The organism is Cytophagales bacterium, from assembly GCA_019456305.1.
Taxonomy (GTDB): Bacteria; Bacteroidota; Bacteroidia; order Cytophagales; family VRUD01; genus VRUD01.
Map to the genome: position 1 here is coordinate 1 of VRUD01000010.1, position 57,671 is coordinate 57,671.

General features: G+C 37.0%; 35 protein-coding genes, 2 tRNA genes and 3 rRNA genes (1 of these 40 running past the window's edge). 27 read left to right on the forward strand and 13 right to left on the reverse strand.

The features are described from left to right. From FVQ77_03370 to FVQ77_03380, 3 genes are all read right to left on the reverse strand, one after another. Positions 1–932, reverse strand: a 932-nt coding sequence (locus FVQ77_03370; GenBank protein ID MBW8049381.1) for a galactose oxidase, incomplete at its 3' end; no start/stop codon positions are given. 54 nt (positions 933–986) lie between these two features. Continuing rightward, a complete protein-coding gene (locus tag FVQ77_03375; GenBank protein MBW8049382.1) occupies positions 987–1,754 on the reverse strand; it encodes an acylneuraminate cytidylyltransferase family protein in 768 nt (255 codons plus the stop codon). A gap of 191 nt (positions 1,755–1,945) precedes the next feature. Further along, a complete protein-coding gene (locus FVQ77_03380; GenBank protein ID MBW8049383.1) occupies positions 1,946–3,703 on the reverse strand; it encodes a B12-binding domain-containing radical SAM protein in 1,758 nt (585 codons plus the stop codon). A 177-nt stretch (positions 3,704–3,880) separates the two neighbouring features. Here FVQ77_03380 and FVQ77_03385 point away from each other — a divergent pair, with 177 nt between their 5' ends. From FVQ77_03385 to FVQ77_03420, 8 genes are all read left to right on the forward strand, one after another. Continuing rightward, the gene (locus FVQ77_03385; protein MBW8049384.1) at positions 3,881–5,749 is read left to right on the forward strand and encodes a hypothetical protein; all 1,869 of its coding nucleotides are present in this window, start codon (positions 3,881–3,883) and stop codon (positions 5,747–5,749) included. 217 nt (positions 5,750–5,966) lie between these two features. Next, on the forward strand, positions 5,967–6,995 hold the full coding sequence (pseB, locus tag FVQ77_03390; GenBank protein MBW8049385.1) for a UDP-N-acetylglucosamine 4,6-dehydratase (inverting): 1,029 nt from the start codon (positions 5,967–5,969) through the stop codon (positions 6,993–6,995). 34 nt (positions 6,996–7,029) lie between these two features. Beyond that, a complete protein-coding gene (gene pseC / locus FVQ77_03395; protein MBW8049386.1) occupies positions 7,030–8,178 on the forward strand; it encodes a UDP-4-amino-4,6-dideoxy-N-acetyl-beta-L-altrosamine transaminase in 1,149 nt (382 codons plus the stop codon). Between the two features lie 13 nt (positions 8,179–8,191). After that, positions 8,192–8,836, forward strand: coding sequence for a methyltransferase domain-containing protein (locus FVQ77_03400; protein MBW8049387.1), 645 nt, complete (start codon positions 8,192–8,194; stop codon positions 8,834–8,836). Positions 8,837–8,965: 129 nt separating this feature from the next. Further along, a complete protein-coding gene (gene pseG / locus FVQ77_03405; protein ID MBW8049388.1) occupies positions 8,966–10,384 on the forward strand; it encodes a UDP-2,4-diacetamido-2,4,6-trideoxy-beta-L-altropyranose hydrolase in 1,419 nt (472 codons plus the stop codon). Continuing rightward, complete coding sequence (pseI, locus tag FVQ77_03410; GenBank protein MBW8049389.1) at positions 10,377–11,420, forward strand: pseudaminic acid synthase; 1,044 nt, start codon at positions 10,377–10,379, stop codon at positions 11,418–11,420. Before pseG ends, pseI begins: the two co-directional genes overlap by 8 nt. Positions 11,421–11,458: 38 nt before the next feature. After that, complete coding sequence (locus FVQ77_03415) at positions 11,459–12,088, forward strand: methionyl-tRNA formyltransferase (GenBank protein ID MBW8049390.1); 630 nt, start codon at positions 11,459–11,461, stop codon at positions 12,086–12,088. Next, positions 12,066–12,776, forward strand: a complete 711-nt coding sequence (locus FVQ77_03420) for a PIG-L family deacetylase (GenBank protein MBW8049391.1) — start codon at positions 12,066–12,068, stop codon at positions 12,774–12,776. Before FVQ77_03415 ends, FVQ77_03420 begins: the two co-directional genes overlap by 23 nt. Before the next feature lie 9 nt (positions 12,777–12,785). Here FVQ77_03420 and FVQ77_03425 read toward each other — a convergent pair whose 3' ends face one another. Together FVQ77_03425 and FVQ77_03430 are read right to left on the reverse strand one after the other, a co-directional pair. Continuing rightward, entirely contained in the window at positions 12,786–13,841 is a 1,056-nt protein-coding gene (locus FVQ77_03425; GenBank protein ID MBW8049392.1) for a Gfo/Idh/MocA family oxidoreductase, read from the reverse strand. Between the two features lie 8 nt (positions 13,842–13,849). Next, positions 13,850–14,983, reverse strand: a complete 1,134-nt coding sequence (locus FVQ77_03430) for a DegT/DnrJ/EryC1/StrS family aminotransferase (protein ID MBW8049393.1) — start codon at positions 14,981–14,983, stop codon at positions 13,850–13,852. A 131-nt stretch (positions 14,984–15,114) separates the two neighbouring features. Here FVQ77_03430 and pfkA point away from each other — a divergent pair, with 131 nt between their 5' ends. Next, on the forward strand, positions 15,115–16,137 hold the full coding sequence (gene pfkA / locus FVQ77_03435; protein ID MBW8049394.1) for a 6-phosphofructokinase: 1,023 nt from the start codon (positions 15,115–15,117) through the stop codon (positions 16,135–16,137). Between the two features lie 79 nt (positions 16,138–16,216). Here pfkA and FVQ77_03440 read toward each other — a convergent pair whose 3' ends face one another. Further along, entirely contained in the window at positions 16,217–21,616 is a 5,400-nt protein-coding gene (locus tag FVQ77_03440) for a PKD domain-containing protein (GenBank protein MBW8049395.1), read from the reverse strand. A gap of 99 nt (positions 21,617–21,715) precedes the next feature. Here FVQ77_03440 and FVQ77_03445 point away from each other — a divergent pair, with 99 nt between their 5' ends. From FVQ77_03445 to FVQ77_03455, 3 genes are all read left to right on the forward strand, one after another. After that, positions 21,716–22,540, forward strand: coding sequence for a class I SAM-dependent methyltransferase (locus tag FVQ77_03445; GenBank protein ID MBW8049396.1), 825 nt, complete (start codon positions 21,716–21,718; stop codon positions 22,538–22,540). Between the two features lie 88 nt (positions 22,541–22,628). Continuing rightward, a complete protein-coding gene (locus FVQ77_03450; GenBank protein MBW8049397.1) occupies positions 22,629–24,077 on the forward strand; it encodes an MBOAT family protein in 1,449 nt (482 codons plus the stop codon). 14 nt (positions 24,078–24,091) lie between these two features. Beyond that, positions 24,092–25,009 carry a hypothetical protein gene (locus FVQ77_03455; GenBank protein MBW8049398.1) on the forward strand — a complete coding sequence of 306 codons (918 nt, stop codon included), beginning with the start codon at positions 24,092–24,094 and terminating at the stop codon, positions 25,007–25,009. Between the two features lie 6 nt (positions 25,010–25,015). On the opposite strand, the gene FVQ77_03460 is transcribed toward FVQ77_03455, so the two are convergent. From FVQ77_03460 to FVQ77_03470, 3 genes are all read right to left on the reverse strand, one after another. Continuing rightward, positions 25,016–26,458, reverse strand: coding sequence for a hypothetical protein (locus FVQ77_03460; protein ID MBW8049399.1), 1,443 nt, complete (start codon positions 26,456–26,458; stop codon positions 25,016–25,018). Further along, a complete protein-coding gene (locus FVQ77_03465; protein MBW8049400.1) occupies positions 26,455–27,750 on the reverse strand; it encodes a glycosyltransferase family 4 protein in 1,296 nt (431 codons plus the stop codon). The genes FVQ77_03460 and FVQ77_03465 overlap by 4 nt, the downstream gene beginning before the upstream one ends. A gap of 163 nt (positions 27,751–27,913) precedes the next feature. After that, positions 27,914–30,373 (reverse strand): YfhO family protein, encoded by a 2,460-nt coding sequence (locus FVQ77_03470; protein MBW8049401.1) that lies wholly within the window; start codon positions 30,371–30,373, stop codon positions 27,914–27,916. Positions 30,374–30,461: 88 nt separating this feature from the next. On the opposite strand from FVQ77_03470, the gene FVQ77_03475 reads away from it, so the two are divergent. Continuing rightward, positions 30,462–31,550, forward strand: a complete 1,089-nt coding sequence (locus FVQ77_03475) for a hypothetical protein (protein ID MBW8049402.1) — start codon at positions 30,462–30,464, stop codon at positions 31,548–31,550. Positions 31,551–31,688: 138 nt separating this feature from the next. Here the strand turns inward: FVQ77_03475 and FVQ77_03480 are convergent, their stop codons facing one another. After that, the gene (locus FVQ77_03480) at positions 31,689–32,114 is read right to left on the reverse strand and encodes a type I restriction enzyme HsdR N-terminal domain-containing protein (GenBank protein MBW8049403.1); all 426 of its coding nucleotides are present in this window, start codon (positions 32,112–32,114) and stop codon (positions 31,689–31,691) included. Between the two features lie 546 nt (positions 32,115–32,660). Between FVQ77_03480 and FVQ77_03485 the strand changes: the two genes are divergently transcribed. The 10 genes from FVQ77_03485 to FVQ77_03530 all read left to right on the forward strand — a co-directional run bounded on the left by FVQ77_03485 (position 32,661) and on the right by FVQ77_03530 (position 47,062). Then, positions 32,661–34,181: ribosomal RNA gene (locus FVQ77_03485) — 16S ribosomal RNA — on the forward strand. Positions 34,182–34,265: 84 nt separating this feature from the next. Beyond that, positions 34,266–34,339: transfer RNA gene (locus FVQ77_03490), tRNA-Ile, on the forward strand. A gap of 85 nt (positions 34,340–34,424) precedes the next feature. After that, positions 34,425–34,498, forward strand: a tRNA-Ala gene (locus FVQ77_03495). A gap of 132 nt (positions 34,499–34,630) precedes the next feature. Then, positions 34,631–37,563, forward strand: a 23S ribosomal RNA gene (locus FVQ77_03500). A gap of 115 nt (positions 37,564–37,678) precedes the next feature. Continuing rightward, positions 37,679–37,790, forward strand: a 5S ribosomal RNA gene (gene rrf / locus FVQ77_03505). The 16S, 23S and 5S rRNA genes sit together here with 2 tRNA genes alongside, the layout of an rRNA operon. Before the next feature lie 246 nt (positions 37,791–38,036). Next, positions 38,037–38,531 carry a hypothetical protein gene (locus FVQ77_03510; protein ID MBW8049404.1) on the forward strand — a complete coding sequence of 165 codons (495 nt, stop codon included), beginning with the start codon at positions 38,037–38,039 and terminating at the stop codon, positions 38,529–38,531. 418 nt (positions 38,532–38,949) lie between these two features. Then, complete coding sequence (locus FVQ77_03515; GenBank protein ID MBW8049405.1) at positions 38,950–39,444, forward strand: hypothetical protein; 495 nt, start codon at positions 38,950–38,952, stop codon at positions 39,442–39,444. Between the two features lie 73 nt (positions 39,445–39,517). Next, entirely contained in the window at positions 39,518–43,585 is a 4,068-nt protein-coding gene (locus tag FVQ77_03520; GenBank protein ID MBW8049406.1) for a T9SS type A sorting domain-containing protein, read from the forward strand. 70 nt (positions 43,586–43,655) lie between these two features. Next, complete coding sequence (locus tag FVQ77_03525) at positions 43,656–45,320, forward strand: T9SS type A sorting domain-containing protein (GenBank protein MBW8049407.1); 1,665 nt, start codon at positions 43,656–43,658, stop codon at positions 45,318–45,320. Between the two features lie 74 nt (positions 45,321–45,394). Further along, on the forward strand, positions 45,395–47,062 hold the full coding sequence (locus FVQ77_03530) for a T9SS type A sorting domain-containing protein (GenBank protein MBW8049408.1): 1,668 nt from the start codon (positions 45,395–45,397) through the stop codon (positions 47,060–47,062). A 115-nt stretch (positions 47,063–47,177) separates the two neighbouring features. Here the strand turns inward: FVQ77_03530 and FVQ77_03535 are convergent, their stop codons facing one another. Then, positions 47,178–47,489, reverse strand: coding sequence for a DUF721 domain-containing protein (locus FVQ77_03535; protein ID MBW8049409.1), 312 nt, complete (start codon positions 47,487–47,489; stop codon positions 47,178–47,180). A 25-nt stretch (positions 47,490–47,514) separates the two neighbouring features. Between FVQ77_03535 and pdhA the strand changes: the two genes are divergently transcribed. The 4 genes from pdhA to FVQ77_03555 all read left to right on the forward strand — a co-directional run bounded on the left by pdhA (position 47,515) and on the right by FVQ77_03555 (position 51,343). Beyond that, entirely contained in the window at positions 47,515–48,546 is a 1,032-nt protein-coding gene (gene pdhA, locus FVQ77_03540) for a pyruvate dehydrogenase (acetyl-transferring) E1 component subunit alpha (protein MBW8049410.1), read from the forward strand. Between the two features lie 159 nt (positions 48,547–48,705). Then, a complete protein-coding gene (locus tag FVQ77_03545) occupies positions 48,706–49,491 on the forward strand; it encodes a site-specific DNA-methyltransferase (GenBank protein ID MBW8049411.1) in 786 nt (261 codons plus the stop codon). 387 nt (positions 49,492–49,878) lie between these two features. After that, on the forward strand, positions 49,879–50,574 hold the full coding sequence (locus FVQ77_03550) for a tetratricopeptide repeat protein (protein MBW8049412.1): 696 nt from the start codon (positions 49,879–49,881) through the stop codon (positions 50,572–50,574). 292 nt (positions 50,575–50,866) lie between these two features. Further along, positions 50,867–51,343 (forward strand): 6,7-dimethyl-8-ribityllumazine synthase, encoded by a 477-nt coding sequence (locus FVQ77_03555; GenBank protein ID MBW8049413.1) that lies wholly within the window; start codon positions 50,867–50,869, stop codon positions 51,341–51,343. Positions 51,344–51,491: 148 nt separating this feature from the next. Here FVQ77_03555 and FVQ77_03560 read toward each other — a convergent pair whose 3' ends face one another. Together FVQ77_03560 and FVQ77_03565 are read right to left on the reverse strand one after the other, a co-directional pair. Continuing rightward, positions 51,492–53,015 carry a T9SS type A sorting domain-containing protein gene (locus FVQ77_03560; GenBank protein MBW8049414.1) on the reverse strand — a complete coding sequence of 508 codons (1,524 nt, stop codon included), beginning with the start codon at positions 53,013–53,015 and terminating at the stop codon, positions 51,492–51,494. A gap of 53 nt (positions 53,016–53,068) precedes the next feature. Further along, positions 53,069–57,671: the 3' portion of a S8 family serine peptidase gene (locus tag FVQ77_03565; GenBank protein ID MBW8049415.1), read on the reverse strand. 1,016 nt of this gene lie beyond the right edge of the window; the window shows 4,603 of its 5,619 coding nt (coding positions 1,017–5,619); its start codon lies off the right edge, out of view — the gene reads right to left on this strand; the stop codon is at positions 53,069–53,071.

Genomic DNA, 57,671 nt, shown 5'->3' on the forward strand with positions numbered 1-57,671 from the left:
CAAAATTGTTGAAAGTTAGATGCTCCATTCCACCCGGTACCGATATAACCTTTGCTGCCAATAGAAAAACCGGCAGCGAAGCTCGTTGTCATTCCACCATAGTTTGCCTTTTGGGCCCAAGTATTACTGGTCCTATCATACTCCCAGAAGTCTTGTGTGATAGTTCCTATATCCCCGGTCCCAATATACCCTTTACTGCCTATTGAAAAACCAGTTGCCATGCGTCTTGCTGCACCCCCAAAGTTTGTCCTCTGTATCCAGGTGTTGCTGATCGTATCATATTCCCAGAAGTCTTGAAGGAAACAATTCGCCCCACAGCTATTCCCCGTGCCAATATATCCTTTGGGGCCGATGGAAAAGCCAACTGCTAAATACCTGGCCGTTCCGCCAAAGTTTGCCTTTTGGGCCCAATTATCCAAGATCGGATCATACTGCCAAAAATCTGTCCTGAAAGAGTCAACATCCGATCCGGTACCGATATACCCCTTGCTGCCGATAGAAAAGCCAACTGCCCCAGCCCTTGCAGTTCCACCAAAGTCTGCCTTAGATGTCCACGTATTGCTGCTCGTGTCATATTCCCAGAAATCCTGGTAGAGCGTTACTCCATCGCTACCTGTGCCGATATAGCCTTTGCTGCCGATAGAGAAGCCGACTGGGGCCGCCCTTACCGGCCCGCTAAGGTCTGCCTTCTGCGACCATGTGTTGCCAGGCATGTCATATTCCCAGAAATCTTTTTTGTAAGAACCATCATATCCTGTTCCGATATATCCTTTGTTGCCAATGGAAAACCCAACTGCTCCCCGCCTTGCGGTACCACCAAAGTTAGTTTTTTGGGTCCAGGTATTGCATTGGGCATAGGCCTCACCGCATCCTTCTCCTAAAAAGAGAGGAAAAAAAAGCAGGATTGACAAAAAAATGATTGATTTTTTCATAACTTTATTAATATCAATTTTTAGGTTGTATATTTTTTCTAACCAATAATCCAATTAGAACTCATCTGATAAAACCCCACTTAGCTTCTCATTCAGTTTGTCGCCATAGCGTTGATAAAGAAGATAATGAAAGGCTAGTTGAACCTCATCTGGATTATCGATCTCAAGGGAATACATGGGGTGTTCCTGTACGATGATGTGAAGACGTTCTCCTAACCAGGCATGGAGCGTTTTTTTTCCCTCTTGTTCGAAGAGCGTGCTCTGCCTTATTCCATAAATTGCTCCATCCATACTATATAATTTTGGATAATCCTGCTTTCGATAACCAGTATAACCAGTGAGGTATTGAGCAACTTCACCGGTGCTTTGGTCTTTAATAACCTTTGCCCATTCAGGCCTCAATCTTCCCTCCAGAGCGGTACAAATCGCGGTAGCATCAGGCAGTTCCTTAAAGCGTTTGATCACTTCATCAATCTGTCCTTCTTTTCTTATCGGCACATTACCCTGCATGGCGATCACTATGTCTGGCTTATATCCATCACGATCGTAGAGATGGCGGCATACGTGCCGGAATGCATCGTCAATGGCAGCTGTCGCTGTAGACAATTCAGCGGGTCGCTCAAAAAACTCAATATCATAGTTTTCAGCGATTTTCTTCAATTCAAGATCATTAGATGAGATCACTACACGATCAAGGAGCTTAGCTTGTAGCGCTGCCTCAATGGTATAGGCAAACATTGGTTTGCCCAGAAGTTCAAAATGATGTTTGTTTGGAAAACGCTTACTTCCTTTGCGTGCAGGAATGATGCCTAATACTTTCATCTAAAAAAATGCCTGAAATTTAAAATGCCTAAAATACTTAAAATTAAAAAGCAGTTAAAAATTTTAAGCATTTTAGGCATTTCTTAATTAAGGGCATCTCTAAAAACTACATATTTTTTAAAACACACCCCTTGCCCCTCTTGATAGAGGGGAATATATGGTGTAGTTTTTAGAGATGCCCTTAAGGAGGTTTACAGATCAGCTTTTGTTGCACCACGAACCATGGGTCTTTTCAGTTCCTGCTCTTCCCCGGTATGAGGGTGGCGGACAGTATTTTGAGCGCCAAGTTCTTTAATTGCCCACCAGGAGAGTTCAACAATCTCTTCATCGGGTAGATCACTGAAGTTGGTTCGTACATCTTCACCTTGCTCTCCTAAACGTATGAAATACTGTTCTATAATATCATCATCGGCCGGGCCTTTCTTTCCTGTTACTGACTTTCTGATCAGCCCCTTGTCGAGCGCTAATTGCCAAAATGTGGTAGCAGGATAGGCAGTAGTAAAGAATATCACTTCAGGATTTAAGCCAACTTTACGGCAAAAATCAACGGTTTCCTGCATGGTTTCACGCGTTTCGCCAGGTGAACCTATCATGAAAGAGCAGTCTGCGTAACCCAGTACACGTTGTGTCTCCTTAATAGCAATAACCATTTTTTCGAGTGTCTGGCCACTTTTGTCAATAGTTTTGAGAATAGTAGGGCTACCGGACTCAATGCCATAGCCGGCTTGCCGCATGCCGACTTCATAGGCTTGTTCCAGCATATTCGGCCTGCCATCACGTTTGGCGCGCAGTACATCATCAGCAATAATATTGGTTCGGCACGTGCAGCCCCACATCACTTCAAAACCCGTACTATTTTTACGCTGCCGCAATTCTTCACAAAATTCCAGTGCCCAGCGGTAATCGGTCATCAAAAGATCATCCAGAAAATGGATATAAACAACCTCATATCGCTCCTTCAGATACTGCATTTCGTCCACAACTTCCCGGGGACTTCGCAGCCGGTACAGCTTTCCGAGATAGGCGGCATAGCAGTAGTCACAAGCCCTTACTGCATAAGGACACCCGCGTGAAGCAATCATGGAGACACAGTACTTACCATCCTCAATGGCAGCTCCCTCCTTCCACTTGCTTTGCCAGTTAAGGTGTCCGACCGGGTTTGGCTTATATATTTCATCTATGGGCCATTCAGATCGCAGGGGCCAGGGCAAGTAATCCAAGCCTCGCTCCTTGGCCTGAACAGAGGGACGCTGCCCGTTGTTTTTAACTTCCCACTTCCCAGGTTTAATCTTATGCTTGTAGGCTATACCTTTCACACCTTCCAACGTTTCACCCGTCTCAAGCCGGTATAATACTTCGGAGAAGGTAACCTCTCCTTCCTCCTGTATGGTTACATCTATGGGAAGCCTTTCAATCATAAATTCAGCCATGGAGGAAGCGATGCCACCCCCCATGACGATGGGTACATCAGGGTAAACCTGTTTGCAAACCTCAGTAATCTGCTTGATGCGACTATATTGCGTGATAATTCCCCCTACACCGATAACGTCTGGCTTTTGTTTTTCCAATTTCCGGATAATCTGTGTCTGTACCCATTTGGAAAAGTGTTCTTTCGATCCATTGACTGGTCGTTTACGTTCAGCATTGAGGTCCAGAACATCCACATGATGACCATCCATAACTGCCACCGCACCAACATAGCCATGTCCGATCGGCATAATATTAGGATAAGACCACTCACGAATGGGGGCGTTTATCATGAGTACGTGTAATCCCTCTTCCCGTGGTTGAAAGAGCTTAAGAGAGTCATCCGTAGTGATACGCGGCCAATCGGGATTAAGGATCTCACCCATTGGACCAAATCTCTGATAAAACCTCTCAGGCATCTGGGTAGGAACGCCATTTGATCTTACCCGAGGCATTGGAACTGTGTCAATATTGTTCATCATGTTGATATAATTTAATTTTTACAAAGTTAAATAATTATTTAATAACTTACCAAATAAATTTATTTTATTTTTGCGTTGTCAATTTATTTTTAATGGATGTAGAATTTAAAATTTTTCTCTTATTGCATATATTATTAATTTGAGAAGAATTATCTTACAGGGTGAACATAAGAGTACATGAACACAATCATTTGCATATTCAGAGAACTCTCACAAAAAGATATTTATCACTTAAAAGGCTGTGATAAAAACAATACGATCATTTATTACGAAAACGAACGTTATTTGCCTGATTTCCTCAATGACCAAAAAAAAATAAAGATTGCTCTCTCCCGTGAACAACTTACTGAATTAAATAATATTTCTTTCCGGGAAGTAGTTGATTTCGGACACAGAACGTTTGTTGATAAGAAGGTGATTAAATGGCTTTCGTTTAATAACAGCAATGGGTGGTATTATATCAGGATTATCCTTTACTTCAGGTACAGGTATCAGTTGATAGAGATTGAAAAAGTATCCGCAGCATTAGCCAAAATAAAAGCAAACAAATACGAAGTAAATAAACTGGTTATCTTCACTTCTACACGTAATGTTAGTTTAATCCTTCCTGATACTGTAAATTCGGAAATAATATTGCCTTCAGGTGGTTTTAAAAAGGGGGCAATTTTCAATTTTGTTTCGGCATTTGCCTTAAGAGCCATCCAATCAGCAATAAAAATTCCCCAATTGTTAAATTCCGGAAAATATATTATCTTAGCCAACGCAGACACAGCACAACCGGTTTATAGTTTTACGAAGAAAAAGCTTGTAAAAGGCGATCAGAATATAGAATATTTACTGGAGCACACTTATAATGATAACGAATTTATATTTTTGTCAGAGCTTGCACCCCCTTCCCTTGATAATATAGAAAGAGAAAGAGCAGGGTTCAAATGGAAATATCCGATTAATAAATTTAAAAAAAAGACGTATAATTATGAATTCTTTTTATTGCTGGGACTTTTAAATCCATTGAATTATCAGAAGCTTATAAAATTTAAAAAACAACTAATTATATTTGAACACGAAGCAAAAGATAAATTTACAAAATGGGAGGATCGATTGATGGTGTTATGTATTGGTTCTACACGCAATATGATGTTATTGGCCTTATTCAGGGAGTTGTGTGCAAAAGTATTTTTGAAATTTGTAAAATGTAAAGCAATTATTGCAACTGTGGAACATACATTGACAGCAAAATCAATCATTAACATCGCCAGGCAAAATAAGGTTGTAACTTTTGGGATTCAGCATGGGATAATATATCCTTTTCACATGCATTATTATTACGTGGAACAAGACAAGGAATATGTTCCCTGGCCTGATTTTACGATTCTTTGGGGGAAACAATGGCAGAAAATTTTGACATCGGTTTCAACCTATCCTGTAAATGCGACAAAAGTATTAGGTCAGCTTAGAACAGATATTATTCCTTTTTTAAAAAATTTAAGAAAAAATCAAGTATTAAATAATTTTGACAGTAATAAACCCGTTATTTTGTATATTTCCCAGTCATCCCAGCAAGGTATGGGAGTTCAAAGAAAAAGAATTACTGAAGATTTCTTTAAATTGACAAAAAAATACCAGGATTACCAATTTATCATTAAACCACATCCTGGAGAAATTTATTTTGATTATTTTTACAATATTGCATCCGAAATAGGAACAAAAAACTTTCACATAGTTAATGAAGATTTATATAAATTATTGGCGATAAGTGATCTGGTGATCGTTTTTACCAGTACTGTTGGGGCAGAAGCAGTCTATTTTGAGAAAGATCTGATAGTAATTGATTATTATGATAATGACCTGTCAGGCTACGTGAAGGATAAGGTTGCATTTAAAGCCTCAAATTATCAAGAGCTTGAACTGTTAACAAGAGAAATAATTAGAGGAAATAAAAAAATCAATAATGAATTGCAAAAGGAATTTATATTAAGCAGAGCTAATAAAATTGATGGGAAAGTAACGAAACGATATGTGGATTTTATAAAAGCGAATGCTTGATAAGAAATGCTTAAAATGCCTAAAATTAATAAGAGCCAAAATTTTAGTTCATGGTTTTTGGTTATTAGTTTTAGTTATTTGGTTATTAGTTTTAGTTCATTGGTTCAATAGTTTGCTAATGCCGGACTCATGGCACGACCAACAAACTAAAAAACTATAACCATAAACTATCAAACCATAACCAAAAACTAACAACCAAAAACTAAATATTTAAAACATGTCACAAACAAACTTAAATCTTAATGGGAAATCCCTCTTAGTTACAGGGGGGACAGGTTCATTTGGGAAAAAATTCGTAGAGACTATATTAAAGCGTTATCCTAAAGTAAAACGTTTGGTTATTTTTTCCCGGGATGAATTGAAGCAATTTGAAATGGCGCAGGTTTTCCCTCATTCAAAATACAAAGCTATACGTTATTTTATAGGGGATATACGCGACAGGGAAAGATTATTGAGCGCTTTTGATGATATTGAGATTGTAATTCATGCTGCTGCGCTTAAACAGGTTCCCACCGCAGAATATAACCCGATGGAATACATTAAAACTAATGTTTTTGGTGCTGAGAATATCATTAATGCTTCTATAAAATGTGGCGTAAACAATGTAGTCGCCTTATCAACGGATAAGGCCGCAGCGCCTATTAATTTATATGGCGCTACGAAATTATGTTCTGACAAACTTTTTGTTGCTGCCAATAATGTTTCAGGGAAACATGATATTAAATATTCAGTGGTTAGATATGGAAATGTGATGGGTTCCAGGGGATCTGTCATACCATTTTTTCTTAACAAACGTCATGAGGGTATTTTGCCGGTTACAAGTAAAGATATGACCAGGTTTAATATCTCTCTTGAAGAATCAGTAGATTTGGTTTTATTTGCAATAGCTCATGCACAAGGCGGGGAAATATTCGTACCTAAAATCCCTTCATACAAAATTACTGATCTGGCTGCTGCCATTGGCCCTGATTGTGAACATAAAATAGTAGGGATAAGACCTGGTGAAAAGATACATGAAGAGATGATCACCACATCTGACGCTTTATCTACAGTAGATATTGGTAAATATTACGTTATTCTTCCTCAGAGCAGCAAAGTAAATATTAAGCATTATATTGATAAATACAAGGCAAAAAAAGTACCTGCAGGATTTAGCTATAACTCAGGGAATAATACTGAGTGGTTATCTGTGAAGCAAATCAGAGGTCTGATTAAAAAAAATATTGATCCTGAGTTTACTGTATGATAAACTGCAAAGATGTAAAAAAAAATATTTTCGAATGAAACCAATTCCCTACGGCAGACAACATATTAGTGATGATGACATATCAGTTGTAGAAAAAGTTTTAAGATCTGATTTCTTAACCCAGGGACCAAAAGTTCAACAGTTTGAAGGATCATTTGCTCAATATATTGGCTGCAAATATGCTGTAGCTGTTTCCAATGGTACGGCAGCATTGCATTTGAGTGCTTTAGCTCTATGCGTAAATGAAAAAAGTAAAGTGATCACTACACCTATCGGCTTTGCTGCTTCGGCTAATTGCGTGCGGTATTGTGGTGGGGAGGTGATTTTTGCTGATATTGACCGGGAAACTGTTTTGTTGGATATTAATAATGTAAAAGCGCTATTAGAAAGATTTCCACAAGGAACATATTGCGGCATTATTCCTGTTGATCTTGCAGGGTATCCTATAGACATGGAAGCCTTTCGTAAGCTTGCCGATGAATATGGTTTATGGATCATTGAAGATGCCTGCCATGCTCCGGGTGGATATTTTATAGATAGCAACGGGAGAAAGCAAAACTGCGGTAATGGTACCTATGCTGACCTTGCTGTTTTTTCATTCCATCCTGTAAAACATATTACTTGCGGTGAAGGGGGAATGATAACTACCAACAACAAAAAGTTGTATGATAAGTTAATAATACTAAGAACTCATGGGATCACCAAAGATCCTGGTTTGCTAAATGAGAATCACGGAGGATGGTATTATGAAATGCAGATGCTTGGATACAATTACAGACTATCGGATATGCATGCCGCTCTGGGTTTTTCACAATTAGAGCGTGCTGATAAGTACTTAAGAAAAAGGATAGATATCGCCAGAACTTACGACAAAGCATTTAAAGATTATCCCGTTAAAACGATTTCTGTAAACGACAATTGGTGCCATGCACTTCATTTATATATCATTCAGGTAGAAAGACGGGCAGCGTTATATGACCATTTACGGGCAAATAATATTTTTGCACAGGTACATTATATTCCTATACATTTGCAGCCATATTATCAAAGATCAGGCTTTAAAAAAGGAGATTTCACTCTGGCTGAAGCTTATTACGAGCAATGCTTAAGTTTGCCCATGTATCCTTCATTAAGTAAAGAGGAGCAAAATTATGTTATTGATACTTTATTAAATTTTTTTTAGTGATTATTTACAAATGAAAACAAAACAAATGGATTTCTGGTCGGGAAATTTTGGGAAAGAATATACTGAGAGGACTTTTTTCCCCGATTTAGATGAGTGGGATAAATTCCTTTTGGGTCGTTATGGGATCAAAAAAACTCAGATGTTTGAAGATTTCATAGGGTTATTAGATAAAGGCATTAAAATATTGGAAGTAGGTTGTAATACAGCAAATCAACTCAGAGCCTTACAACATTTAGGATTTACGAATTTGTATGGTATTGAGCTGCAGTGGTATGCAGTTGAAAAAGCTAAAAGTATTACCAAAAATATTAACATAATTCAATGTTCCGGTTTTGACACCCCCTTTAAAGATCAATATTTTGACCTTGTAATGACTAATGGCGTATTGATACATATCGCCCCAAAAGATTTGCCTGGATTTATGAACGAGATATACCGGTGTACTTCAAAATATATACTTGGTTTTGAATATTATGCTGATCAATTTACCAGCATAAACTACAGGGAGAACGTTGATCGCTTGTGGAAAGCTGATTACGCTAAAATCTATATTGATCAGTTTCCTGAATTAAAATTAATAAAAGAAAAAATTTATCCCTACATTATCGAATCAGAAAAGGACAATGAGGATTGTATGTTTTTGATATCTAAGTGAATGTATTAGAAATTTTAAAAATAACATATTATAATATTGCATTTGAACAAGAAAAAAGTCATATTCCGGGCAGACGGAAACAATGAAATTGGATTAGGGCATGTAATTCGTTCACTTGCCTTAGCCGATATGCTGAATGAAGAATTTGATTGCGTTTTTTTAATTCAAAAGCCAACACATTATTTAATTAGTCAAATTAATGAAGTTTGCAGCAAAGTATATGAATTACCCAAATCTTCTAATTATTTAACAGAAGCCGGAGACATAGCTGATAAATATTTGCAAGGGAATGAAATAGTTGTTTTAGATGGCTATGATTTTGATACTGCGTATCAAAAGGCAATAAAGCAAAAGGGAAATAAGCTGGTATGTATTGATGATATTCATACTAATCATTTTGTTGCTGATTTGGTTATAAATCATTCAGGCGGGATAAAAGCTGAAGAATATTCAATTGAGCCCTATACTAAACTTTGCCTGGGTACTGAATATGCTTTATTAAGAAAACCTTTTTTAGAAGAAGCAAAAAAAAAGAGGAAGATTGATGAAATAAAAAATGTGTTTATTTGTTTTGGCGGATCAGATAACTATAATATTACCGGCAAAGCTGTAGAAGCATGTTTGGGAATTAGTAAAATCAAAAGGATAAATGTAGTAATTGGGAGTATTAATAAAAATAGAGAGGAATTGGATGCCCTTTTAAAAAACAATAAAAATACTGACCGGGTATATTTATATTCCAGTTTAACTGCTAAACAGATGGCAGAATTAATGAAAAGATGCCAGTTAGGTATTAGTTCAGCCAGTAGTATTGCTTATGAGATATGTAGTGTTGGTATGGGACTTATTTGTGGCGCGTATGTCGATAATCAAAAAAACATCAACGATTTTTTGAGTAAATCAAAATGTAGTATAAGCATAGAAAACTTCAAGGATATTACAACAGACGAATTGCGTGATATTATTATGGATTGTGAAATTGATGTTCTAAACTCGCAAGTAATATTTCAAAAGAGTATTTTTAGAAATACAACCAATAATTTAAAAAAAGTTTTTTATAAATTATTTAATGAGTTCAATCTTAAAATCAGAAAAGCTTGCAATAAAGATTTAATCACATATTTCAATTGGGCAAATGATACTGAAGTTAGGAAAAATGCAATTAATTCGGCTACTATTTCACTTAATGATCACACCAAATGGTTTGAAAGTAAACTGAAAACTTTAACATCTTATCTCTATATTTGTGAACAGGAAGCTACTCCTATAGGTCAGGTAAGGTTTGATTTTGTGAAGTGGAAATATGTTATTGATTATTCGTTGGATAAAGAATATAGAGGCAAAAGCTTGGGTGAAGTAATAATAAAAATGACTATTGCAAAACTATGTGAAGAAAATGAAATTGTTTCACAACTTTATGCAGAAGTAAAAGAAGGGAATATTGCTTCATCGAAAGCTTTTTTGAATAATTCGTTCACCCTAACAGGAAAAAAACAAATCAAAAATATTTCTTATAATGTTTACCGGAAATCAAGAAAAAATGCATAATGTAACTATAGAAGGAATTACAATTGGGCAACAATACAAACCCTTCATCATTGCCGAAATGTCGGGAAATCATAATCAATCATTAGAAAGGGCTTTTAAAATAGTAGATGCTGCAGCAGAGGCAGGTGTTCATGCAATTAAATTGCAAACCTATACAGCTGATACCATGACCATGATGGGGTTGATTACCATCAATGCTCCAGGTTCCGCTTGGCACGGAAGAGAGTTGTATAACCTGTACAAAGAAGCACATACACCCTGGGAATGGCATAAAGATATTTTTAAACGCGCTAAAAAAAGAGGATTAATTGTATTCAGTACACCATTTGATGAGACAGCCGTGGATTTTTTAATGGAGTTGGATGCACCTGCTTATAAAATTGCTTCTTTTGAATGTACTCACATGCCCTTATTAAAAAAAATTGCAAAAACAGGAAAACCGGTTATTATGTCCACAGGGATGGCTACTTTGGCGGAAATTGAAGAATCAGTTAAGGTTTTGAGAGACGCTGGATGTAATGATTTAATTTTACTAAAATGTACAAGCAGCTACCCTGCTTCTCCGGTAGATTCAAACATTACAACAATTCCAAATTTAGCTGATAATTTCAACTGTATTGTTGGCTTATCAGACCATACCCTTGGAATAGGGGTTGCTGTTGCTTCTGTTGCATTGGGAGCAAGAGTTATTGAGAAACATTTTACATTGGATAGAACTGAAGGAGGTGTGGATTCAGCTTTTTCATTGGAACCAGATGAAATGAGAGCTTTAGTTAAAGAAACGAAAAATGCCTTTGATGCGCTTGGTCAAATAAAATATGGTACAACAAAGTCTGAGGAAAACAGTTTAAGGTTTAGAAGGTCAATATATGTTATAAAAGATATTAGAAAGGGCGAAGTCTTTACAAATAAAAACATAAAAATAATACGACCTGGAGATGGAATAGCCCCTAAATATATTGATTTAATTCTTGGGAAAAAAGCCAGGCAAGGTCTGAAAAGAGCAACGCCTTTAACATTTGATGTTTTATTATGACGTTTATAATTGTATCTGAGAAAAAGTGGAACTATAAAATGCCTGCTTATCTTCAGGCAAAACTCGGAGGGAATTGGTATCTGATAAATAAAAAACAAAATTTCAATGAAGCTTATCTTAACAGGTTAAAACCCGATAAAATTTTTATTCCACATTGGTCATATTTTATCCCTAATAATATTTATAGAAAATTCGAATGCATTGTATTTCACATGACGGATTTGCCTTATGGACGGGGTGGCAGCCCGTTACAAAATCTAATTGTACAAGGACATAAAAAAACAAAAATCTCTGCCTTAAGGGTAGTGGAAAAAATTGATGCCGGGGATGTATATTTAAAGAAAGAGCTATCTTTGAATGGAACGGCTGAGGAGGTATTTTATAGAGCTACTGACATTGTTGAGGAAATGATAGATGATATTATTACCAAAAACCTTATTCCCCATCCACAAGTTGGTAAACCAACTTATTTCAAAAGAAGAAAACAGGAAGAAAGCGACATGAAAGATTTAGAAAATCTCAATAATGTTTATGACTATATTCGCATGCTTGATGCTGAAGGATATCCAAAAGCATTTCTGGAAACCAAGCACTGCAGGTTTGACTTTTCAGTAGCTGAAAAGCATTCAAATTATGTAACAGCCCATGTTAGAATCATTAAAAAATAAAAAAATACTGGTAATTGCAGCCCACCCTGATGATGAAGTATTGGGATTAGGAGCAACTATGCACCGGCTCATTCATAATAGCAACTGTAAAATAGATTTAGTAATATTAGGGGAAGGAATTACTTCCAGGGCTGAACAACGAGACAGAAAGAAATGGAAAAAAGAGCTCGAAACACATCGCTCAAATATTAATAGGGCGGCATCCATAATAGGATATGATTCCGTTAAAACGTACGATTTCCCCGACAATCGCTTTGATGCAGTTGATTTGTTAGACATTGTTAAAGTTGTCGAAAAGGAGAAGAACAAATTTCAGCCCGAAGTGATATTTACGCATCATGGAGGTGACCTTAATATTGATCATCAAAGAACATTTGAGGCAGTTATAACAGCTACGCGCCCAATGGAAGGTGAAAACGTTAAAACAATTATTGCTTTTGAAACACCATCTTCTACAGAATGGCAGGCATCAAACCATCCCACTCCTTTTTTGCCTAATATGTTTTTTGAAGTTTCCATTGAAGATATTGAAGCCAAGATCAAAGGAATGGAATGTTATGAATATGAAACGAGAAAATACCCTCACCCCCGTTCTTCTGAAGCATTAGAAATACAAGCGAAGCGATGGGGGGTGGCAATAGGCAAAGATTATGCAGAGGCATTTATGTTAATAAGAGATATACTGTAATATTACATTTTAGTCATTTCTTCTTAGCGCATATATCCTCTCAATAATCTCAACCACTTTCAATCCCTCTATCGCATTTGTAGTTGCAACGGTTCCTCCCGTTAATGTATCTACCACATTTTGTATGATAAAATGATGGTTTGCTGCATTTCCTTTGTAACCGCCATAATCATTACCCGGATTAGATTGCAGCAATTCAGGTTTACCCTGTAAAATATTTTTAATTTCATAGGGCATTTTATAGTTTCTAATATGGCAGTATTCTATTTTATCCATATACTGGCCACCCACTTTTACGCTTCCATGCTCTGCAATGATGGTCATGCTACTCTCCAGATTTTTATCCCAGATAGAAGTAGAATAATTTATACTTCCAACCGCACCATTTACAAAATCAAATGTTACGATACCAGAGTCTTCAAACCCTATGATATTTTTATGGTTAAAGTTGTTGAACTTTGCTTTGATATTGGTTATATCACCAAAAAGCCAATGCATCATGTCAATAAAATGGCTGAATTGTGTAAATAAAGTGCCTCCATCTGTTTCCAGCACTCCTCTCCAGCTATTCTTTTTATAATACCTTTTATCTCTATTCCAAAAACAACTAATCTGTACCATAAAGATCTTGCCTAATATATCTTTTGATATAATATCTTTTAACCAGACAGAAGTAGGGCTGTACCGATTTTGCATTACACAAAATACAAGCTTTGAAACGCGAAGCGCTTTATCAATTATTTTCTCACAATCAGCTTTCGTGAGCGCCATGGGTTTTTCACAAACTACATGATAACCATGCTCCAATGCTTTTAAAGATTGAGCGACATGTTCATTATTCGGGGTACAAATGTTTGTTACATCTATTTCGAGATTTGATCTAAATACATCATCTATGGATTTAAAAAAAGGAACTTTGAACTCTTTATTTATTGAATCTTTCAGTGATGTATTAACATCAGCCATGGCCACCAATTCTGCCTCATCATTTCCACGGATCATTGCGGCATGTCTTTTACCAATATGCCCACAGCCTATTACTGCAAATTTTATTTTTTTATTCATATTTGGATTCATCTAAAACTGTTGACCGATTCAATTACATTATCTGTAATATATTGCAACTGCTCCTCATCCAATTCAGTATGCATTGGCAACGATAATACACGATTAGAAGTGCTTTCGCTGATCGGAAGATCGCCTTTTTTATAATTTAAGTATTTGTAAGCCGTTTGCAAATGTATTGGAGAAGGATAGTATATCATTGAAGGCACATTTTTAGAGCTCAGAATCTGTCTTATCGCGTCTCTGTTTGCTTCCGGGACCTGTATTGTATATTGATGGAAAACATGTGTAGATTTGCTACTTCTAAAAGGAACTTTGATCTCGCTTACTTCAGAAAAAGCCGCATCATAATATTTTGCTGCTGTTTGCCTTGCCTCAATGTATTCATCCAAATGTTTTAATTTGATCCTCAAAATAGCTGCCTGCATATTATCCAGGCGGGAATTGATACCGATTATTTCGTAATTATACTTTTCCCGTTGTCCATGATTAGCAATCAAATTTAACTTCTCTGCCAACTGATCATTATTTGTAAATATAGCCCCGCCATCTCCCATGCAGCCCAGGTTTTTAGAAGGAAAAAAAGAGGTGATCCCAACATCTCCAATAGTTCCTGCATATTTAAATGTACCATCGTTAAATCTATATTTTGCTCCTATTGCCTGGGCAGCATCTTCAATTACCTTTAAATCATGTTTCCGGGCAATATCCATGATATTGTCCATTTCACATTGCCCAAACAAATGAACCGGTAGGATTGCTGAGGTGTTTTTGTTGATCTTTGATTCTATATCTTTTGTTGAAATATTGAAAGTATCAGGGGAGACTTCTATAAATACCGGTTCATAGCCTAAAAAAGCGACCACTTCCACTGCTGCTACGTAGTTGAATGACGGAACAATGATCTGACTACCTTTCTTTAGATCTAAAGCCATGATCGCTATCTGCAGGGCGTCTGTACCGTTGGCACAGGGGATAACATGTTTAACGCCTAAATATTCTTGTAACTCTTCTTTAAAAGCACTTACTTCCGAACCAAAAATAAAAACAGACGAGTTAATTACATGCTGTATCGCTTTATCAACCTCTTGTTTGATCTTTTCATATTGACCATAAAGGTCAACCATCTTGATGGGATGCATATGTTATATTAAGTTAGGTGCTGCAAATATACAATTTGTTATAGTTTAATCGTATATTGCCACAGATGATAGAATATGAAATTTAATAAATGTTTAATAATAGTAGTATTCAGTTACCATCTACATCAACCATGAAATCAATAGCCGTTTTTACTTCCGGAGGCGATTCACCAGGCATGAATGCTTGTATCAGGGCAGTTGTCAGAGCTGGTATCTATAAAGGTTTAACTGTGGTTGGTATCAGAGGCGGGTATGAAGGAATGATAGAAGGTGATTTTATGGAAATGCAATCTGCTTCAGTAAGTAATATTGTCCAGAGAGGCGGTACGATTTTAAAATCATCCAGGAGCAGTCGATTTATGACTAACGATGGGATGAAACTGGCTTATGAGCAGTTAAAGAAAAATAACATTGATGGCGTAGTAGCCATTGGCGGGGATGGTACCTTTAAAGGTGCGGGGGAATTTTATACGTTCCAGCAGAGTCTCCTGTCTGCCCCGTCCCAGTCAGGGAAAGGGACTCTGCTGGAAAGAATTCCTTTTGTCGGCATACCAGGAACCATAGATAATGATCTCTACGGTACGGATTATACGATAGGATATGATACTGCCGTAAATACTGCCCTTGAAGCCATAGACAAGATAAGAGATACGGCAGATTCTCATCACCGCCTGTTCTTTATTGAAGTGATGGGAAAAGATGCCGGATTCATTGCCCTTAGAAGCGGCATAGCTGGAGGAGCTGAAGCAATACTGATCCCTGAAACCAAAACAGATATCAGTCAGTTAATAAAAACTCTAAAGGAAGGCTGGCAGCGTCATAAATATTCTATGATCGTAGTGGTAGCTGAGGGTGATGAGCAGGGCGGGGCTTTTGAAATTGCTAAAAAAGTGAAAGAAAAATTTACCCATTATGACACGCGGGTAACAGTCTTAGGACATCTGCAAAGAGGGGGCCGGCCTACGTGCCTTGACAGAGTATTAGCCAGCCGTTTGGGAGTTGCGGCTGTAGAAGCCCTGCTAAAAGGTGAAAAAAATATCATGGTAGGCATACAGCATTGGAATATTACTTATACCTCTTTTGATAAAGCTACAAAACATCATAAAGATATAAACCGGGAATTGTTCAATATGGTGAAGATTTTGGCGAGTTAACCCCTCTTTTTATCTGTCATTCCGAGTGCAGGGAAGGATATAGTGTAGGCGCGAACGAGGAATCTCCTCAATAATACGGTCATCTAATCAGTGTTACGTCCCCTTTCCTCGTATCATTTGTACCATCCACAAACTCCACTTCAAGATAATAAACAAACACAGTCATACCTTGTTCCTTTCGTCTTCCGCCAAAAGCAGCATGTTTTCCATCCCATCCAGCATACAAAGCTTCGTCTACATTACTGGTTTCATAAACTTTTTCTCCCCAGCGATTGTACACAGCTAAATAGATACTTTTTATACCTTTGCCTATTACTTTAAATCTATCATTCACATCATCACCATTTGGTGAAAAGGCGCTGGGTATAAAAAGCGATTTTTCAACGGTTAACGTAACAATCCTGCAGGCCGTATCAGTATCGCATGAATTAATGGCAGTTAAGCACACATTATAACTTCCAGGATTGGCATAAATATGTGCAGGATTTTGGATATTGTCTGTATTACCGTCATCAAAATTCCAGTACAAAGTAATAAAATTTGTAGATGAATCGAAGAAAGTAACTGTCAAATTGTTTGAATCAATAGTGTATCCGAAATACGCAGCCGGTGTTATGCAAGTTACAGTGATTGAATCACAGACAGTATATGAACCACAGGAGTTAATAGCAGTTAAACAGACCCAATAAGTCCCTGTATCAACATAGGTATGTATTGGATTTGTTGCAGTATCAAAGCTCAAATCTCCAAAATTCCAAAACAAACTTTCAGCATTTAATGATGAATCGGAGAAAATAACTGTCAGGTTTGTATCGGTAAAACTAAAATCAGCAATTGGTGGTATACATCCTGTTACAATAATGGTTACGGAAGCCATATTTTGACAACCATTTGAATCAGTAACAGTTACCCACCAGGTTGTGGTCTGAGGAGGCGTTGCAACAGGATTCTGTTTTGTTGAATCACTTAAACCTGCCCCCGGACTCCACAGATATGAAACTCCACCACCTGCATTCAACTGAACACTTGCACCAGGATTGATAGTAGTATCAGGATATGCATAAACAACAGGTAACGGATTTATAGCCACCATCACTGTATCTGTTCTCTGGCATGTACTGTCAAACGCGGTGATTAAATAGAGGGTGGTATCGGCCGGGCTGACAGTGATGGATGAATCTGTACTGATCGTGTCAGTTGGAGTAATTTCCAAAGTCCATAGATAAGATTGGCCTCCTGAAGCAATAAGAACTACACTATCTCCAATGCAGATAGTAGCCGGGTTTACATTAAGCGCTAATTCAGGTAAAACAGTAATTTTTACCGAGTCTATACCTGCACAACTGTTACTGTCTCTGACTGTCAATTGATAAGTAGTGGTATTTGCCGGGCTGGCAATTGGATTTGCTATGACACTATCATTCAGACTTGCACCTGGAGACCAGTTATAGACCAATCCTCCGCTACTGGTTAATTGCACTGAATCACCTAAACATATTTTCATATCTGTTCCTGCATCAACTACTGGCAAAGGGTTTACGGATACTGTTACATAAGCAATATCCGATGGACAAAAACCTGAAACAATAACCATATAGCTCGTAGTGGTATCCGGAACAGCAATTGGGTTTGAAATGGTATCATTACTTAATCCTGAGGAAGGACTCCAGTTGTAAAAAGTTCCACCGCTTGCAGACAACATCAGGCTATCACCTTTGCAAGTAGTGGTATCTGGCGTTACGAAAGCCGCTATTGTATCTTCAACACTAATGGTTAACGAATCAATACCCTGACAGTTATTTGTGTCGGTAACTGTAACATACCAGGTTGTAGTTGTATCAGGGCTTGCCAATGGATCAGCAATGGTATCATTGCTTAATCCAATAGCCGGGCTCCAGCTATAATTAGTACCTCCGGTGGCATTGAGCTGAATACTTTCACCCTGGCAAATTACTGTATCAGGCCATGCAGCAGCTATTGGCAGGATATTTACAGTAATTGTTACCGAATCTGTATTGATACACCCGTTGTTATCCGTTACAGCCAATACATAAGTTATTGTATCTGCAGGTTTTGCGTATGGATTGGCTATGATGCTATCGCTTAATCCTGTTGTTGGATTCCAGTAATAAAATATTCCACCACTTCCTGATAACTGGATTGAATCACCTAAACATATTTTCATATCAGTTCCTGCATTGACTATGGGCAAAGAGTTTACCGATACTGTTACAAAAGCAGTATCTGCTTTACAACCTGTGGAAGATACTATTACCTTATAAGTAGTGGTTGTATCCGGTTTAGCTATCGGGTTAGGGATAAGCGTATCATTTAAACCTTTAGAAGGAATCCAAACATGGGAAGTGCCAGCAGAAGCATACAATTGCACCGAGTCATACAAGCATATTGTAGTATCAGCCCATGCATTGGCAATTAGATTTGGAAGGACAGTGATGGTTTTGCTGAAAGTATCCGGACAAAGACTGTCTTTAGCTATAAGCGTAACCGTATAAACACCGGCCGTATCAAAAGTGATGGATACATTGGCGCTGGTATCATAAAAGACAGCATTTAATCGCCACTCATAGTCAGTTGTGTTAATGCTGGTATTGATGAAAAACAGGGTGGTGCTGTCGCATATTAATGTGTCGTTTACTGTAAAAGAAGCAGAGATGTTACACGAAACAAGGGCACAGGTATTATTAATTGGACAAGAAACCTGCCATTTAGGATCGTTGATGTCAAACCCCGGAGTTTTGCCTAAATAACCATCATTGCCTGTTATGGAATGATCTGTTACAATTTGTCCTGAATTAGCATTCAGTCTCCAATATCCTATTAATCCTGTTAGGCTGTCACATAAAAGCTTATCCATATTATCCTGAATTTCTTGTTGTGTTCTTGCAATATTCCAAATTCTTACCTCTTGAATATAGCCATGAAAAGGAGTAGACCAGGCTGCAGGATCATCCCAGCCGATTAATAACGAATCATTTGTAGTAATATCTTGAATCCCTGCGTATGTACTCGCGGCCAATTGACCATCTATATATATTTTAAGTGTATCATCAATTGATCTTACGGATGCAATATGGTGGCAGGTATTGTCTCGAACATCCTGACTGGTTATGAAATAATTTACATCAGCTAATCGCATATAAGGTGCACCAAGAGTATTTAAACCCAGCAAAAATCCAGTATACTCATCCGGGAATCCAGGAGTGGGGTTTCTATTAGAGAGTATTTGAGGATAAAAGTCTTGAACCGGGTCTGCTTTGATCCATGCTTCAAGTGTAAAATCACCTGTTCCTAAATCATAGACAGGAATGTATGGTATATGTACTACATCATTTGTACCGTCAAAAAATAACCCTATAGAATCAGTTTGAATAACCAGATTGCTTACTACATTTATCACAGCGCTCCCCGAAGCCACCCCTGCACAGAATGAATCACTCACTGCCGTCAAAGTATAAGTAGTAGTATCGGTAGGAGAAACTGTAAAGTAGTAAGGTGTTGTGGTAATACCATTGATCGTTGTAGAAGTTACTCCATCAAAATAAGTAATGCTCCATGGGGGCACTCCTGTAAGATCTACCTGCAGCGTGGCAGATCCGCCCACAATAATGGTAGCAGAGCCGCTCAGCACACCCGTTGGCAGTGCAACAGTAATGTAAGCAGTTTCGGTTAGAGTATCCGAACCATTGGCATTGGTAACGATCAAAGTAACGTTATACACTCCCGAAGCGCTGTAGGTGACTGATGGGTTTTGAGCAGTTGAGGCAGCAGGAGCGCCTCCCGGGAAAGACCACGACCAGGAAGTGGGATTGTTGGTACTTAAGTCAGTGAAATTTACCGTAACACCCGGACAGATGTAGTCAAAATCCACTGTAAAAGCTGCCATGGGGGCATTGATCACACAATTGCTGCTGTTTAAGGCATTCATTGGTCCTGGCCCGCAGCTATTCGCAACCGTACTTTGAGTCATCACGTACAATCCACCGGCTATATCGCTGACAGGGTCTAAAATTCTTTTGGCAGAACCGGATCCTAAGGCGTAGTGCATTACTTTAGCTGAAGCAATGATGTGGCCGAGCTGGTGCCCGTGTCCCAACTCGTGCAAGGCAACCGTTTCAAAATCATATTGACCTGATACGGGCAAGGCAGGTCCGAATTGCCAGTTGGTGCCGTCATTGAATACAATATCCAGTTCGTCAACGTACCATTCTCCGCAATAGCTCCAAAACGAGTAATTAACGCCCAACACACCAAGAGGCAATTCAGTCCCGTTATCAAATCTTACGATGTTGATACCATCTTTGCCCACTGCATCAACCAGGGTGGAATCCCCCACATACCAATTGATAAAAGTCTCGCATCTCCACGTTTCCAGAGCCCTTTCAAAAGATCCTTTTGCAGCAATATTATTAGCAAAATCAACATGCATCTGCCAGGTATAACCTCCTGTTCCATTATCATCTACATGATCGGGCTGGTAAGCAACGCCCCCGGTAACTACATTTAATTGTGAATAATCTACGGTTAAAATGCTGCCGCTTGTGCCACTCTGTCCGGCACCATTTTGCACTATGATGGTACCTGTACCGGCACGGGTTGGTACATATACTTCAATCAAAGTATCTGTCCAGCTTATGTATTGTGAAGATAAGGGAGTGGTATTAAGTGATCCTCCATAGTTAGCATCTTTGAAAAGTACCTTTCCAGTTCCCTGTGATGCTCCAAAATTTGAGCCTGTAATTGTCAGTAAACTATTTGTCCCTGCTGTGATGGGGTTGGGGGTGAAGTTTACGATAACGGGCTGGAGTATTTTTTGATTATTTTTTGTTTCTTTGACATTATTTTTCCAATTGAATTTTTGTATATTAATATATCCCTTCTGTCCCCCCGAGTAGAGACGCCCAATTTGGGCGTCTCTACTCGGGGGAACAATATCCTGGTATAAATCATCAATATTTTCATAAGATTGAAAAGGAGAAGATGCACTGCCATTTTCTAAATTGTACCTAAAAAATCCTTGTGGCCCGGCATAAGGTTCAAATAACAAGCCTTTCAGACCTACGAGGTTTTTAATCCCGAGTACTCGGGATAGGAAAAAAATTCCCACATCCCCGATTTCCAGTTCAATTGAGGGGTAAACCTTTACCATTTCATTGCCAACGATGCCTCCCGGTGTGATAAGTTTTATGTAATTTCCTTTAATTTGCGGCTTTAAAGCCGTTTTTCTAAAAATCTTGTAGATTTCAATGGTGTGGATGGTATAAATATTTGTGTGATCTTGCCAAACGCTGTGCTGATCAATTACTTTACCTTCTATAATAAAAGAAGAATTTTGGACTTTTTGCTGAAAGGGTATTTCGTATAAGAGACAACCTTGTGCAAAAGTGTCCGCAGGTCTGATTAGTAATCCGTTTAAAAAAAACAATAAAATTGCAGTATAAAGGAATATCCTGAAAATCATAGATACAAATTTAACATTTTATTTTATTTTTGCAAATTTAAAGTTGTATTTATATCTTATTGAGCAGGATAATAATCTTTTATAAACCCCTTTCGATAAATGAAAAATGAATCATGTTGGTGCGGGAAGAGATCATATTTAATATTCTCACAATTCCGAACTAAAATATTTCAGCCGCAGAAATCCTTAAAGCTTAAAATTGTAAAATGTGATCAATGTGATACAGTCAGGATGCTTGACAATTCTATTGAAGGTGAACCTGATTACGAATCCAGCTACAATTACAACCAGATTGGTGGGAGGCACTTTCGAACAATTTCTATTATCGATAAATATGCAACAGGTAAAAGCATTCTTGATATTGGCTGTAATACAGGTATTCTTTTAAACGAAATTAAACAAAAAATTCCAAGGTTAAAATATTTTAAAGGTATAGATCTTGATTCTCGTGCAATTGAAATGGGTATTATAAAATACAATCTTGATTTAGAGGCTAAAGCTGTTGAAGGATTAAATGGTAAATTTGATAATATCGTTTTATGTCATACGCTGGAACATGTATTAAATTTACCCGAATTTTTAAAAATACTTAATGATCTGTTGAATCCCGGAGGAATGTTATTTATTTCTGTTCCTAATATTCAATCCTTAGCTGCATCCCGATTACCCGGGATAAGATTCTGGGGCGCGTTAGCGCCTCAATACCATGTTTGGTATTTTGATGAAGCTTCCCTGAGTAAATGTTTCCACGATTTACTTCCCAATTATAAACCACTGCACACTTCTACCTTTTTTATATGGAAACCTATATTTTACCCAAATTTTTACTGGTCATATTTAAAAAAGCGTGGTAAGATACAAAAATGGGAAACGAAAATGAAAGGAGATCAGCTTGACTTTGTTGTATCTAAACCCCAATCCTAAATTCAAATATATATTATCATGGCTGTTGTGCGTCATGCTAAGAGAAACGACAGTGCTAATAATAAACATCAAAAAATAGACAGACAGAATGCTTTTTAACTCTATTGACTTTGCGATTTTCTTACCGATTGTATTTATACTTTATTGGTTTGTAACAAACAAGAATCTAAAACTTCAGAATCTTCTAATAATTGCTGCGAGCTACTTATTTTATGGCTGGTGGGACTGGAGATTTCTGTCGTTGATACTTTTTAGTACCATTGTTGACTATTCAGTTGGACTTGGACTTTTAAAACAAGAAAATCAGACAAAAAGAAAAGTTTTACTTTGGACAAGTATTATAGTAAACCTTGGATTTCTTGGGTTCTTTAAATATTACAACTTTTTCTTAGACAACTTTACAACAGCTTTTTCATTCTTTGGAACAGAAATAAAAGCCAGCTCACTAAATATTATTTTGCCCGTAGGTATTAGCTTTTATACTTTCCAAACCTTGAGCTACACTATTGATGTTTACAAACGAAAATTTCAACCGACAAAAGACTTCATTGCATATTCAGCATTTGTTAGTTTCTTTCCGCAATTGGTAGCCGGACCTATTGAAAGGGCAACACATTTACTTCCCCAGTTTTATAAAAAGCGGACATTTGATTATTCAAAAGCAGTTGACGGAATGCGTCAAATTCTGTGGGGGTTATTTAAAAAAATTGTGATTGCAGATAACTGTGCTGAATACGCGAATTTGATTTTCAACAATTCAGCAGACTATTCAGGCAGTACATTGGTTTTGGGTGCTTTATTTTTCACCTTTCAAATTTATGGTGACTTTTCAGGCTATTCAGACATTGCAATTGGAACTTCCCGACTTTTCGGTTTTGACCTAATGCGTAATTTTAATTTTCCATATTTTTCAAGAGACATTGCAGAATTTTGGAGACGTTGGCATATTTCGCTCTCAACTTGGTTTCGGGATTATCTTTATATTCCTTTAGGTGGTAGTCGCGGTGGCACTTGGATGAAAGTTAGAAATACTTTTGCTATTTTTATTGTGAGCGGTTTTTGGCACGGTGCGAATTGGACATTTATTGTTTGGGGTGCGTTGAATGCAATTTATTTTTTACCTCTATTACTGACAAAAAATAATCGAAACAATTTAGGCATAGTTGCACAAGGTAAAATTCTTCCATCGTTCAAAGAGTTTTTGCTAATTCTTTTAACATTTTCTTTAACAGTTTTTGCTTGGATATTTTTTAGGGCAAATAATATTGGGCATGCAATAAGTTACATAGCAGAAATTTTATCGCCTTCAATTTTCACCATGCCAAAATTTGCTGGAATGCCAAAAGCCTTAACAACAATAATTCTTGTTGGAATTTTTGTCTTAATTGAATGGAAAGGAAGGGAAGGGCAATATGCAATTGCTCATTTAGGAATTAAATGGAAACGCCCTTTAAGATATGCTATATATTATGCAATTATAATTGCAATATTTTGGTTTGGCGGAAAAAAACAACAATTTATTTATTTTCAATTTTAAAAGGTCTAAAAAGAATGAAGAAATTTATTATAAAAGCAATTTGGTTTATAATACCGTTTTTCTTGATTGTGATATTAGGATTGGTTTTACCAACTACTCCCAGAGCTTCTAAATCATTTTTAATGTCAGCTAATAAAAAAGATTCTCTTTTACAAAATGTTCCATCGCCAAGAATTATTTTTGTAGGTGGCTCCAACCTTAGTTTTGGTTTAAACAGTAAAATAATAAAAAATTCTTTAAATATTAATCCTATTAATACTGCAATAAGCGCTTCAATCGATTTGAAATTTATGATGGATAATGCTTTACAGTATATAAAAAAGGGTGATATAATTGTTCTTGTTCTAGAATATAGTTATTTTCACCGCGATGTTAATTCGGGCTCTGAAGAATTGTCACGTGCAATATTTGATGTAAATATATCTAAAATTAATTTATTAAATAGCACTCAACTTATAAACATAATTCTTTTCATGCCTAAATATGCATTATCAAAATATAAAATTACTGAATATATAAATGTAAAGGAAAGCGATGTTTATTCCGTTAATTCATCTAATGAATTTGGTGACACTTACACTCATTGGAATATGCAGCAACAAAAATTCCCTCCTTTTGAACAAATTAATACCCCGTTTAATTTTGAAATCATCGAAAAAATCAAGGAATTTCATTCTGCAATTAAAGAAAAAGGCGCTTCACTTTATTTATCTTATCCAGGATTTCAAGCTACTTCCTTTAATAACTCAATAGAACAAATTCATAAAGTTGAACAAGAACTTAAAAAAACGGATTTAACAATTCTGGGAACAGCAGAACGATACAAAATACCAGATTCTATGATGTTTAATACACCTTATCATTTAAATAAAAATGGAGTAGATTACAGAACAAAAATGTTTATAGAAGATTTTAATAACGCCATTCGGTAACCTATACTAAGTCCCTACCAGCTTTTTATAAGGTAATTTTTTTAATTCATTTTTATACAAAAGATATAAACTTAAGAAGATAGATAAGATCACAATTAATGCAGATAAAAACAGGTTTAAATTAAAAAAATTCTTTAAAAGCTCAACTATTAAAGCAATTAAAACTAAAATTGTAGGATAAATATAGATTTTTTTTATATTCCACTTAATTTTGATTACAATCCTTTGATAAATAAATGTTAAAGTTGATAAAGCAAACCAGGATGCCAGGTTTGCATAAACTGCTCCATAAATTCCAAAAACAGGAATAAGTATATAATTCAATAATAAGTTAATTAAAAGGACAATTGTATATATAAAGAACAATGCAGTTGTTTTTTTTAGAAATAAAATCGGTATTAAAAAGATGATGTTCTGAGCTCTGAATAGAAATTTAATGAATACAATAGCTATAATATTTGATGCAAGGGAGAGTTTAGAATCATAAAAATAATACAAATAAAACATCACCGGCAATATGAGCACAGCAAGTAAAAGTTGTGTTTGAGCCATCATTGCATGAGAGTATTTTTTGATCTCAGCGTGATTTTTTTCAAAGCCATCTTTCATAAGGCGAAAAATTTCAGGTTGAATTGCCCCCCCTATTCCTAATAAAACCATTTCTATCGCCATAGCAAATCTTAAAGCTGTATCATATATTCCAAGATCAGCCGGATAGGATTCCAGAAAATACCTGTCAGCATAAAGTATCCCCCAGCCAATCAGCGCATTGCAAAAAAGAGGAAATGCAAATTGATAAACGGGTTTGAGTATTTTGTTGTCGTATTTTATACCATTTCTCCAATAAGTATGAATGATAATGGCTAATGATATAATTCCAGCGCCAACACAGCTTCCATAAACATAACCTATAAAGCTCATCTCATAATAAAACAATCCTATTAATTGAAATCCCACCCTGAAAATTCCAATTAACAAGCTGATCATTATAAACTTTCTAACCTTTTTTTCATTTCGATATAGCGTTACCGCTGATATATTTATTGCTCTGCTTATTCCAACAAAGATCGTAGCAAAACCATAACTTGAGAAATCCTGCAGTTCTGTCTGGGAGAAAACCTGCCCTATATAATCCTTTAATAAAAAGGCTGCACCTAATATTAACAAACCGCGCAGCAATATTGAACTGAAACAACCTGAGATAAGCGCTTTAAGATCCTTTTCGTTATCCTTATGGTCATAATAAAATCTTGCCAATGCACCGGAGAATGCAAACATTGCAATCATAAAAAAAAATGCGCTTATTGTCTCAGTAATAGCAATGTGAGAAAAGTCAACCACACTCAATCTACCTTTGCCTTCTATGAATGGCTGGATCAACACTTGTAGCAATGGAGGGAATGCAGCCACAATCGTATATAGAGTTGAAAGCTTTATATATTCTTTCATACTATTTCGTTTAATAGGTCAGCCATTTGTCTTGTAAGATTCTTGCGAGAATATCTCTCTATTTTATTCGATTTTATGTAGTGCTTCTCACTCTTATAAATTTCATAAAGTTCCTTTAACCGCTTTTTGATTCCTACTTTATCTTCAAAATCATATACATAACCCGCGTTACAATCTTTTATTATTTTGCCAGAATCTCCTTCGGGAGGCCCTATACAAAGTATGGGCCGCTTTGCAGCTAAATACTCAAACAATTTCCCAGGAATTACACCCATTACATTTGGTGTATTATTTAGTAACAACAGTAAGATTTGAGATTCAAATAAAGTCTGCAAAACTTCACTATGAGCTAAATATTGAATTTGTTTGAGCTCTGATGTAAGCCCCGACTTATTAATACTATTAATTACTGTAACATCCGTTTTGCCTATTAGCTTGATAACCAAATCCTTTTTAAAATTTTCATCATCCTTGCATAATTCCTCTAACGCATTCCACAATTGATGAGGATTTCTATCCTTATTTAATGAACCAATATGATTTAAGATAAACTCATTTGTGATTAGTTTTGCCCCAAACTCAAAATCACTTTCATCATAGCCATTGGTAATTACGTTAACATTTTTTGCTCCAAGAATTTCAAAATCTTTCGCCCAATTATAGCTTACGGTAACTACCTTATCAGCATTTTCCAGAACCAATTTTTCCTGATGCTTGTGCTTATTATCTGCAAATTTGCTCAGCATTAATTGGTCATAAAAATCAATATGTGTCCAGGGATCTCTGAAATCAGCAATCCACGGGATATTTAAACTTTGTTTTAATCCCAAGGCAATCAGATGCATGCTGTGGGGAGGGCCGGTAGAAACAATAGCGTTAACCGGATTTTTTTTGAGATACTTAGTTAGATATCTTACCGATGGCTTTATCCAGAACTTCCTTGCATCCGGAATAAATAAATTCCCTCTTATCCAGACCGATAATTTTTCCGCTAATTTGGGTCTTTCACGTTCTGTTAAAAAACCTGTATTTATTTTCTCTTCCTTCTTTTGTCCTACAAATTTTTTATAAAGAGAATAGGGCTCCCAGATAGGCTTTTTTAAAACTGTAATATTTTCAGGAACATCTTTGAATAAGGACTGGTCAATTACCGGACTTTCTCCATTCTCAGGTGTATAAACAATAGCTTCCCAATCAAAATCCACTAAATACTTAACAAACTTTAACCAACGTTGTACTCCTGATCCTCCACTTGGCGGCCAATAATAGGTGATGACTAATACTTTCTTCATTTTTTTTGCCACCTTATTGGTAAGGGCATCTCTAAAAACTACACCATACATTCCCCTCTATCAAGAGGGGCAAGGGGTGTGTTTTAAAAAATATGTAGTTTTTAGAGATGCCCGTAAGTTTGCACTTTTACCGCCTAAGTTTCACTAAGGATTTATAAAAAAGTTATATTTGTGATTCTTTGTCTCTTTGAGTCTTGATGGTATAAATAACAGCGCCCACAAAAAAACATAGGAAAAGTATTGAACTCACTAACATAATTTTATTACTTAAATAATAGACCTTAGGCTCAAATTTATATTCTATAATGTGCTGCCCTTGTGGTACTTCCATAGCCCTTAGAATATAGTTTGCTCTTACGTAGTTTGCCTGTTTCCCGTCAATAAAAGCATTCCAGCCTTTATCATAATATATTTCAGAAAATACTACAAATCCATCCTCATTTGCTTCAGCTTTATATACTAGATAATTTGGTTCATACTCAACCAATTCTATGCTTGAGCCCGCTTTCTTAAATGATGTTTTGTCAACATCAAATTTAGAAATATCTATAATAGCAGCCTTGGCCGGCTCGAATTCAGTTAAAGCTTCTATTTCTTCATCCGGGTTGTTTACTTTCTCGATTTCAGTAATAAACCATGCATTACCCAAGGCGCTAGGGTTTTGCTGAACCGGCTGTTTTGGATCACCTGTGATCACATACTTTGCATTAAGCATATTCAGAACTTTAACATTATTCCTCCACAAATGTTTTTCTATGATATCCTGGTATCTTTTCATTTTTGCCCCGGAGTAACCCCCGATCGATTTATGAAAATAAGAAGTGCGGCTATCCTGGTCCAATCTTATTGTAGTATTATACACCCTATAGCTCAACGATTTATCTTGCAAAATTATATTATCTGCAACGGTAGGTGTAAAATGTTTTTCAACAGCATTACTTTGCCACTGAATATATTTTCCTCTTTCTTTTTCATTATTTAGGTACCTTTTATCAACTCCCCACAAATCATAAAGGATCAGAATTCCAATAATACCAACAGCAACTTTATATGATATTTTCTTTAATACTGTAAAGTATAATACCACGGCAGTAAGAGCTATTAGAAAAAACGACCGGAATGCATCACTGCGTAATAAACTTTCTCTATCAACCCTTATTGCATCCACAATCCATTGTTGTTCTGGTTTAAATTGTGCATCTGCCGGACTTTCATAATTGCCGGTCCCGGCAAAAAGGGCTATTAATAAAGAGACCCCTGCTGTAATCCCTGCTGCTATCAATATGTTTTTTTTAAAATAATTTGTGTTCTTATCTGTCCAATCTGTGTTATTTAAAACCTTATCTAATGCCAGCAATCCGAGTAAAGGCACGCAAAACTGGGCAATTACCAAAGCCATTGCCACAGCTCTGAATTTATTATAAAATGGAAAATAGTCAAACATTAAGTAATTAAACGTTGAGAAGTTTCTGCCCCACGATAACATCACAAAAAGTATGGTTGCCGCTATAAGCCAATATTTTATCCTTCCATCAACAATCAAAACCCCCAATACAAATAAAAAGCAGATAATAGCGCCAAAGTAGGTCGGACCTGATGTAAAAGGCTGGTCACCACGATATAATGGTACGTTGCGAATAAATTGTTGTATTTGCTGAGCAGGCACACCGCTCCCTTTTAAAGTTTGATACGTTTCTGATTCTTTATCCAACGAACCGGTACTCGAACCGCCATAAAAATTCGGAACAAGCAAAGTCATAGTTTCTGCAATACCATAACTCCAGGCAAATGCATAATCTTTGTCCAGACCGGTTGATTTTTTTTCATCAGGATTTTCCGGGGCAAGCTCTGATTGACCTCTTATTGAATATTTTCCATATTCGTAAGTTGCCAGCATAGACCCTATATTAGCGCCTAATGCTAAAATAGCAGCAATAGAAAGCACTCCTACAGTTTTAAGAAATTTTCCTAATGTTTTCTCTTTGTACGCATAGATCAGTTCAACAATACCAAATATGACTACCGTAATCCCCATATAATACATTATTTGATAATGGCCTGCTCTTATGTGTAACCCCAAAGCTAAGGCAGTGAGTGCTGTACCTAAAAATAAATTTTTCCTAAAAGCAATAAAAATACTACCCATCACAAATGGGATATAAGCCAATGCCAGTATCTTGCCATTATGACCCGCTTCGATCGTGATGATTGAATAGGAGGAAAAGGCAAAAGCAATAGCCCCGATCACTGCCAGCCAAGGTTTTACATCTAATACAATCAACAGAAAATAGAATGCTGCCAAAGAGATCAAAAAAATCGGTGCCGGGCCAGGAAGGCCTAAAAAAATGATATTCTGAATATATCTGAAGGTATCCGGAAAATAAGCTGTTGCAATTAAATAGGCAGGCATACCACCAAATAGTGAATTGGTCCAAAGCGCTTGCTTCCCTGTCCTTTCAATATAATCCATAATTTCTTTTGCAACCCCTCTATGCGTAAAAACATCATTTTGTATTAATTGTTTATTCTCAATAAATGCCGGCTTAAAATAAATTGCCAGTAGAACGATGAAAACTAAAATGGAAATAATATGAGGTGATATTTTTTTAAAATATATTCGCATTTTTGTAGTTTTTAATTAGTATCATTAGTATTCATTCGTATATTTACCCTGCAAAAAACGATAATAATTAGCAAATAACCAATCATTTATGCAATTCATATATCCTTTTGCACATTTACCAAAAGACGACCAATTATTAATAAACATTAATGCTGCAGCTACCAGGCTTCACCAAAAGCTTAGGCGCTTAAATGTCGATTCATTAAATATTTCAGAATATAACAAAAGATACCTTGGCGGGTATTTAAAAAATATACACAAAACCCTCCAGAGACATTCATATATACTATCATGGGCTGTTGCAACTGTTAATATACCTTTAAACAAATTCGTTTTTCTCGATCATGGTGGCGGTGCGGGAATACTCTCTTTATTAGCAAAACAATTAAATATAGGTACCGTCATTTATAATGACATATATGAGCTATCGTGTAAAGATGCAAACATCATTGGTAAAACTCTTGAAATCCAGGCAGATTATTATATTCCTGGTGATATTGAAGATGTTATTAAAGTTCTAAAAAAAAAATCCATTTCCTGTAATGCAATTGCTTCTAACGATGTCATTGAGCATATTTATGATATTGACCGGTTTCTAAATAATCTTCATCTTTTTTCAGATACAACGATGAATGTAGCCTTATCATCTAATGCAAATATTTATAACCCTTTAATGAGAAGGATTTTAATGAAAAATCAACGCGACATGGAATATAAAGACAGGGTGAAGAAATGGGGAGATAAACAAAGAGATACCCTAAAAGCATATCAAAAAATAAGAAAAGAGATAATACAAAGTTATGCCGCTGATTTAAATAATGAAGAAGTTCAAAGATTGGTAGATACAACCAGAGGAATGATTGTACAAGATATTAAAAGCTGTGTGGATAATTATTTAAAAACAAAACAGTTTCCTCCACAACCCAAGCATCCTACTAATACCTGTGATCCATATACAGGAAACTGGGCAGAACATTTGATGGATTTAGATCACGTAGTAAAAATTCTGGTTAAAACAGGGTTTAAAGTAAAAATTTTGCCAGGTTTTTATGGACAATATAAGAATTTTGTTCTAAGGGTCATAGGCCGTTTTTTGAATTTGATCATTTGTAATTCAGATAGGTTTGGGATTAAACTTGCACCCTTTTATACCATTTATGGAACCAAACATACATAATCTATGTAGGCAGGTGAGATCTGCGGTTATTTATAACCTTATTATAATCTGTATAATCTATTGAAATGAAATCGCATAATTACATAGATGCATGCAACCATGCAACCATGCATCCATGCAATCATGCAATCATGCTTTTTAATTGTGTTTCGGAATATAATCTAAATACTCATATTTCCTCTCCCGATGATCTATTCTGCAACAGAAATGCAACAAGCCATTTGTTACAATGAGGTATGTAGCCTTTAAACTATAATTATATCTTGCGATCTGATCAAATGTCTTCTGAGTGATTTTTACAGATGGAGCTTTACACTCCACTACCATATAAGGTTGCCCACTTCCGTCATATACAATTATATCACAACGTTTCCCCCGCCTGTCTGCCCAATAGGCAGGGGAAACCTCCTTTAATCTGTGCCTGCCCCGATTTCTCGGTGGTAATCTTTCTTTTTTATAATCTGCCTGCCCTGTTAAATCTCTTTTATTTAACAGGGTGTGATCTGTGTTCCTTAATCCACTTTCAATTTTGATCAGCCCCTTTGGGTATTTATACTCATCAATTAAATAATGGACAAAATGCTGGCGAACCCACTCCTCAGGAGTTAATACAACAAATTTTTTCCTTATAAGATCAAAGATGTAAGCTTTCTCTCCAATATATTTAACTTTATATGTAAATTCCGGAAGATTTAATTTATCCATTTTAGTGATAAAAAATTTGATAGTCTCTGTTCTATTGCAAAAATAATAAAATATTTTTTCTAAAACCCTTGTTTAATAAAAAACAATCTTATACATTTGCGTTTTCCATATAATTTGCTTAGAATTAATACTAAGCAAAAACGTTCTTTGAAATATTATTGTAGAATAGCAAGCCGACAAAGGTAAGACCAATGCTTACTTAGATATAAGTGCTGTCAGGTATTATTCTTGACACACATCTAAATAGGTTAGGACTTAACCGCTTGAGTGTTTATAAGGGAAAGGGGATGGCAAAGTCCCCCCTTCGGGGGGATTTAGGGGGGCTAATACACTTAAGAGAACCTGAATGTCAATTTCAAGTGCTGTCGGGTTTTTTTAACCTGACAAAACAACTTTTTTTTACAATGGAGAGTTTGATCCTGGCTCAGGATGAACGCTAGCGGCAGGCCTAATACATGCAAGTCGAACGGTAATCTCCCGACTTGTCGGGAGAACGAGTGGCGAATGGGTGAGTAATACGTATGCAACCTACCTCTGACTGGGGAATAGCCCTGGGAAACCGGGATTAATACCCCATAATATACCGATGAGACATCTCATCAGTATCAAAACTTCGGTGGTTGGAGATGGGCATGCGGACCATTAGCTTGTTGGTGAGGTAACAGCTCACCAAGGCTACGATGGATAGGGGGTCTGAGAGGATGATCCCCCACACTGGTACTGAGATACGGACCAGACTCCTACGGGAGGCAGCAGTAGGGAATATTGGGCAATGGACGAAAGTCTGACCCAGCCATGCCGCGTGCAGGATGAAAGCCTTATGGGCTGTAAACTGCTTTTCTACGGGAAGAAATAGCCCCTGCGGGGGAAGTTGACGGTACCGTAGGAATAAGCACCGGCTAACTCCGTGCCAGCAGCCGCGGTAATACGGAGGGTGCAAGCGTTGTCCGGATTTATTGGGTTTAAAGGGTGCGTAGGCGGCTGATTAAGTCAGTGGTGAAATCCTGCAGCTCAACTGTAGAACTGCCATTGATACTGATCAGCTTGAGTACAGATGAGGTAAGCGGAATTTATGGTGTAGCGGTGAAATGCATAGATACCATGAAGAACTCCAATTGCGAAGGCAGCTTACTAAACTGTTACTGACGCTGAGGCACGAAAGCGTGGGGAGCGAACAGGATTAGATACCCTGGTAGTCCACGCTGTAAACGATGATCACTCGATGTGTGCGATATAATGTACGCGTCCAAGCGAAAGCATTAAGTGATCCACCTGGGAAGTACGATCGCAAGGTTGAAACTCAAAGGAATTGACGGGGGTCCGCACAAGCGGTGGAGCATGTGGTTCAATTCGATAATACGCGAGGAACCTTACCTGGACTAGAATGCGCGTGACATCCCGAGAGATCGGGACTTCCGCAAGGACACAAAGCAAGGTGTTGCATGGTTGTCGTCAGCTCGTGCCGTGAGGTGTTGGGTTAAGTCCCGCAACGAGCGCAACCCCTGTCCTTAGTTACCATCAGATAATGCTGGGGACTCTAAGGAGACTGCCTGTGCAAGCAGTGAGGAAGGTGGGGATGACGTCAAATCATCATGGCCCTTACGTCCAGGGCTACACACGTGCTACAATGGCTGGTACAATGGGTCGCTACCTGGTAACAGGATGCCAATCTCAAAAAGCCAGTCCCAGTTCGGATTGAGGTCTGCAACTCGACCTCATGAAGCTGGAATCGCTAGTAATCGCGCATCAGCAATGGCGCGGTGAATACGTTCCCGGACCTTGTACACACCGCCCGTCAAGCCATGGAAGTCAGGGAGACCTGAAGACGGTAACCACGTAGGAGCCGTTTAGGGTAAAACTGGTAACTAGGGCTAAGTCGTAACAAGGTAGCCGTACCGGAAGGTGTGGCTGGAACACCTCCTTTCTGGAGACGTCAGGTTCAAGGCTTGTTGTTCTTACAATAATATTATTATCTGTGACTATGCGCATCAAAAAATACTTTGATTAAATGGGCCTGTAGCTCAGGTGGTTAGAGCGCTACACTGATAATGTAGAGGTCCGTGGTTCAAGTCCACGCAGGCCCACCTGTTTATTTAGAGATTTGGTGATTCAGTGATTCGCTGATTTAAAATCAAAAAATCACTAAATCACCAAATCAATATATGAATGGGGGGATTAGCTCAGCTGGCTAGAGCACTTGCCTTGCACGCAGGGGGTCATCGGTTCGAATCCGATATCCTCCACAAATGGATTGCGGAATACGGATTTGTAATTTCGGATCGATAAAATTCGAAATCAACAACCCGGAATCCAAAATTCATTCCGTTCTTTGACATTTTGAAAGAGTAACAAGAGTATCAAAAATACAAGCTCATTTTTAAAAAAGTTACTAAGAGCGTATGGAGGATGCCTTGGCTCTCAGAGGCGATGAAGGACGCGATAAGCTGCGATAAGCTGCGGGGATTGGCAAATACGATTTGATCCGCAGATTTCCGAATGGGGCAACCCGTTCCGATGAAGTCGGAACATTCCATTTTTGGAATGCAAACCCGGAGAACTGAAACATCTAAGTACCCGGTGGAAAAGAAAACAATAGTGATTCCCCAAGTAGTGGCGAACGAAAAGGGAATAGCCCAAACCATTGTTGTTACGGCAATAATGGGGTTGTAGGACTGTAATATGAAAGTAATACAAAAGTTGAATTATCTGGAAAGATAAGCCATAGAAAGTGATAGCCTTGTAAATGTAATGTATTACCCGATAGCAGTATCCTGAGTAGTGCGGGACCGGAGAAATCCCGTATGAATCTGCCAGCACCATCTGGTAAGGCTAAATACTCCTGAGAGACCGATAGTGAACTAGTACCGTGAGGGAAAGGTGAAAAGTACCCTAAACAAGGGGGTGAAATAGAACCTGAAACCATACGCTTACAAGCGGTAGGAGCCCCGCACATAATTTTTATGTGCGGGGTGACTGCGTGCCTTTTGCATAATGAGCCTACAAGTTACTCCTCTCTGGCTTGGTTAATCCCCTTTGGGGTGGAGCCGTAGCGAAAGCAAGTCTGAATAGGGCGTTTAGTCAGAGGGGGTAGACGCGAAACCTGGTGATCTACCCATGACCAGGCTGAAGCCCCGATAACACGGGGTGGAGGGCCGAACTATTGTACGTTGAAAAGTGCTTGGATGAGTTGTGGGTCGGAGTGAAAGGCTAATCAAACCAGGAAATAGCTCGTTTTCCCCGAAATGTTTTTAGGAACAGCCTCGGGGATAGTCTGAAAGAGGTAGAGCTACCAATTGGACTAGGGGGTGTCAAAACCTACCAAATCCAGATGAACTCCGAATACTTTCAGATATACCCGGGAGTGAGGGTCAGGGTGCTAAGGTCCTGATCCGAGAGGGAAAGAACCCAGACCATCAGCTAAGGTCCCTAAATTTATGCTAAGTTGTACAAAGGAAGTTCAGTTGCTTAGACATCCAGGATGTTGGCTTGGAAGCAGCCATTCATTTAAAGAGTGCGTAACAGCTCACTGGTCGAGCGACAGGGCATCGATAATAATCGGGCATCAAGCATAATACCGAAGCTATGGTTTCCCGACATTAGTCGGGAGAGGTAGGGGAACATTCTCATTTCATTGAAGTTTTGATGTAAGTCAGGATGGAGAGATGAGAAAAGAAAATGTAGGCATAAGTAACGATAATCCCGATGAGAAATCGGGACACCGATAGACTAAGGTTTCCTGATCAACGCTAATCGGATCAGGGTTAGTCGGGTCCTAAGGTGAATCCTAACGGAGTAATCGATGGACAACAGGTTAATATTCCTGTACTACCTCTATCCAGTGATGGAGAGAAGGAGAAGTGAAAGGTCTGCGTACTGACGGAATAGTACGTTGAAAGGTCTAGGTATACGATCAGTTGGCAAATCCGCTGATTGTGCTGAAACCTGATAGTACCACAAACCTTCGGGCGAGTGGATAATGACCCTAATCATGCTCCCAAGAAAATCTTCTAAGCGTTAAAGTTAGAGGTACCCGTACCGCAAACCGACACAGGTAGTCAAGGAGAGAATCCTAAGGTGCTCGAGTGAATCATGGCCAAGGAACTCGGCAAAATCGCCCTGTAACTTCGGGAGAAGGGGCGCCTACCTTCCTGATTTATCAGGAAGAAGGCCGCAGCGAAAAGGCCCAAGCGACTGTTTAACAAAAACACATGGCTTTGCGAAATCGAAAGATGATGTATAAGGCCTGACACCTGCCCGGTGCCGGAAGGTTAAGGAGAGATGTTATTCCCGACTTGTCGGGAAAAAGCATTGAACTGAAGCCCCGGTAAACGGCGGCCGTAACTATAACGGTCCTAAGGTAGCGAAATTCCTTGTCGGGTAAGTTCCGACCTGCACGAATGGTGTAACGACTTGGGCACTGTCTCAGCCATGAGCTCGGTGAAATTGTAGTATCGGTGAAGATGCCGATTACCCGCAACGGGACGGAAAGACCCCGTGAACCTTTACTATAGCTTAACATTGACTTTGGGTGAATGATGTATAGGATAGGTGGGAGACTGTGAAATGGTGTCGTCAGGCATCATGGAGTCGTCCGTGAAATACCACCCTTTATTTATTTGGAGCCTAATCCCGATTACCTCGGGAGAAAGTGTTTGGTGGGTAGTTTGACTGGGGTGGTCGCCTCCAAAAAAGTAACGGAGGCTTTCAAAGGTACCCTCAGCACGTTTGGAAACCGTGCATAGAGTGCAATAGCATAAGGGTGCTTGACTGTGAGACTGACAAGTCGAGCAGGGTCGAAAGACGGATATAGTGATCCGGTGGTTCTGTATGGAAGGGCCATCGCTCAAAGGATAAAAGGTACTCCGGGGATAACAGGCTGATCTCCCCCAAGAGCTCATATCGACGGGGAGGTTTGGCACCTCGATGTCGGCTCGTCACATCCTGGGGCTGGAGAAGGTCCCAAGGGTTGGGCTGTTCGCCCATTAAAGTGGCACGCGAGCTGGGTTCAGAACGTCGCGAGACAGTTCGGTCCCTATCTGTTGTGGGCGCTGGAAGCTTGAGAGGACCTGACCTTAGTACGAGAGGACCGGGTTGGACGAACCTCTGGTGTATCTGCTGTGACGCCAGTTGCATCGCAGAGAAGCTACGTTCGGATGAGATAAGCACTGAAAGCATCTAAGTGCGAAACTCACCTCAAGATGAGGCTTCCTTATAAGGGCCGTCAGAGATTATGACGTTGATAGGTCGCAGGTGTAAAGACAGAAATGTCAAAGCTGAGCGATACTAATTGCCCAAAAACTTTTTTATCATAGAGATGTATTTTTGTGCTCGCTCTTTCAATAATGTCAAAATTTATACATCCCGGGTACTCGGGAGTAGTTGGCAATATTGCCAACTGCCTTTTGCCAACTGCTAACTTTTACAATGGTGACTATAGCGCAGGTGAACACCTTTTTCCATTCCGAACAAAGAAGTTAAGCCCTGCAGCGCTGATGGTACTGCGGTAAAACGTGGGAGAGTAAGTCGTTGCCAGTTTTTTTTAAATTTTAATATGGATTTTAAAATTGAGTCCACTCCAAAAAGCATGCACTGAACGAAGTGAACGTGTCAATTTTCGCCACAAAAGCACAAAAACACCCGCCTGCCATAGGCCTTTAGCGGGCAGGCAAAATCCCACAAAAGTTATTTGATTGATTTTTCCCGAGTACTCGGGATGGGATTTAGTGCTTTGGTGTTTTAGTGGCATTTTTTTTATTATATTATAAACTCAACTTTACAATCATGGTTACTAAAAACACTAATCTGCTAATAATGCTCATTACACTTTTGGCATTTTCGAGTTGCAAAAAGGATGCTGCGGTTGCCCAGGAACCTCCGTTAACAAATGAAGAAATATTGATTAATAATAGTTGGAAAATAGAATCAATTATTGTTAAAAAAGGCACACACGATCCTGATGCTAATGTACCGGAAGAAGATGCATCAACCGCTTGTAAAGTTGACGGAGTTATTATATTCTTAATATCAGGAAAGCTAAAAATTTATGATGGAAATACAAATTGTATTTTCGGGGACGAAGAAGGTGTAACCTGGACATATGATGATTCCTTAAAATATATAACTTTTAGACAGGTGACAAAAGGTGGGGGTTTCGTGTGGCAAATTGGCTATAAAGTTATACATATAACATCTGAAGAAATAAAATTATATCAGCAGGGTACCGCAATTGAAGCAGGAAATATTGAAGTAGTAATAACAACCTTGATATCTATATAAAATAACAGTTTCATAATATAGCCTTTAAATTATTAACCTTTCTGCCAACAGGCAGACCAAAATCTTATCAATCATGAAAAAACTTAGCGTCTTAGCCCCGAGTACTCGGGGGTTAAATAAATTAGTTTTTAGAGACGCCCTCATAAAAATTTACTAAATTTGCCTTCAAAGCTGATCCCGAGTACTCGGGAGAAAAACCGGAATTATTTTTGCAAAGTTATTCAAGTAATACTTATATTTGGGCTTTACTGTTATTCTTGCGAAAAATATTATATTATGGGCATCTCTAAAAACTACACCATACATTCCCCTCTACCTGCCCGCCACGGCCAAGGCAGGCGGGTCAAGAGCGGCAAGGGGTGTGTTTTAAAAAATATGTAGTTTTTAGAGATGCCCTTATAAACTCAACTTTACAATCATGGTTACTAAAAACACTAATCTGCTAATAATGCTCATTACACTTTTGGCATTTTCGAGTTGCAAAAAGGATGCTGCGGTTGCCCAGGAACCTCCGTTAACAAATGAAGAAATATTGATTAATAATAGTTGGAAAATAGAATCAATTATTGTTAAAAAAGGCACACACGATCCTGATGCTAATGTACCGGAAGAAGATGCATCAACCGCTTGTAAAGTTGACGGAGTTATTATATTCTTAATATCAGGAAAGTTAGAAATTTATGATGGAAATACAGATTGTGTTTTTGGGAGCGAAGAAGGTTTAACCTGGAAATATGATAATTCCTCAGAATTTATAACTTTCAGACGTGAAACAACAGATGGGGCTTTCCTGGGGAAGTTTGGCTATAAAGTTATACATATAACCTCAGAAGAAATAAAATTGTATCAGCAGGGCACCGGAATTGAAACAGGACCTATTCAAGTAAGAATAACAACCTTGATATCTATATAAATTAACAACTTTATAATATAGCCTTATAATTATTAACCTTTCTGCCAACAGGCAGGCCAAAATCTTATCAATCATGAAAAAACTATCTCTTAGCATTACTGCGGTATTTATAGCTGCTGCCGCTTTCAGCCAAATTAGTACAACCGATACACCGGAATTAATTCTAATAGCCGGTCCTGCAGTAAATAACGTATATGTACCTCCCGATCCTGATTTTTTTGATCCGAATAAAGTACAAACAGCGGTATTTATTGTGAATTATTCTGGAAGTTGGCCTGCTGATGCGGTAAAAGCATTTGAATATGCGGTTGATATTTGGGAAAAATCTCTCACATCTTCTGTTAACATAGTAATTTCTGCAAGTTATCATAATCTTGGTAACATAGGTGTTCTTGGTGCGGCTAGAGCATATTCTGAATGGAGAGAATTCGCTGCCCCCCACCCACAGTATCAACCGAATACGTGGTTTACAGTAGCTTTAGCGAATTCAATGATTGGTATTGATTTAGACCCAGCTAATGTAGATATGTATGTAAACTTGAATTCTCAAATCACCGATTGGTATTTTGGTACCGATGGCCAAACACCAGATACTGATCATGATTTTGTTACAGTTGCGCATCATGAAATTGCTCATGGTTTAGGTTTTTTCTCAACCCTGCATGAATTTGCACTTGGTGGCCCGGAGTGGAGTAGAGATAGTTTTCCTAATACTTACGATCGGTATATTGTAAATGGTAGCGGTACAAAATTAACCAGCTTACCATTGTTTGGGTCGACATTAACAAATTTTGTGCAAAGCAATAATATATTTTGGGATGGCGCTGAAGCTACAACCGCTAATGGAAGTACTAATCCGAAACTGTATGCCCCTGCTACATGGTTACGAGGTTCAAGCATCTCTCATCTTGATGAAGTAACTTTTAATCCCACTGACCATGCTTTAATGACCCCTGTTACAGATAAAAGTGAGGCATGGCATAACCCCGGCTCAGTGGGCATTGGAATAATGAAAGATATTGGCTGGCAAGCTGTGCTAATTTCTGACATTAATGATGAAGTAGAAGTTAGCGGCCCTTTAACTTTTTCTCAATCAAAAGGAACCGGCTCCTCAGTTTTTTCCCCGATTATTTATAACGCGGATTATATTGATTGGGCCCCTGTTGGCAATTTTGCTGTTTCATGGTCTTGGAATATTCAGTTATTTCATATAGACGGTACTTATGATCTGATCGCTAACACAAGCGGATCTCAGTCGGATGCCGGTAATTTTTCGAGTTATACAATATCTTCTGCTTTCACGTTACCCGATCTTCACTGGGCCAGAGATGCAGATGGTAATATATTAGGGAAAGTAAATGTCTTTGCAATAGATGATGAAGGAGATGGACATGGGGATGATATGCTAATAAAGGTCAAAGTGCCACCTAATAAACCATTTGTCAGTATTGAACAATTAAGTTGTACTTCATTAGAAATTTCCTCCTATTCAAGTGGTGCAACAAGTTATGAAATTTATTATGGTACAAGTCCTGGTGTATATAATGGTACCGGAATTGATCAGGGAAATTCTCCAATAAATATCGGAAGTGCAACCACATTTAATTTGACAGGTTTAACCAGTGGAACTCGTTATTATTTTGCCGCTAAAGGTTTTAATCCTGAAGGATCGAGTGTATTTTCTGATGAAGTTGATAATTTTGTTTATGATATAGAAAACTTTATTGCAACCACAAGCGCTGTTTGGGAACCTGGTGCCGGCAACAATCCCTTTGGCAGTATTACAGGCGAAGTTATTATAGGACAAAAGTTGACCATACCTGCAGGCATAGACATTACCATTAAAGGCATGAATTTTAAGTTTGGGCCCGAAGCTGAAGTAATAGTTCAAGGTAAGCTGACCTCTGATGCTTCTACCTTTGAATCAATTACAGATTGTGGTAATACTACAATGTGGAATGGTGTAAAAGTAGAAGATGGAGGAGAATTTATTACTATTAATAACTCAGCAATTTACGATGCAATTACAGGCATTTCCGGTACTGGTACAAATGCTATAGTAAAAGTTGATGGTAATACGTTTTTTGAAAGAAATAAAGAGCACATAAAGCTTATATCTTTAAATAATGCGGATACCTATATTCGAAATTCAACATTTTCTCACCAACAGACATTATTAGATATATCAATATCCAACAACTCCAGGCGAAGTATTATCCTTAATAATTGTCTTTTGGATACTGCTATAACATTAAATACATTTATTGATGGATTTTTGGGAATAGATATTGAAGATAGTAAAGTGGATATAAGAGGAAATATTTTCCACAATCAACATCATGCAATAGTAGCTAATGGAATGCAAACTGGTAATTTTAGAGAGGTTAACATATTTAATATGAATACCTTTAACGATATTAATGGTATAATTATCTGGTTTGCTTTTGGTATTTCAGGTACTATTGAAAATAATATTTTCAATCACAATATAACATTACAATCACATGATATAGATATAAGACTAAATTCTTGTGTAAGCTGTGGAAAAAGCATAATCATCAAAAATAATACTTTTAATAACCACATAGGAGATGCAGTCTTTTTAACTGATAATTCAGGTTTAAATATATTAATTGATGATAATACTTTCAATGCAGTTACCTCATGGGTGTTTACTAGTGGCTTAGTACGCGCTATCAACGTTGTAGAAACAAGCCCTGCATCCTTTGCCTCCTTTAGAATCAGGAACAATATAATAAATGATACCAAAGATGGAATTAAGGTTACAAATGTTAATAATCTACAAGTCTTTAATAATATAATTACTTTCAGCATTTTTGAGCCAGGTGGCGCTAAAACAGGTATTGAGTTGCAAAATTGCCCGTTTATTTCTGTTGATTTAAATCAAGTTAGCAGCAACAGTAATCCACAACCCTCTATGGTAGGTATCAAAGTTTCAGATTGCGGAGGCGCAAGCTTTGTTCAAAATAACCTACTTGATGACCTTGGCTGCGGCCTTTTGTTTGCTTTTGATAATATAGGTTTAATACCAGAAGATAATAATATAAATAATTGCGATAACGCCATTGTCTTATATTTTAATAAATTCAACGATATTGGTCAGAAACTTGGTACATCTACTGGCCCTGTAGACAATCCCATCACCAACTCCGCCAATGCCGACTATGTATTGATCCACAACAATCTTGGTGACGTAGAAAATAATATAAGATTCAACTACTGGTATATGAGCGACTATTGCACAGCAGTTGATAAGTATTTTAGTGAAGTTTCGCCAGGCGTATTGACAGAAGTCTTTCCCTGCCGCATCCTTAAAAAAAAGCCTGCCGGGCCGCCTTGTGGTGTCATTCAGTTGCCATCCAATGTTTGTGCTATGCCGCTTATTGTAATTCCGCCTAATCCTGTCTGCGACAAAGATAAATTCAGGAGAAAATATCTTGAGGCGATCAGAGGGAATTTGAATCCACATCAAAAAGACCATCAAAGCGAGTTTGTTAGAAAGCTCGTAGAAATTCAGAAGCACATTGCCGGTGGCGAATTTGCACAGGCAGCGCAAAAATTGATTTACCTGCCCCCGGCTTGTGAATTTGAAAGGCGCATCAAAGATGTGCTTGAGACTTTTGTAAATATAAAAATGCAGGATCGTACATTAACACAGGCAGAAAAAGATACCTTAATAACCATAGCCGAAAACACGCCTGATATACTTAGGCAGGCAGTAGCATTAGCCCGTGCCGTGCTTAAATCTGAAGAAAATATGGATATTGAAGACCACCTGCCCGTGATACCCAATAATAATAATGCACGAATAGGGGTATTTAATGGTGATAACAACGAAACTACAAATGAAAATATTGAAATATTCCGGGATGTTCTGATTCAAATTTATCCCAACCCTGTTACCGGTAATCATATAAACATTCAATATAGATTACCGGAAAAAATAACCGCGAAGGTGGAAATTTATGATATTGCAGGGCGTCAAAACCATCATTTAATATTGATTGAAGGGATAGGTAACACAGATATTGATCTCAGTGATTTGAATAAAGGCTTGTATATTTATTTTATCACTATCAATAACGAGCCATATATTATTGACAAGTTAATTGTTGAATAATTTTCGTAAGCGTCTATCGGTTTTATACCGGCAGACGCTTTTTTATAGTTACCCCAATCAATATAAGATCATGAAGTCAAAATTAGAGGCTTACCTGTTAATTATACTCAACATTTTATTGTTTAATCTGATTTGCTATGCTCAAAACGACTTCGCTAAATTTTATTCAAACCCGGATTATAAGCATCATGATACGGATTTAAAAATAATAAAAAGTTATGATAATAATTATATTTTAACTGGGACTCTTTTTATTAAATCTATTAACAAATCAGGAATATTTTTAATTAAAACAGACAGTACAGGCAATTTAATATGGTCAAAGATTATTGGTAATTTTGATTGGATTTATGAAGGTTGGGATATTATTCAAACGTCCGATTCGAATATTATCATAACCGGAGCTATAGTTGCTACTCCTATTTATACTGTTATTATTAAGCTTGATAAGAACGGGGACCTTATCTGGTCAAAAAAATATCAATCAACGAATGAGCTTGCTCCGGCAGACATCATAGAAAACTCACAGGGCGATTATGTAATAGCCGGCTGTGATATAGTAAATAACAAAAGAGATGCTGCTTTTTTAAGAATAGATAAGGATGGCGCTGTAAAAAGCTTTAAACGCATACAGGATACGCTTAAAGACGTTTGCAATTCTTCTATTTTTGAGCTTGATAATGGTGAATATTTCATTGCCGGCCTCACACAGGATTATGATACCATAGTTGGCTTTGAGAATCTTTTTTTCTTAGCGAGAGTGGATAGCGCCGGCAATAAAATTTTTACCAAGGTCATTTATTATAATTATTATCTCACAGAGGGGACAGTTCCAATAATGGTAAAAAATAAAAAGACAAATACTTATCTTATTACAGCCCTAACATTCTTTAATTCCAGTATTCGCCCCATTTTTATCAATTTAAATGATAACAGTACAATAAGCTGGGCCAAAATCCTGGAAAATCAATTAATTCCCTCTACGAGATATACCGGGTTAAATGCTACGGAAAATGGTGGTTATCTTTTAAAGGGAATCATATTTGGTGGTGTTATGGGTCGTGGGGTAACGATAATTAAATTAGATTCATTGGGGAATACAACCTGGGTCAGAACAATAGGTGAAAGTAATGTGGAAGAAACAGGTGAATACAAAAGACACGGTATTGCTTATGAAACTACAGGTGGAGATGTAATGGCTTTACTTGTGAGGGCACCATCCATAGATATCAACTTCGATACTACTGAACTAAATTTAGTTAGGATGAACCAGGACGGAACCCAGAATTGTTTCCGGGAATATAATTTCACTTTTACAGAATATGATACCATCCCGGTGGTATATGATATACCAAGTGTAACGATCCCCATGGAAGATAGCATTACCGTGAGTAATTTCCCGGTATTAATAGCTGATATTAATTATTTATCCGGAGATGTTTGTGATACTATCACAGGTATAATATCGGGAACAAATCTAAATAATGGTGATATTTTACTTTATCCCAACCCTGTTACCGGTAATCACGTAAATATTCAATATAGATTGCCGGAAAACTCAAGCGGGAAAATGGAAATTTATGATCTGATGGGGCGCAAGCTGCATCGTTTAATATTTACTGAAAGTGCAGGTACAATAAATTTTGATCTCAGTGATTTACCTAAAGGCTTGTATATTTATACCATTGCTATCAATAACGAGCCATACAAAATTGATAAGCTGATCGTTGAGTAGTTTTATATTAAGAGTCTGCCGGCAACTAAACCGGCAGGCTCTTTTTTATCGTTCAACCAAAAATAGCTAATATCATGTGGATAAAATTTAAACCTTACCTGTTAATTATTCTCACCAATTTTTTTTTCATTGTCACTTGTTTTTCTCAAAATAATTACACCAAAAAGTACTGGGGATCAGATTATTATAACGGCCCGTTTAAGATGATAAATACTTATGATAATGGATATATTTTAATGGGGCACGTTTTTTTTTGGTCTATTTCTAAACAACACATTTTTTTAATTAAAACAGATAGTACAGGAAATATAATCTGGGCAAAAACAATAGGTGAATGGGATTACGTATGGAGCGCCTGGGATATTATTCAAACATCTGATACTAATATTATATTAGTAGGTTATCCATATGGTCTATATGCATCCATTATTATTAAATTTGATATGAATGGAAACAGCATCTGGTCTAAAAAATATCAATCACCAAACGATCTTATTGTTGATCAGATCATAGAAGACTCCAGTGGGGATTATGTGCTTACGGGCTGCAATCGTGTAGGTGGTATAAAGCTGACACAGGATATTGCTTTTTTAAAAATAGATAAGAATGGTAATGTTAAAGACTTTAAGTTAATAAAAGATACACTTGATTATGCCTGTGGTACTTCAATTATTGATGCTGATAATGGTGAGTATTTAGTTGCAGGATTTATTAAGTTAAATATCCCGGAACCTAGCATTTATTTTTATTTTGCAAAGTTAGATAGTACAGGTAATGCAATTTTTACCAAATCTATAACTGCTAAAACTATCCTTCAATGGGGGGGTAAGCCTACCATATTTTATGATAAAAATAATAAAAACTATACTATTTTAGGGCCAATGCCGGAAGTTATAATTAACCTTACTCAACTATATGATATTGCCATTTTTAATATATTTAATAATGGAACTATAAGCTGGGCTAAATATTACGGGAAAAATTATTCCTCTACTATATGGAATCAAGATTACTATGTTACTCAAGCAGGAGAGTATCTGGTAGTAGGGACTGTTATCAGGACAGATTTTGTTAGTAATAATATTGAGGATATATTTATTGTTAAATTTGATTCCTTAGGAAACACGATCTGGTATAAAGAGCTCGGAGACGATGGTAATAATAATAGTGTTGCTATTTTAGAAACAACTGATAGTAATATAACGTTTTTGGGTACTACGGAAGGGCCTGCTGGTTTAGATACTAATACAATAAATTTACATAAAATTAATCAGGATGGTAGTCCTTACTGTTATCAGGTACACAATGATTTTTTTTCATTTTATGAATTAGATACTATTCCAATTGTTAATGATATACAAAGTGTAACGATCCCCATGGAAGATAGCATTACCGTGAGTAATTTCCCGGTATTAATAGCTGATATTAATTATTTCACAGGCGATGTTTGTGATACTATCACAGGTATTATATCGGAAACAAATCTCTATAAGGGTGATATTTTACTTTATCCCAACCCTGTTACTGCTAATCACGTAAACATTCAATATAGATTGCTGGAAAACTCAAGCGGGAAAATGGAAATTTATGATCTAATGGGGCATAAGGTTGATGCTTTGATATTTACCGAAGATGCAGGTATAATAGAGTTTGATCTTAGTCATTTACCAAAAGGGTTGTATTTTTATACTATTATTATCAATAACGAGCCCTATAAAATTGATAAGCTGATTGTTGAGTAGTTTATATTTAGAGTCTACCGGCTAAAAACCGGCCACCTTTTGTCTATTAGACCGAAGATGATAAATATTTTTGCATCTGTTGTGTTAGGTACCTGAGATGCCTGGATTTTAAAATTTAGATAAAAACAATATCCTCCAATAAGTTTTCTCCACCTTCATTATTTAATATTTGGAGGATTTTTGTTTTGGATAGAGAAAGTTCCTGTTTGAGCGGAGCTGAAGTGAGTTCAACAAACATAACTTTTTCCTTAATAAATATTTTTGTAGTTCTTTTGGCAATTGGCTTGCCCATCAACCTTTCCCATGAAGCAATGATGTGTGTCTGGTTAAACTTGTCTTTGATATTATATGTTTGAAGCATATCATTAACAGCCTCTTTGATACTGACGGCATCTGATTTTTCATTATTTAGCTGAATGTTCTTCATATAAATTCGTATATTTGCATCGGGTATGCCACTAGTAAAAGAAAATAATAAAGCAAATTTGAGTGCAAAGGTAAGGTTTTCAAATGAAACCTGGCTTGGGTGGTATAAAAAAATGCAATTGATGAGGAAATTTGAAGAAAAAGCAGGTCAATTGTATGGTCAACAAAAAATAAGAGGATTCTGTCATTTGTATATAGGGCAGGAAGCCTGTGCGGCAGGCGCTGCTACCGCACTCACAAAGCATGATAAATGGATAACCGCCTATAGAGACCATGGTATTCCGCTCACACTCGGTACAGATCCAAAAGCTGTAATGGCAGAATTGTTTGCAAAATCTACCGGCTGTTCAAAAGGTAAAGGCGGATCTATGCACATGTTTGATAAAAGTGTAAATTTTTTTGGAGGTCATGGAATAGTAGGAAGCTGCATACCAATAGGCGCTGGAATCGCATTTGCAGAAAAATATAATAAAACAAAAAATGTTTGTATCTGTTTTTTTGGAGATGGCGCTGTCAGGCAAGGTGTATTCCATGAAACATTAAATATGGCTATGACCTGGAAGCTGCCGGTAATATTTGTTATAGAGAATAACGGTTATGCCATGGGAACTTCAGTTGCAAGACAGTCAAACGTTACGGATCTTTATAAATTGGGACGGGCTTACGAGATGCCCTCTGCAGCTGTAGATGGTATGAAAGTAGAAGATGTGCATAATTCAGTAAAAAAAGCTGCTGAAAGAGCACGTAAGGGGGATGGCCCGATGTTATTGGAATTTTTAACTTACCGTTACAAAGGGCATTCTATGAGCGACCCGGCTAAATACAGAACCAAAGAAGAGGTGGAATCATACAAAGAGCAGGATTGTATTGATCATATACGCAATACAATAATCAAAAATAAAATAGCCAGTGAGGTACAATTAATTAAAATAGATGACCAAATAAAGCAAAAGATAGAAGAAGCGGTTAAATTTGCAGAAGAATCTCCATATCCGTCACCGGAAGATGTATATAAAGATGTATATGTGCAGGAGGATTATCCGTTTACAACTGAATAACATATAAAGGAATGATGCCTATTGTAGCAACAATTTAGTTTTGCAACATTAATTAGTAATAAATAGATTCTTTCGTTATTAATCAACAAATAATATATTTTATGATTACAATATTGCGTAATTAAATTGTTGCTACACTATGCTCTAAGCTATCATAGAATGAAATTGAACAAGATATATAATGAAAATTGCCTTGATACTATGGCAAAGATGATGGACAATTTTATTGATTTAACAGTAACATCACCTCCGTACGGGAATATGAGGAATTACAATGGTTATAGTTTTAATTTTAAAAAAATTGTAAAGGAATTATACCGGGTAACTAAAAAAGGTGGTATGGTTATTTGGGTTGTAACAGACAAAACCGAAAAAGGGACAGAAACAGGCACGAGCTTTAAGCAGGCTCTATTTTTTGTAGAAAGCGGTTTTAAGCTATTGGATACAATGATATTCAAAAAACCACCTAAAGGAGCAACTGGAAATAATAAGATCTATTGGCAAGGGTTTGAGTATATGTTTGTTTTCACAAAGGGTAAGCCAAAGACTATCAATTTAATACACGACAGAAAAAACAAGGAAAGCAGAAAAGGAGACAATGGCACAAAAAGATTGAGAAATGGAGAGCTTAAGAAGGTAAAGAGAGGCGGATATGGAGAATTCGGGAGGAGAACAAATGTTTGGGAATATGCGGTAGGCAGAGGGCATAGCACAAAGGACATTGAAGCATTTAAGCATCCGGCAATATTCCCGGAAAAACTTGCCAACGACCATATACTTAGCTGGAGTAATGAAAAAGATATTGTTTACGATTGCTTTATAGGAAGCGGGACAACAGCAAAAATGGCTATACTAAATAGCCGTAAATACATAGGAAGTGAAATATCGAAAGAATATTGCGAGATCGCAGAAAAGAGGGTAAGGAAATACCTGGCGCTCAACTAGTATAGCGTTTCATAAAAAGGATAACATTTAACCTATATTATTCCTAAACTTTAAGATGAAACAAATAAAATCCCAAATCCAAAGCTCAAAATCCAAAATAAATCCCAAAACCTAAATCCAAAAAAAAAAGCCATACGATTTACGGGAGAGATTATTGCTGTTCGGAAAAAGAATGATTATAAGCAGAAAATCGTAACTTTGTGTTCTGAAATTGGGATTTTAAACTTGGGATTTATTTTGAAGTTGGGATTTTGAAATTGGGATTTTATGAATAATTGAGGATAGTAATTATTTTTTATTTGTTATTATTTTAGTGAAACGCTATACTAGTGAATACATTTTCATTTAAATTAGAACATAATTTCATAAATAGATTTAAAAATTATTATGCCATTACAGAAAAAAAGAAAAACAATTTTAGAGGACCCTGAAGTAATTCAGGAGCAGTTCGGCAAAACAGAAGATTTTCTTAAAAAGAATCAGAACGTTTTCATGGCCATTGGTGTAGCAATTGTAGTGATAGTTGGGGGACTTTGGTTGTATAGGTCATCAATAAAGGAACAAAATAACGAGGCTCAGGCTGAAATGTTTCAGGCAGTCTATTATTTTGAAGCTGACTCTCTGAATAAGGCGCTCAATGGTGATGGTAATAATCTGGGGTTCTTTGATATTGCCGATGAATATAGCATGACTGATGCGGGTAATCTTGCCAATTTTTATATAGGAGTGATCTACCTAAAGCAGGGGCTATATGAAGATGCCATCAGTTATCTGGAAGATTTTAGTACACCCGATTTACTTGTACAAGCAAGAGCTTATTCTTTGATCGGTGACGGCTATATGGAACTTGATGAATTACAGGAGGCAATTAAATATTATAACAAAGCTGCAAATTATAAACCTAATCAATATTTTACACCTCAGTATTTGATGAAATTGGCTATGGCTTATGAAGCAATAAACGATTATGCCTCTGCCGTGTTAACTTATGAAAAGATAATGGATGAGTTTTCAGAATCGCCCGAGATTAATGATGTAAAGAAGTATAAAGCAAGGGCGGAAGGATTAGCTATAATGAAGTAGCAGTGGTAGTGACAGTAGACAATGACTATGACTATGACAAGCGAAGGCAATCATCTGATGACTGGATAGATTGTGCGTTGGCGTCATCAGATGAATTTGCTGGGAATAAGGGAATAAGGCAATAAGGAAATAAAGGAATAGGGGAATAAGGGTTGGAAATGACAATGACAATATTCGTACTTCGTACTTCGTCATTCGTACTTAAAAAATGACTATGACAAAAAACTATGTCTTGCAACCATGTAATCATCCAACCATGCATTCAATTCTATGATTCACCTTTTTAGTAAAAATGGCAACTCCTCTAAAAGATCACGACAGACCTTTATCGGGAAAGCTTATTGATATTTCTGAAAAAAAATTCGCTTTGGTTGTTTCTTCCTGGAATAAAGAAGTAACCGAATTACTTTATTCAGGGGCATACGATGTTTTGATCAGGCATGGAGCAAAAAAGACGAATATAATCAGAAAAAATGTACCGGGAAGTTTTGAGCTTAGCTTAGGAGGACAGTGGACGGCTCAATCAGATCAGATCGATGCAGTGATCTGTTTAGGTTGTATAATTCAGGGCGAAACAAGACATTTTGAATTTATCTGTAATGCTGTTTCGTATGGGCTTACGAAGGTTGGATTAAAATATAATAAACCGGTGATCTTTGGTGTGTTAACCACAAATAATCTACAGCAAGCCATGGACAGGGCTGGGAAAAAATATGGAAATAAGGGTGAAGAAGCTGCGTTGAGCGCTATTAAGATGTTGGGGTTTTAAATCTTTTAGTCAATAATAATTGTAATTTAAACCTTTTTCTATAGCTACTATCTATGATAATAGAATCAATGTCTATAAGGATAATATTGGGCATTTGAATAAGCAAACCGTAAAATAAAAGGCAGAAGTAATAAATACTTTTTCATGGTTATTTTATAATAATCATTTTGTTTTTCGCTGCTACTTTTTTATTAATATTCAACGTACAAAAATAAAAACCGTTAGGCAAATCTGTTGTGTATAGGTTTACTTTTCCCTGCTCATTATCAACTTTATATCTTTTTAACTCATTTCCCAAAATATTATAAATGCAAATAACGGCATCTTTTGCATTTTCAGGTAATTTGTAGTCAATAGTTATTGTCTCATTTGCAGGATTTGGGTAAACGGTAATAGAATAATTGTTTTGATAAACTTGTTCTATTATCCCTACTGTGCTACTACAAATAGTATCGCAACCTGCGTATGCACATCCGCAGCTATCCAGCTTGATTACCCACATATCATTTCTACCGGTATCGGGAGGTAAAGGATTAATAAAACCTACAGCTATAAAACCACCGTTTGATGTTGGTTTTACATCTCTTAAATAATTTCGACTATTAATACCCAATAATATTTTGTGTTCTCTCCACCAGATACTGTCTCCCTGTGAATTAATTTTTAAAAGCAAACCAACGGGCATACCATTGGCATCAGGTTTTTGACCAACAGTAATAAAGCTGCCATCAGATAATTCATATATTGGACCAAGTCCTTGAAGATAATTAACAGGGCCATAAGTTTTATCCCAGTCCACAGAACCATTATTGAATAATTTAATTATTCTGGATTGCTTGTATGTTTTTGAACCATTTTTGTACCTTCCAATTTGGGTGCTCAAAATATAACCTCCATCTGATGTTGGAATGATGAATGCTGCATTGTCTGAATATATCCCACCAAAGGTTTTACTCCATTGTACATTTCCTAAACTATCAACTTTTATAATATAAGTATCATAATCTCCTGCACCAAAACTATTTGTACCGCCACCCAATATAAATCCTCTATCTTGAGTTTGTTCTACTGTAAAAGCTTTTTCAATATTGCTTCCACCATAAGCATTTTGCCATTCTATATTGCCTAAGCTGTCAGTTTTTATTAACAATACATCACCATCAGCATCTGTTTTAGTTGTTACACCTACTAATATAAACCCTGTATCATTGGTTTGTTTACACTGATAACCTGCATAAAAGTTGGTATCTCCGTATATCTTTGTCCACATTGTATCACCTAAATTATTAAATTTAAAAAGCATAGCATTATTATTACCTGTTGAATCCATTAGCCCCCCACCCAATGCATATCCTCCATCATTAGTTGGTATAAAAGAACCACCTATCCCTGGATAATAATAAGTATTAGGTTTAATATATGATTTTTTCAATACTTCATTACCGAAACTATCAATGAAAAGAAGATTTAATCGGTAACGTGTCACAGCGCTATCGTATGATTGACCTGCCACTATATAACCATTAACAACTGATAATACACTGGATGAAGTATTAGACCATTCGTTATAATAGTTATATCGTTTATTGAAATAAATCTGTTGAGAATTACTTATTAAAGTTATACAAATAAAATTTATTAATAAAAATATTATGAAGAAGAACTGTTTCATAAACAAAAACAGAGCAGCTTCATTAATAGAAATATAGCTGCTCTGTTTGAAATTTATTTGTGAATGATCAATTTATCCCTTGCTATTGTATTGTTGTTAACAATTATGGTATAAAAATAAAGGCCATTTGGAATATTGTTTGTATTGAAATTAATAGTTCCATGTAAATTATTTATTCTATAATTAAGAACTTTATTACCCAATATGTCATAAAGATGGAAATGTGCGTTGTTTGAAGTGTTGTCTAATTTCAATGTAACTTTAAAAGATTTACCGGCAGGATTGGGATAAATGGTAATTTTACTATCATCTTTATATTTAATATTTTCAGCGATAATATCTTCAGTATTATCATTAGCTAATCTTGCATTATTATTGTTAAGCCAAAATTGTATAAATTTTTCAGGAATGCGCTCATTAAATACACGGTCAAGCATTGCACGGGCATGTATGTAGCCGTATTTGGCGCTGTCTGTTGCAACATACCTTACTTTGGCTTCTTTTATCGTATCATCTTTTATCTCAAAATAAGTTTCGTTTGATAATTCAATATCTATCATTATTTGTTTGAGCCTGCCAAAATTTTCAAATTCAGGAACCTGGTTAAGCGTATCCACCATTTGCTGGGCATTTATATAATTTCCTCTTTTAAGATGAGCATCAGCTAATTTGCGCCTTGGTTGGTGTCTTTCCACGGGCGGCAATTCTATTACTTCTTCCTGGTCTTTCAATGCTTCTTCCTGCTCTAATATTGCAATAACGCTGTCCATTGCACCAGGGATAGTATCGCTGTGCAGGTAATAGCGTATCTTTGCATGAACTGACAGCTCCCTTCTGTTTATAAAATATTTTACTTCACGCACCAATTCCTCTCTCGCAGAAATACCTGTTTGAACTGCATTAATATTAGCCATTGCTGCAGGAGGTAAAGGTTGGGCTCTGTTTTGAAGCGCATTTAACACTTTATCAGTAAGCGGAGAATTAGCAATGAGTATATCCCTTAAAATATTGGGTGGCAATGGGGGTATCCTGTCAATCGCTGCTATTAATACTTCATCTGTTAAATAGGGAGATGTACTTAATAACATATTTTTTAATTGGTTAGGAGATAATGGAGGCACTTTATTGATCTGAACCAGCAAATTTGCTTTATCCCCACCATCAAAGTGATCTTTTAATATATCTGCTTTATTCTTATATTTAAAGATCAAAGCTTGCTGACAGGCTATATCACAATCCGGTGGCAAATTAGAGGGACAGGATACATCAGGTATAAATTGAGAACCAGGACAAGGAACAGGATTAATATAAGGAGTTGAATAATTTAATGGTGTGGTATGGTAAACATTACCATTACTGTGATGGTTGTAATTAATGGAAGGAACTAAATAAGCAGAAATCTCTCCCTCACTGGTTGTATAGCTAAACTGGTTGCCTGCTGGAGTTTTATCTTCATCAAGATCACCGACAGGGGAACAAAATCCCTGATCCAAGGCAAGAGAACCTATCGCAAGTATATCAACACCAACTATGTTGATATAGCTATTACACCTGATTTCTGTTCCTAAATTATTACCAGCTATTGATGAAGCAATTAACAAATCATAATACTGGTTTCTGTAGAGCTCGTTAGCATCGTTTCCGGAATTTTCAATATAAGAACCGAAAACTCCGGTAGTTGATGTAGAATAAATTATATTACCTTCTGCCAAATATCCTGTACAATTTTCCAGATAGAAGCCGTAAGAATAACTGCCTGGATCATCAATGAAGGGCGCAAGGTCAAATTCATTCTCAGTAATTACTGCAAAATCAACTCCTCTTAATAATATTCCCCTGGTATTATTAAGAAATTTACTTTTGGTAATTGAAACACTATTTAATGAATTGGTTGCCGTTGCTTCTATGCCATAATAGAGGTTTTCAAAAATAGTAGGTTGAAAAGCAGGACAAGGGAATTGCTGCTGGTTTATGCATAGCTCATCCACAATATAGCTGGCATCGGTGCTTTTAATACCCCAGCCCCTGTCCTGAATGGCAAAATCACCGGGTGTAGTATTAATAAAATGGCAGCCTAGTATTTTTAAACCATGGTGATCAAAAAGATTGATAAATTCCATTTTTTGACCAAAGATATATTCAAATGGGGTAGATGAATTGTATTCAAAATTGCAGTTTTTAAAATAGCTGATGCTGTTAAAATCGGGATAGGAACGCATTTTCACTGCAAGATAGTTATTGATAAAAGCGCTGTTGGTTGCTTTTACAATACCCCCAGAGTGAGGTGTAAGCTTAACATTTATAAGGGACCTTCTGCCGCAAAAAATCCCCCTCTGTGCATTAATAATGGTAGTATTATTCATTACCAGTACGCCTTGATCAGCATTATTTTGTGGTTTTGTTTTATCTCCCCAATTTTCAATGCCATCCCAGGGGCCGCCACCACAACCAGTTAAGGTATCATAATTTGATATTAATTTACCTCCTGGTTTGATCACAATTCTTGCCCGGTCATAATCAAAGCCCGCTTCATTTATCACATCATAAGAAAACTCAAATTTAGACCATCCCATATGTAATACGCCACCACTATCTATAATTACTTCACCCAAAACTTTGAATGAGCCGAATTGCCAGTATACAATAGTGTCAATAACCGGATTTACAAAATCATATACAGGTGGAGTGCTGTTAACAGTACCAGAACCGATGATAATACAGCCATTTGCATCTGTAACGGTTGCATTATATATACCAGCTTCTAATCCGGTAGCTGTTTCGCTAGTTTGATTATCAGGGTCATCCCACAGATAGGTATAAGGTGGTAAACCACCGGTTACTACTGCAGAAGCACTTCCATCTGCAATAGGTTTATTACATACCTGATCTGATGTAATAATAGAAACAGATAATAAAGAATCATCAGTTATCGTTACATTTCCTGAGGTAAAACAACCGTTTGTATCCTCTACAAAATATGTATATGTTCCTGCTGCTAAAGCGGTTGCAGTAGCAGTAGATTGGACAGGAAAAGTAATCCAAAGATATGAATAGGGAGGAGTACCTCCGGTGGCTATAATAGTTGCAGTACCGTTGCTGGAATCGCTACATGAATTATTTGTAGTGGTGGTTGATGCGGAGAGTAGGGGTGGTACTGTAATCGTTACACTATCAGTTATATAGCAATTATTAGTATCCCACACTTCCACAGTAAAAGTAGCTGGATAAAGTCCTGTTGCTGTAAATGAACCATATATATAAGCATTTGATGATTGAGACCAAAGAAAACTTTTCCAGATATACCAATATGGAGGTGTGCCTCCACTTGCTGATGCAGTGGCTGTTCCAGTACTTCCTCCATAACATGATACATCAGTTTTAGTAATTGATAATGTAAGAGGAGGTGGTTCATTTATTGTTGTACTCTCTGTTACAGTACAGCCATTCGCATCTGTAACAGTAACGTAATAGATTCCATTTTGTTTATTCACAATAGAGGATGTATTTTCACCACTGCTCCATAAATAAAAATAACCAGGTGAACCACCTACCGGTATTGCAGTAGCAATACCATCGTTATATCCTGTACATGATATATCTTTAGCAGATAGTGATACTGATAGAGCAGGAGATTCATTAATTGTCACGGTTTTGTTTGCAATAAGACCAAATGAATCAGTTATAGTTACTGTATAAGAACCTGGAGCTAACCCCGTTGCAAATGCATTTGTTTGACCATCACTCCACAAATAAGTATAAGGTGGCGTACCCCCGCAAGCTATTACTGTAGCAGTGCCATTGCTATCACCGTTACATATTACATCTGTAGATGATATTTTCAACTTAATTTGTGACAAATCAAAAGAAGCTCCTGAAATAATAAGAGAAAAGGCCTGTGAATTTCCCCCTTGTAAAGTTCCTTTGTGGGTAACCCGTACTGTATAGGTTCCTGCTGTGAGTGTGCTAAAAAATACCTGTTCCACATTATCACGAAAATTGTCTTGAGTTGTATCAGCAGGATTTGTAGGGTTTAAAGGGTTTAATGTCCATGGAAAAAAAACCTGCCCATCAGACTGACGAATTATCCTCAGATCAAGATCATTAATCAGCATAAGATCAGGCGGATCAAGAAGATCAGGGGGGTTGCCAGATGTTACAGGGATACCGGCAGGATCATTCCAAACTATAGTAGCCTTAATAAAGGGAGATGTACCGTTATAATCAAAATCAAATAGGAAAGTATCACCATTGTTCAAAACTAATTCCTGTATGTTATTGAAACAGTTAATACTATCCTGGTTAATCAAATTGGCAGCATTATTTGTATTCATCAATCCCCAGCCATGTTTATAATCCGGTCCATTTGCTGTGCCTGCCTCATCAGTTGTATGGATAACCAATGCTTTTAAAGTAGATGAATGCATAAATAAACCAGCATAGGTATTTGAGTAATGTTGTTGGAGAAGTGCTAAAGATCCTGTAACGTTAGGAGAGGACATAGAGGTACCCGATTTTGAGCCATAAGAAGAATCAGTAATACATGAGTACAAATTAACTCCATTTGCAACTATATCAGGTTTAATTCTGCCATCATCCGTTGGCCCCCATCCACTAAATGAGCTCATTACTATGTCACTTGTGTCTGTATATCCTGAA

Bases quoted from the DNA above. Each gene is read 5' to 3' on its own strand.
- FVQ77_03375 (MBW8049382.1), bottom strand. From the start codon at position 1,754: ATGAAAGTATTAGGCATCATTCCTGCACGCAAAGGAAGTAAGCGTTTT.
- FVQ77_03380 (MBW8049383.1), bottom strand. From the start codon at position 3,703: ATGATGAACAATATTGACACAGTTCCAATGCCTCGGGTAAGATCAAAT.
- FVQ77_03385 (MBW8049384.1), top strand. From the start codon at position 3,881: ATGAACACAATCATTTGCATATTCAGAGAACTCTCACAAAAAGATATT.
- pseB (MBW8049385.1), top strand. From the start codon at position 5,967: ATGTCACAAACAAACTTAAATCTTAATGGGAAATCCCTCTTAGTTACA.
- pseC (MBW8049386.1), top strand. From the start codon at position 7,030: ATGAAACCAATTCCCTACGGCAGACAACATATTAGTGATGATGACATA.
- FVQ77_03400 (MBW8049387.1), top strand. From the start codon at position 8,192: ATGAAAACAAAACAAATGGATTTCTGGTCGGGAAATTTTGGGAAAGAA.
- pseG (MBW8049388.1), top strand. From the start codon at position 8,966: ATGCTGAATGAAGAATTTGATTGCGTTTTTTTAATTCAAAAGCCAACA.
- pseI (MBW8049389.1), top strand. From the start codon at position 10,377: ATGCATAATGTAACTATAGAAGGAATTACAATTGGGCAACAATACAAA.
- FVQ77_03415 (MBW8049390.1), top strand. From the start codon at position 11,459: ATGCCTGCTTATCTTCAGGCAAAACTCGGAGGGAATTGGTATCTGATA.
- FVQ77_03420 (MBW8049391.1), top strand. From the start codon at position 12,066: ATGTTAGAATCATTAAAAAATAAAAAAATACTGGTAATTGCAGCCCAC.
- FVQ77_03425 (MBW8049392.1), bottom strand. From the start codon at position 13,841: ATGAATAAAAAAATAAAATTTGCAGTAATAGGCTGTGGGCATATTGGT.
- FVQ77_03430 (MBW8049393.1), bottom strand. From the start codon at position 14,983: ATGCATCCCATCAAGATGGTTGACCTTTATGGTCAATATGAAAAGATC.
- pfkA (MBW8049394.1), top strand. From the start codon at position 15,115: ATGAAATCAATAGCCGTTTTTACTTCCGGAGGCGATTCACCAGGCATG.
- FVQ77_03440 (MBW8049395.1), bottom strand. From the start codon at position 21,616: ATGATTTTCAGGATATTCCTTTATACTGCAATTTTATTGTTTTTTTTA.
- FVQ77_03445 (MBW8049396.1), top strand. From the start codon at position 21,716: ATGAAAAATGAATCATGTTGGTGCGGGAAGAGATCATATTTAATATTC.
- FVQ77_03450 (MBW8049397.1), top strand. From the start codon at position 22,629: ATGCTTTTTAACTCTATTGACTTTGCGATTTTCTTACCGATTGTATTT.
- FVQ77_03455 (MBW8049398.1), top strand. From the start codon at position 24,092: ATGAAGAAATTTATTATAAAAGCAATTTGGTTTATAATACCGTTTTTC.
- FVQ77_03460 (MBW8049399.1), bottom strand. From the start codon at position 26,458: ATGAAAGAATATATAAAGCTTTCAACTCTATATACGATTGTGGCTGCA.
- FVQ77_03465 (MBW8049400.1), bottom strand. From the start codon at position 27,750: ATGAAGAAAGTATTAGTCATCACCTATTATTGGCCGCCAAGTGGAGGA.
- FVQ77_03470 (MBW8049401.1), bottom strand. From the start codon at position 30,373: ATGCGAATATATTTTAAAAAAATATCACCTCATATTATTTCCATTTTA.
- FVQ77_03475 (MBW8049402.1), top strand. From the start codon at position 30,462: ATGCAATTCATATATCCTTTTGCACATTTACCAAAAGACGACCAATTA.
- FVQ77_03510 (MBW8049404.1), top strand. From the start codon at position 38,037: ATGGTTACTAAAAACACTAATCTGCTAATAATGCTCATTACACTTTTG.
- FVQ77_03515 (MBW8049405.1), top strand. From the start codon at position 38,950: ATGGTTACTAAAAACACTAATCTGCTAATAATGCTCATTACACTTTTG.
- FVQ77_03520 (MBW8049406.1), top strand. From the start codon at position 39,518: ATGAAAAAACTATCTCTTAGCATTACTGCGGTATTTATAGCTGCTGCC.
- FVQ77_03525 (MBW8049407.1), top strand. From the start codon at position 43,656: ATGAAGTCAAAATTAGAGGCTTACCTGTTAATTATACTCAACATTTTA.
- FVQ77_03530 (MBW8049408.1), top strand. From the start codon at position 45,395: ATGTGGATAAAATTTAAACCTTACCTGTTAATTATTCTCACCAATTTT.
- FVQ77_03535 (MBW8049409.1), bottom strand. From the start codon at position 47,489: ATGAAGAACATTCAGCTAAATAATGAAAAATCAGATGCCGTCAGTATC.
- pdhA (MBW8049410.1), top strand. From the start codon at position 47,515: ATGCCACTAGTAAAAGAAAATAATAAAGCAAATTTGAGTGCAAAGGTA.
- FVQ77_03545 (MBW8049411.1), top strand. From the start codon at position 48,706: ATGAAATTGAACAAGATATATAATGAAAATTGCCTTGATACTATGGCA.
- FVQ77_03550 (MBW8049412.1), top strand. From the start codon at position 49,879: ATGCCATTACAGAAAAAAAGAAAAACAATTTTAGAGGACCCTGAAGTA.
- FVQ77_03555 (MBW8049413.1), top strand. From the start codon at position 50,867: ATGGCAACTCCTCTAAAAGATCACGACAGACCTTTATCGGGAAAGCTT.
- FVQ77_03560 (MBW8049414.1), bottom strand. From the start codon at position 53,015: ATGAAACAGTTCTTCTTCATAATATTTTTATTAATAAATTTTATTTGT.